Annotated in this window: 53 protein-coding genes and 2 tRNA genes (2 of these 55 only partly in view); 21 read left to right on the top strand and 34 right to left on the bottom strand. The window is 69.6% G+C overall.

All coding sequences use genetic code 11. The features are described from left to right. On the top strand, positions 1-371 hold the 3' portion of the coding sequence (locus tag ACQUSM_RS08600) for a hypothetical protein (RefSeq protein WP_435117732.1). The gene continues 169 nt to the left of window position 1, outside the view; 371 of the gene's 540 nt are visible here — the last part of the coding sequence; the start codon falls outside the window, past its left edge; it ends in the stop codon at positions 369-371. Between the two features lie 2 nt (positions 372-373). On the opposite strand, the gene ACQUSM_RS08595 is transcribed toward ACQUSM_RS08600, so the two are convergent. Then, on the bottom strand, positions 374-1,156 hold the full coding sequence (locus ACQUSM_RS08595; protein ID WP_435117730.1) for an enoyl-CoA hydratase/isomerase family protein: 783 nt from the start codon (positions 1,154-1,156) through the stop codon (positions 374-376). Positions 1,157-1,425: 269 nt separating this feature from the next. On the opposite strand from ACQUSM_RS08595, the gene ACQUSM_RS08590 reads away from it, so the two are divergent. Beyond that, positions 1,426-2,520 carry a TSUP family transporter gene (locus ACQUSM_RS08590; protein WP_435117728.1) on the top strand — a complete coding sequence of 365 codons (1,095 nt, stop codon included), beginning with the start codon at positions 1,426-1,428 and terminating at the stop codon, positions 2,518-2,520. Between the two features lie 52 nt (positions 2,521-2,572). Further along, positions 2,573-3,007: a universal stress protein gene (locus tag ACQUSM_RS08585; RefSeq protein ID WP_435117726.1), complete on the top strand. Its 435-nt coding sequence runs from the start codon at positions 2,573-2,575 to the stop codon at positions 3,005-3,007. Positions 3,008-3,049: 42 nt separating this feature from the next. Here the strand turns inward: ACQUSM_RS08585 and ACQUSM_RS08580 are convergent, their stop codons facing one another. The 8 genes from ACQUSM_RS08580 to ACQUSM_RS08545 all read right to left on the bottom strand — a co-directional run bounded on the left by ACQUSM_RS08580 (position 3,050) and on the right by ACQUSM_RS08545 (position 8,407). Beyond that, complete coding sequence (locus ACQUSM_RS08580) at positions 3,050-3,196, bottom strand: hypothetical protein (RefSeq protein WP_435117724.1); 147 nt, start codon at positions 3,194-3,196, stop codon at positions 3,050-3,052. A gap of 57 nt (positions 3,197-3,253) precedes the next feature. Further along, entirely contained in the window at positions 3,254-3,655 is a 402-nt protein-coding gene (locus tag ACQUSM_RS08575) for a DoxX family protein (protein WP_435117722.1), read from the bottom strand. Positions 3,656-3,745: 90 nt separating this feature from the next. Then, entirely contained in the window at positions 3,746-4,603 is an 858-nt protein-coding gene (locus tag ACQUSM_RS08570) for an alpha/beta fold hydrolase (RefSeq protein ID WP_435117720.1), read from the bottom strand. Positions 4,604-4,664: 61 nt separating this feature from the next. Next, complete coding sequence (locus ACQUSM_RS08565) at positions 4,665-5,303, bottom strand: hypothetical protein (protein ID WP_435117718.1); 639 nt, start codon at positions 5,301-5,303, stop codon at positions 4,665-4,667. Positions 5,304-5,397: 94 nt separating this feature from the next. Further along, positions 5,398-7,068: a pentapeptide repeat-containing protein gene (locus ACQUSM_RS08560; protein WP_435117716.1), complete on the bottom strand. Its 1,671-nt coding sequence runs from the start codon at positions 7,066-7,068 to the stop codon at positions 5,398-5,400. Between the two features lie 353 nt (positions 7,069-7,421). Next, positions 7,422-7,495, bottom strand: a tRNA-Phe gene (locus tag ACQUSM_RS08555). A gap of 61 nt (positions 7,496-7,556) precedes the next feature. After that, positions 7,557-8,111: an FxLYD domain-containing protein gene (locus tag ACQUSM_RS08550; protein WP_435117714.1), complete on the bottom strand. Its 555-nt coding sequence runs from the start codon at positions 8,109-8,111 to the stop codon at positions 7,557-7,559. A 223-nt stretch (positions 8,112-8,334) separates the two neighbouring features. After that, positions 8,335-8,407: transfer RNA gene (locus tag ACQUSM_RS08545), tRNA-Val, on the bottom strand. Between the two features lie 84 nt (positions 8,408-8,491). Between ACQUSM_RS08545 and ACQUSM_RS08540 the strand changes: the two genes are divergently transcribed. The 3 genes from ACQUSM_RS08540 (at position 8,492) to ACQUSM_RS08530 (ending at position 11,345) form a co-directional block, all read left to right on the top strand. Beyond that, the gene (locus ACQUSM_RS08540; RefSeq protein WP_435117712.1) at positions 8,492-8,989 is read left to right on the top strand and encodes a DUF192 domain-containing protein; all 498 of its coding nucleotides are present in this window, start codon (positions 8,492-8,494) and stop codon (positions 8,987-8,989) included. Further along, a complete protein-coding gene (locus ACQUSM_RS08535) occupies positions 8,986-9,261 on the top strand; it encodes a DUF7538 family protein (RefSeq protein WP_435117710.1) in 276 nt (91 codons plus the stop codon). Before ACQUSM_RS08540 ends, ACQUSM_RS08535 begins: the two co-directional genes overlap by 4 nt. A 149-nt stretch (positions 9,262-9,410) precedes the next feature. Further along, a complete protein-coding gene (locus tag ACQUSM_RS08530) occupies positions 9,411-11,345 on the top strand; it encodes an ABC transporter ATP-binding protein (protein ID WP_435117708.1) in 1,935 nt (644 codons plus the stop codon). Positions 11,346-11,880: 535 nt separating this feature from the next. On the opposite strand, the gene mtnP is transcribed toward ACQUSM_RS08530, so the two are convergent. After that, positions 11,881-12,747 (bottom strand): S-methyl-5'-thioadenosine phosphorylase, encoded by an 867-nt coding sequence (mtnP, locus tag ACQUSM_RS08525; protein ID WP_435117706.1) that lies wholly within the window; start codon positions 12,745-12,747, stop codon positions 11,881-11,883. A 133-nt stretch (positions 12,748-12,880) separates the two neighbouring features. Between mtnP and ACQUSM_RS08520 the strand changes: the two genes are divergently transcribed. Further along, on the top strand, positions 12,881-14,323 hold the full coding sequence (locus tag ACQUSM_RS08520) for an MATE family efflux transporter (protein ID WP_435117704.1): 1,443 nt from the start codon (positions 12,881-12,883) through the stop codon (positions 14,321-14,323). 111 nt (positions 14,324-14,434) lie between these two features. Here ACQUSM_RS08520 and ACQUSM_RS08515 read toward each other — a convergent pair whose 3' ends face one another. The 4 genes from ACQUSM_RS08515 to ACQUSM_RS08500 form a co-directional block, all read right to left on the bottom strand. Beyond that, entirely contained in the window at positions 14,435-15,391 is a 957-nt protein-coding gene (locus ACQUSM_RS08515; protein WP_435117702.1) for an AEC family transporter, read from the bottom strand. A 123-nt stretch (positions 15,392-15,514) separates the two neighbouring features. Then, entirely contained in the window at positions 15,515-16,501 is a 987-nt protein-coding gene (corA, locus tag ACQUSM_RS08510; protein WP_435117700.1) for a magnesium/cobalt transporter CorA, read from the bottom strand. After that, entirely contained in the window at positions 16,498-16,662 is a 165-nt protein-coding gene (locus ACQUSM_RS08505) for a hypothetical protein (RefSeq protein ID WP_435117698.1), read from the bottom strand. Before ACQUSM_RS08505 ends, corA begins: the two co-directional genes overlap by 4 nt. A gap of 42 nt (positions 16,663-16,704) precedes the next feature. After that, a complete protein-coding gene (locus ACQUSM_RS08500; protein ID WP_435117696.1) occupies positions 16,705-17,472 on the bottom strand; it encodes an alpha/beta fold hydrolase in 768 nt (255 codons plus the stop codon). 92 nt (positions 17,473-17,564) lie between these two features. Between ACQUSM_RS08500 and ACQUSM_RS08495 the strand changes: the two genes are divergently transcribed. Next, positions 17,565-17,774 carry a hypothetical protein gene (locus ACQUSM_RS08495; protein ID WP_435117694.1) on the top strand — a complete coding sequence of 70 codons (210 nt, stop codon included), beginning with the start codon at positions 17,565-17,567 and terminating at the stop codon, positions 17,772-17,774. A gap of 7 nt (positions 17,775-17,781) precedes the next feature. On the opposite strand, the gene ACQUSM_RS08490 is transcribed toward ACQUSM_RS08495, so the two are convergent. Continuing rightward, a complete protein-coding gene (locus ACQUSM_RS08490; protein WP_435117692.1) occupies positions 17,782-18,411 on the bottom strand; it encodes a hypothetical protein in 630 nt (209 codons plus the stop codon). 59 nt (positions 18,412-18,470) lie between these two features. After that, positions 18,471-21,236: an alanine--tRNA ligase gene (gene alaS / locus ACQUSM_RS08485; protein ID WP_435117690.1), complete on the bottom strand. Its 2,766-nt coding sequence runs from the start codon at positions 21,234-21,236 to the stop codon at positions 18,471-18,473. 194 nt (positions 21,237-21,430) lie between these two features. On the opposite strand from alaS, the gene ACQUSM_RS08480 reads away from it, so the two are divergent. Continuing rightward, a complete protein-coding gene (locus ACQUSM_RS08480) occupies positions 21,431-24,133 on the top strand; it encodes a GAF domain-containing protein (RefSeq protein ID WP_435117688.1) in 2,703 nt (900 codons plus the stop codon). A gap of 38 nt (positions 24,134-24,171) precedes the next feature. Here the strand turns inward: ACQUSM_RS08480 and ACQUSM_RS08475 are convergent, their stop codons facing one another. The 3 genes from ACQUSM_RS08475 to ACQUSM_RS08465 form a co-directional block, all read right to left on the bottom strand. Then, the gene (locus ACQUSM_RS08475; protein WP_435117686.1) at positions 24,172-24,330 is read right to left on the bottom strand and encodes a hypothetical protein; all 159 of its coding nucleotides are present in this window, start codon (positions 24,328-24,330) and stop codon (positions 24,172-24,174) included. Positions 24,331-24,421: 91 nt separating this feature from the next. Next, on the bottom strand, positions 24,422-25,450 hold the full coding sequence (locus tag ACQUSM_RS08470; RefSeq protein ID WP_435117684.1) for a threonine aldolase family protein: 1,029 nt from the start codon (positions 25,448-25,450) through the stop codon (positions 24,422-24,424). Between the two features lie 529 nt (positions 25,451-25,979). Further along, entirely contained in the window at positions 25,980-26,981 is a 1,002-nt protein-coding gene (locus ACQUSM_RS08465) for an aldo/keto reductase (protein ID WP_435117682.1), read from the bottom strand. 100 nt (positions 26,982-27,081) lie between these two features. Between ACQUSM_RS08465 and ACQUSM_RS08460 the strand changes: the two genes are divergently transcribed. From ACQUSM_RS08460 to ACQUSM_RS08450, 3 genes are all read left to right on the top strand, one after another. Next, positions 27,082-28,077, top strand: a complete 996-nt coding sequence (locus tag ACQUSM_RS08460; protein ID WP_435117680.1) for an acetamidase/formamidase family protein — start codon at positions 27,082-27,084, stop codon at positions 28,075-28,077. Between the two features lie 61 nt (positions 28,078-28,138). After that, entirely contained in the window at positions 28,139-28,528 is a 390-nt protein-coding gene (locus ACQUSM_RS08455; RefSeq protein ID WP_435117678.1) for a pterin cluster protein, read from the top strand. Positions 28,529-28,664: 136 nt separating this feature from the next. Then, complete coding sequence (locus ACQUSM_RS08450) at positions 28,665-29,435, top strand: 23S rRNA (uridine(2552)-2'-O)-methyltransferase (RefSeq protein WP_435117676.1); 771 nt, start codon at positions 28,665-28,667, stop codon at positions 29,433-29,435. On the opposite strand, the gene ACQUSM_RS08445 is transcribed toward ACQUSM_RS08450, so the two are convergent. The 5 genes from ACQUSM_RS08445 to tatC all read right to left on the bottom strand — a co-directional run bounded on the left by ACQUSM_RS08445 (position 29,432) and on the right by tatC (position 33,876). Then, positions 29,432-29,641, bottom strand: a complete 210-nt coding sequence (locus tag ACQUSM_RS08445) for a hypothetical protein (RefSeq protein WP_435117674.1) — start codon at positions 29,639-29,641, stop codon at positions 29,432-29,434. The genes ACQUSM_RS08450 and ACQUSM_RS08445 overlap by 4 nt on opposite strands. Before the next feature lie 40 nt (positions 29,642-29,681). Further along, positions 29,682-30,020 (bottom strand): hypothetical protein, encoded by a 339-nt coding sequence (locus ACQUSM_RS08440; RefSeq protein WP_435117672.1) that lies wholly within the window; start codon positions 30,018-30,020, stop codon positions 29,682-29,684. Positions 30,021-30,070: 50 nt separating this feature from the next. Further along, entirely contained in the window at positions 30,071-30,805 is a 735-nt protein-coding gene (locus ACQUSM_RS08435) for a queuosine precursor transporter (protein WP_435117670.1), read from the bottom strand. After that, positions 30,802-30,981 (bottom strand): ribbon-helix-helix domain-containing protein, encoded by a 180-nt coding sequence (locus ACQUSM_RS08430; RefSeq protein WP_435117668.1) that lies wholly within the window; start codon positions 30,979-30,981, stop codon positions 30,802-30,804. The genes ACQUSM_RS08435 and ACQUSM_RS08430 overlap by 4 nt, the downstream gene beginning before the upstream one ends. A 159-nt stretch (positions 30,982-31,140) precedes the next feature. Beyond that, positions 31,141-33,876: a twin-arginine translocase subunit TatC gene (tatC, locus tag ACQUSM_RS08425; RefSeq protein WP_435117666.1), complete on the bottom strand. Its 2,736-nt coding sequence runs from the start codon at positions 33,874-33,876 to the stop codon at positions 31,141-31,143. 96 nt (positions 33,877-33,972) lie between these two features. Here tatC and ACQUSM_RS08420 point away from each other — a divergent pair, with 96 nt between their 5' ends. Then, complete coding sequence (locus tag ACQUSM_RS08420; RefSeq protein ID WP_435117664.1) at positions 33,973-35,214, top strand: twin-arginine translocase subunit TatC; 1,242 nt, start codon at positions 33,973-33,975, stop codon at positions 35,212-35,214. A gap of 368 nt (positions 35,215-35,582) precedes the next feature. Here ACQUSM_RS08420 and lonB read toward each other — a convergent pair whose 3' ends face one another. After that, positions 35,583-37,712, bottom strand: coding sequence for an ATP-dependent protease LonB (lonB, locus tag ACQUSM_RS08415; protein ID WP_435117662.1), 2,130 nt, complete (start codon positions 37,710-37,712; stop codon positions 35,583-35,585). 202 nt (positions 37,713-37,914) lie between these two features. On the opposite strand from lonB, the gene ACQUSM_RS08410 reads away from it, so the two are divergent. Both ACQUSM_RS08410 and ACQUSM_RS08405 read left to right on the top strand, forming a co-directional pair. Then, entirely contained in the window at positions 37,915-38,427 is a 513-nt protein-coding gene (locus tag ACQUSM_RS08410; RefSeq protein WP_435117660.1) for a nicotinamide-nucleotide adenylyltransferase, read from the top strand. After that, a complete protein-coding gene (locus ACQUSM_RS08405) occupies positions 38,427-39,044 on the top strand; it encodes a trimeric intracellular cation channel family protein (protein ID WP_435117657.1) in 618 nt (205 codons plus the stop codon). Before ACQUSM_RS08410 ends, ACQUSM_RS08405 begins: the two co-directional genes overlap by 1 nt. Here the strand turns inward: ACQUSM_RS08405 and ACQUSM_RS08400 are convergent, their stop codons facing one another. Beyond that, positions 39,045-40,382: an APC family permease gene (locus ACQUSM_RS08400; RefSeq protein ID WP_435117655.1), complete on the bottom strand. Its 1,338-nt coding sequence runs from the start codon at positions 40,380-40,382 to the stop codon at positions 39,045-39,047. 75 nt (positions 40,383-40,457) lie between these two features. On the opposite strand from ACQUSM_RS08400, the gene ACQUSM_RS08395 reads away from it, so the two are divergent. After that, the gene (locus ACQUSM_RS08395) at positions 40,458-40,913 is read left to right on the top strand and encodes a nucleoside deaminase (protein WP_435117653.1); all 456 of its coding nucleotides are present in this window, start codon (positions 40,458-40,460) and stop codon (positions 40,911-40,913) included. Here the strand turns inward: ACQUSM_RS08395 and ACQUSM_RS08390 are convergent, their stop codons facing one another. The 4 genes from ACQUSM_RS08390 to ACQUSM_RS08375 all read right to left on the bottom strand — a co-directional run bounded on the left by ACQUSM_RS08390 (position 40,914) and on the right by ACQUSM_RS08375 (position 45,428). Beyond that, positions 40,914-41,648, bottom strand: a complete 735-nt coding sequence (locus tag ACQUSM_RS08390) for a uroporphyrinogen-III synthase (protein ID WP_435117651.1) — start codon at positions 41,646-41,648, stop codon at positions 40,914-40,916. Next, complete coding sequence (gene hemC / locus ACQUSM_RS08385) at positions 41,649-42,797, bottom strand: hydroxymethylbilane synthase (protein ID WP_435117649.1); 1,149 nt, start codon at positions 42,795-42,797, stop codon at positions 41,649-41,651. A 73-nt stretch (positions 42,798-42,870) separates the two neighbouring features. Continuing rightward, a complete protein-coding gene (gene hemL, locus ACQUSM_RS08380; protein ID WP_435117646.1) occupies positions 42,871-44,211 on the bottom strand; it encodes a glutamate-1-semialdehyde 2,1-aminomutase in 1,341 nt (446 codons plus the stop codon). A 68-nt stretch (positions 44,212-44,279) separates the two neighbouring features. After that, on the bottom strand, positions 44,280-45,428 hold the full coding sequence (locus ACQUSM_RS08375) for a sensor histidine kinase (protein ID WP_435117644.1): 1,149 nt from the start codon (positions 45,426-45,428) through the stop codon (positions 44,280-44,282). An 85-nt stretch (positions 45,429-45,513) separates the two neighbouring features. On the opposite strand from ACQUSM_RS08375, the gene arcS reads away from it, so the two are divergent. The 4 genes from arcS to ACQUSM_RS08355 all read left to right on the top strand — a co-directional run bounded on the left by arcS (position 45,514) and on the right by ACQUSM_RS08355 (position 49,621). Next, complete coding sequence (gene arcS, locus ACQUSM_RS08370; protein WP_435117642.1) at positions 45,514-47,271, top strand: archaeosine synthase subunit alpha; 1,758 nt, start codon at positions 45,514-45,516, stop codon at positions 47,269-47,271. A 47-nt stretch (positions 47,272-47,318) separates the two neighbouring features. After that, positions 47,319-47,672 (top strand): SHOCT domain-containing protein, encoded by a 354-nt coding sequence (locus ACQUSM_RS08365; protein WP_435117640.1) that lies wholly within the window; start codon positions 47,319-47,321, stop codon positions 47,670-47,672. 90 nt (positions 47,673-47,762) lie between these two features. Then, entirely contained in the window at positions 47,763-48,728 is a 966-nt protein-coding gene (locus ACQUSM_RS08360) for a beta-ribofuranosylaminobenzene 5'-phosphate synthase family protein (RefSeq protein ID WP_435117638.1), read from the top strand. 56 nt (positions 48,729-48,784) lie between these two features. Then, positions 48,785-49,621, top strand: coding sequence for an RAD55 family ATPase (locus ACQUSM_RS08355; protein ID WP_435117636.1), 837 nt, complete (start codon positions 48,785-48,787; stop codon positions 49,619-49,621). Between the two features lie 5 nt (positions 49,622-49,626). Here ACQUSM_RS08355 and trmY read toward each other — a convergent pair whose 3' ends face one another. Further along, complete coding sequence (gene trmY / locus ACQUSM_RS08350) at positions 49,627-50,223, bottom strand: tRNA (pseudouridine(54)-N(1))-methyltransferase TrmY (protein WP_435117634.1); 597 nt, start codon at positions 50,221-50,223, stop codon at positions 49,627-49,629. 45 nt (positions 50,224-50,268) lie between these two features. Further along, positions 50,269-51,918, bottom strand: coding sequence for a gamma-glutamyltransferase (gene ggt / locus ACQUSM_RS08345; protein ID WP_435117632.1), 1,650 nt, complete (start codon positions 51,916-51,918; stop codon positions 50,269-50,271). 88 nt (positions 51,919-52,006) lie between these two features. Here ggt and ACQUSM_RS08340 point away from each other — a divergent pair, with 88 nt between their 5' ends. Further along, positions 52,007-52,666 (top strand): DUF1028 domain-containing protein, encoded by a 660-nt coding sequence (locus ACQUSM_RS08340; RefSeq protein WP_435117631.1) that lies wholly within the window; start codon positions 52,007-52,009, stop codon positions 52,664-52,666. Here the strand turns inward: ACQUSM_RS08340 and ACQUSM_RS08335 are convergent. Together ACQUSM_RS08335 and ACQUSM_RS08330 are read right to left on the bottom strand one after the other, a co-directional pair. Next, positions 52,663-53,961 carry an ABC transporter ATP-binding protein gene (locus ACQUSM_RS08335; protein ID WP_435117629.1) on the bottom strand — a complete coding sequence of 433 codons (1,299 nt, stop codon included), beginning with the start codon at positions 53,959-53,961 and terminating at the stop codon, positions 52,663-52,665. The genes ACQUSM_RS08340 and ACQUSM_RS08335 overlap by 4 nt on opposite strands. Continuing rightward, positions 53,958-54,625 carry the 3' portion of an ABC transporter ATP-binding protein gene (locus ACQUSM_RS08330; RefSeq protein ID WP_435117627.1) on the bottom strand. Its footprint extends 379 nt past the window's final position, so only the last 668 of its 1,047 coding nucleotides appear in the window; the start codon falls outside the window, past its right edge; the stop codon is at positions 53,958-53,960. Before ACQUSM_RS08330 ends, ACQUSM_RS08335 begins: the two co-directional genes overlap by 4 nt.

Genomic DNA, 54,625 nt, shown 5'->3' with positions numbered 1-54,625 from the left:
ACGAGGCGGTCGAGGGCGGCGCCGCCGACGAGACGGAGGCCGTCGAAGCGGACGCCCCCGACGAGGAGGCCGAGCAAGCCGACGAGGAGGAAGCTGCTGACGGCGAGGGCGATGCGGAGTCTGCCGAAGACGCTCCCGACGAGGGCGAGTCGGACGACGCGGAGTCGGCGGACGACGAGGAAACGACGGCGGACGACGAGACGGAATCGGCCGACGACGGTGACAACGAGGAGTCTGCTGCCGACGGCGACACCGACGCGGACGAAGATGCGGACGAAGATGCGGATGAAGACGCGGACGCCGACGCGGACGAAGACGCGGACGAAGACGCGGATGAAGACGCGGACGAAGACGACGAATCGGAGAACTAAGCCTACCCGTCGAGGAACGACTCGACGCGCTCCCGGCGTTCCGTACTCTCGAACTGCTCCCACCACAGCGACGCCTCGCGCTCCCGCGCAGTCGCGGGATCCGGCGCCGCGACGGCGGCGTTGATCGCCCGCTTCGCCCGTTCTCTCGCTTCCGTTCCGACCTCACCCATCGACGCCACGAGCTCCGCGACGCGCTCGTCGAGCGATTCGTCGGGAACTACGTCGGTCAGGAGCCCGATCTCCCCGGCGCGGTCGGCGTCGATGCGCTCGGCGGTGAACACCAGTTCTTTCGCGGTCGACTCGCCGACGGCGTCGACCAGTCGCCGAGTCGCGCCGCCGGTGGGGAGCAGCCCGACCGCCGCGGTCGGGAGCCCGAACGTCGAGCCCTCGCTCGCGACCCGGAGGTCACAGTACAGCGCGAGCACCAGCCCGCCGCCGACGCAGAAGCCGTCGATCTTCGCGATCACCGGCGCGTGACAGTCGTGGGGCGCCCGAAATATCTCGTGGAACCGCGCCTGTCGCTCGCGCTGTGTCGGGTCGTGCTCGGCACTCGGCCCGGCGTACTCCGCGAGGTCGGCGCCGGCGGAGAACGCCTCCTCGCCCGCCCCCTCGATCACCACGGCGTCGATCGAGCGGTCGTTCTCGATCTCGGCGAACGCCCGACCGAGGTCGTGCATGACGGCGGTGTTGAGCGCGTTGTGCGTCTCCGGCCGGTCGATGGTGAGCGTCGCGAGGCCGTCCGCGACGACCGCGTCGAGGTGCCGGTAGGGGCCGTACTCGGGCATACTCCGCGGTGGTCGTGGCGGCGGCAAAGAGCTACCGACGCCGAGTGGAACGGTTTTTCCCTCGTGACGGGTACCGTCGTTCATGTACCTCTACGGCCGACAGCGCGACACCGTTCGACCCTTCGCCGCCCACGGGGGGCGTGGTTGATGTCCGGTCGCACTGCCTCCCGACCGGCGTCCGACCAGCCCTTCCTCGCCGACTGTTCCCGATCGTTCACCAGCGCCGGCGCCACCCCGGCGACCGCCACGAGCCAGCCTCGGTGATCACGATGACGGAGAGTACACCTCAACGGATCCAGAAGTCGTTCCTCCGCTACCAGCACCTGTTCGTCTTCGCCGCGCCCGTGGTGTTCGTCGTCGGCGTCTTCTTCGCCGCGCCGACGCCGACCGGGGTCGGCACCGACTACTGGCTGGAGTACTGGTGGCTGTTCCCCTTCTTCCTGCTCGGGGCCACGATCGTCAACACCGTCGGGATCAGCGGCTCGGCGCTGTTCGTCCCGTTCCTGATCTTCATCTTCCCGCTGCTCGCGGGGGAGACGCTCACCCCCTCGACGCTCGTGAAGGTCGGGCTCATCAGCGAGTCGTTCGGCCTCTCGAGCTCCGCGGTCGCGTTCATCCAGTACGGGCTCGTCGACCGCCGGCTGGCGGCGACGCTCGTCCTCGGCGGTCTGCCGTTCGTCGTCGGCGGGGCGCTGCTCTCCTTTGTCATCCCCGACCCGCTGTTCCACGCGGCGCTGGGGCTGGCGCTCATCGCCGCCGCCTACCTCATGCTCAAAGCCGACCTGAGCCACGAGGAGCCCGACGCCACGAGTGAGAGCGACAGCGCCGAGGCCGCCACCGACGGCGCCGGCGAGTCCGACCTGCCCGACGACGCCGGCAAGCCCGGTGACGCCGGCGTCGAGACAGCCGACGGAACCGTGACGCGGGTCGACCGCGCCGGCGAGACGTACTACTACTCGTGGTCGGGCTACCTCGAACGGTTCGCGAACTACAGCGTCGGCGGCGTGTTCCAGGGGCTCGCCGGCTTCGGTATCGGCGAACTGGGGATCATCTCCCAGCTCCGGACGAACGTCCCCGTCCGGGTCGCGATCGGCACCAACCACATCGTCGTCGCGGTGACGGCGGTGATCGCCTCGCTGGTCCACGTCTTCGGCGGGCAGTTCGTCCCCTTCGGCCACACGCTCAGCCTCGCGTCGACGCCGTGGAACATGGTGGTCTTCACCGTCCCCGCGACGGTCACCGGCGGCCAGATCGCGCCGTACGTCTCGAACGCGCTGGACACCGAGTTGATCCAGAAGGGCGTCGGCGGCCTGTTCGGCATCATCGCGGTCGCGCTGTTTTTGATGGCCACCGGGGCCGTCTGAGCGGCGCCGTCGGACGCAAGCTTTCTCCCCGTTCCGTCCCTCGGAGCCGACCGTGTACGACCACATCCTGCTCCCGACCGACGGCAGCGAGGGCGCCGATGCCGTCGCCGACCACGTCGGGGCGATCGCCGACCGATTCGACGCGACGGTGCACGTCCTCGCCGTCGCCGACACCCGGAACCGATTCGAGAGCCCTTCGAGCGGGCTCGCGCCGGACGTCTGGGAGGAGGCCGAGAGCGAGCGCGCCGAGGCCGCCGTCGACGACACCGTCGCGATCCTCCCCGACGCCGTCCCGGTCGAGCGCGTGGTTGAGTCGGGGGTCCCCCACGAGGTGATCCTCGAGTACGCGGACGCGGCGGGGATGGACGTGATCGTGATGGGTACACACGGCCGGACGGGACTGGACCACTACCTCATCGGCAGCGTCGCCGAACGGGTCGTCAGGCGGTCGTCGGTCCCCGTGCTGACCGTCCGAATCGAGGAGTGAAGAAGTCTCTCGGAACCCGGGAATCCGGGCGATCGACGCGGCCTACGTCCGCGCGTCGACGCGCATCTCCACGTAGCGCCGACTCCACCGCTCGACGTGCCGGCGGATCTTCGCGACGAGCCGACTGACGAGCGAGGGCTCTTCGGACTGCGAGTCGACGTTGGTAGGGGCGCTGTTCTGGAGACTCATTCCATCATAGTCTTTCACACGCTTTCGGCATAATTCTGGCGCCTGTCGCGCCCGGGGTCACTCCTCGTCCGGCCGCGTGTACAGCCACGCCCAGCCCACCAGAACGGCTTGCATCGGCAGTCGGAGCCACGCTGCGAGCCGGGCGGCGTCGTCGAACTGGTCGGGCACGAGTTCGGGCGCCACGTCGTCGGTCACGGTGTACACGTTCGCCGGAAACACGGCGATCAGGAGCGCGACGATCCCCCACGCCGACGGGCGGCGGGTTCGCTCGAACAGCACGCCGGTCCCAAGGACGATCTCCGCGACGCCGGAGAGGGACACCAGCGCCCCCGGCCGCGGGAACTGCGGCGGCACCACTCGCTCGAACGCGCGCGGCGCGAGGAAGTGGCTCACGCCGGCGACGACGTAGAACAGCCCCATGACCGTCCGCAGCGCTCGCCCGCTGTCTGAATCGCTCATCGGTCCCGTGTCGACCCCCGGCAGCAAGAGCGTTCCCCCCGGCGCTCGCTCGCCGCCCGACCGTCGCGTCCCGACGAGTGGTCGGCGCGGTTACGCTTCCGCCGCGTGAGCGGTCAGCGCCTCCGGTACGGCCCGCAGCAGCGTCCCGAGGTGGTCGGCTCCGTCGAGGACGTGGAGTTCGGCCGACGGGAGGCGCTCGTGGAGCCGTCGAGCGTTCACCGGCGGGACGTTGGTGTCCTCGTCGCCGTGTCGAACGCGAACGTCCGGGCGAACGTCGTCGAGCGCGATCCCCCACGCCGTCGCGGTGTTCGCGAACTCGGTGACGGCGCCGGACCGGGAGTCGCTGAACGCGTCGAGGAAGTCCGCCTTCACCGTCTCCGCGACGTCCGCCGGGACCGATCCGGGGTCGTCGGTGTACTGTGCGAGCACGAACGACGGGTCGCGCCGCGCGGCGAGCCACGCCTGGCCACGGAACAGGCCACCGAGCAGTCGCGGCGTCGCGCTCGCGAGCCCGGCGAGCACGCGCTGTGGCGTCGGCGTCTCCGCGGCGACGCTCGGCGGGGTCGTCCCGGCGACGAGATCGACGCCCTCGACACGGTCGGGCCGGGTCGCCGCGAGCGCCAGCGCGTGCGCGCCGCCGCCGGAGAACCCGATCACGCCGGCCGACTCGACGCCGGCGTCGTCGAGAACGTCGGCGAGGTACGTTCCGGCGTCCGTGACGGCGCGATCGGGCCACGGCTCCGAGCGTCCGTACCCCGGCCGGTCGGGTGCGAGCAGGCGGACGCCGAACTCGCGAGCCTCGGCGTCGAACAGTTCGCCGAGCCGGCGCGACCCCGGCGTCCCGTGGAGGAAGAGGACGGGAACACCGTCGGGGTCGCCGTACTCGGCGTAGGCGAGCTGTCGGTTCTCGGCTGTGCTGCACGTCGTGGTGTGGTCTCGGGGTGTCACTGTTCGGTCGGGAGATGGTCAGCCTGCGAGCAGTCGGTGGTCGGTACCGCGGCGGCGAGAGTCACGACGACCCCGCACCGCTCACGTCGATCGTTCCCCGGCCGCTGGCGCGGACCGTCTCGCCGAACGCGCCGGGCTCGGACGCCTCGACCGTGAACGAGCAGTGGACGCGGTCGGGCACTGCGTCGACCGGATCGAACACGACGGGGAACGTGATCGTGCCCCCGGAGCCGATCTCGGGGAGCTCGACGACGAGCTCGCGCCGGCCGGGACGATGGTCGTACCCGGTCCGGAGGTCGAACCCCCCGCCCGGCGGCTGGACCCACATCTCGAAGGGGTGGGAGACGGCGTACTCGCTCGGCGGGCCGAGCCGGAACCGCGCCCGGTCGGCCTCGTAGTCGGTGTACGCCTCGCTCGCGGCGATGCCGCCGACGGTCGTGTTCAGCTCGAACGCGAGCGGCGGGGGGCTCGGCTCGGACGACTGTCCGCCGTCGAACGTCACCGACGCGTAGCCGATGCCGTCGTCGTGTGCTTCGACCTCGCTGGCGGGGTACTGCCAGACGAGCTCCCGCTCGTCGCCGGTTTCGACCGTGTCCGCCTGTCGCGGGTCGGTTCCCGGAAGCTGGCCGGCACAGCCGGCGAGGACTGTCGCGCCGCCGGCGCCGATGCCGGCGAGCAGCCGCCTGCGTGTGGAGGGCATCGTCGCTATCGGTCGCGGGGTCGACAAAAAACTCTCCCGGTATCCGGGTCGGCAGGCGCCGACGGCGGGTCGTCCGCGGGGTCGACCTCGCCGTTCACCGGGTGAGGCGCCGGGTGAAGGCGTAGACGAACAGTGCGACGAAGAACGCGCCGGTGAACCCCTCGACGATGCTCGCGACGGCGACGAGCCGCGTGGTCTCCTGGGGCGGCGTGCCGACGATGAACGTGATGAAGCTCTGAAAGCTGAACAACACGGCCTCGATGGCGGACGTTTCGCCCGCCCCCAGCTGGTCGTACAGCCCGGCGAAACCGAGCACGACGGCGATCGAGGAGCCGACGATGCGCAGTGGGTACTCGCCGTAGCCGGTCACGGCCATCAGCGTGGCGTTCCGGAGCCAGTCGAAGACGGTTCGGAGCCCGTCGCCGCGCCCGGACCGCACGAGCTCCGCGAGGCGGTGACGGCGGTACGTCATCTCCTTGTAGTAGAACTGCCCGACTGCGGTGGTGTTTCCGACCTGTTTCGCGCCGTTTTTCGCGTTGAGGTACGTCTCCCGGAGCGTCTCCGGCGGGAGGGGGCCGCGTCGCTCCTCGGGCAGCACCGACTCGTCGAACACCTCGTGGATCCGCCAGCCCGCGACCTGCGGGTCCATGTCGTCGCTCTCGAACTCGAACCCGTCGAACGTGGTCGCGACCAGCCTGACGTGTTCGATCACCGGCTCCGAATCCGGCGTGGTGACCGCCACGTCGCCCAGCGTCGCCCGCTCGGCGTCGTAGAGGATCTTCCCCTCGTTCGGCTGGCCCAACTCGCCCGCCTCGACGACGCTCTCGGAGAGGTCGACGTACTGCGGGTCGCCCTCGACCCGATCGGGGGTCATCTGGAGGTTCTCTAAATGGGTGCCGGAGAGATCCATCGACCCGCCCGCGTTCACGCCGGAGAAGTCGGTCGTGCGCTCGAACTCCGCGTCGACGAAGCTGTGTGGCCCGTCGAACTGCGCGTCGATGAAGTCGGCGTCGTCGCCGAACTCCCCGAGCTTGAACCACGCCTCGTCGTGGAAGTGGGCCTGCGAGAACCGGGCGTAGTTGTCGAAGTCGACGCCGCGGAAGTAGGCGTACGCCCGGAACTCCGTATCCCGGAAGATCGCGTGCCGGCGGAACACGGTGTACCAGAACCACGCGTCGTCCTCGAACGTCCCGTGTTTCACGTTGAACGGTCGCCGGAACGTCGCGCCGCGGAACCGCGCCGGCCCCGTGAACGTCGCGTCGCGCATCCCGACGTTGCCGTCGAACACCGCGTCGCGGAAGCTGGACGGCCCCTCGAACGTCGCGTGGGCGAACCGGATCGGCTGCCGGACGACGGTGTCCCGGAGGTCGGCGCCGGCGATGTCGGCGTGAGAGAGGTTGATGTAGTGGCTCGTGCCGGCGTCGAGCACCTCGCCGGCGATGTCGAACGCCTCGAACGTCGCGTCGACGAACTGTACCCGTCGTCGCCGCGCTTCCCGGCTCTCGAGCTCGCCCGCCGCCGCCACCGCGTCGAGGAACGCCGCGGTCGCGTCGAGCTCCGGCGGTCGCTCCGCGACGGGGAGGTGGAACGGACACTTCTCGTGGCCCGGCACCGCGTCGTGGGGGCAGGACCACGTCCCGTCCTCGACGCCGGGGACGCTCTCGTCCAAGAGCCAGCGGTACTGTCCCGCCTCGTCGTCCCCCTTGTGGTCGTAGTCGCGGAACTCGGGGTACTCCGGCGTGAACGTGTGGACGCACTGGGCCATCGTCTCGGTCGTACTGTTCGGAGCGGTCTGTTAACTGTTTGGTCGCCGCTGGCGGGTCGGTTCGCGTGGAGAAGTATGCCGCCTCCCCGATTTGAACGCCGGAAGCCGGTCGTGCTCACTTCGTTCGCGCGCTGCGACTTCCGTGCCCCCGCTCGCTTCGCTCGCGGGGAGGGGGACAGCCCGATCTTCAGTCGTCGCTGTCGAATGTGATTCGCGTAGAGGAGTATGCCGCCTCCCCGATTTGAACGCCGGAAGACGGTCGCGCTCACTGCGTTCGCGCGCTGCGACTTCCGTGCTCAAATCGGCTCGGCGTCGTTTTCTCGACGGTTCGCTCCGCTCACCGTCTCGAAACATGCCGCCTCCCCGATTTGAACGGGGGACAGCTCGATCTTCAGTCGAGTGCTCTCCCAGTCTGAGCTAAGGCGGCGCAGTCGGACGAACGCCCGATCCGGCATTAAGGATTTCGAAAAACCGCGAGCCGGCGACGATCAGGCGACGGTGCGCGTCTGCTTGAACACGTACGTCGCGTCGGCGGTCTCGACGTACGTTCTGATCACGATCTGTCCGTCGTTCTGCTGGACTTTGTACGCCTCGGAGTAGCTGAGGTCGACGCGCTTCTGGTCGTTGAACGTCTCGCCCGGCGCGAGATCGCCGGCCTCCGAGCTCCCGCTCCAGATCATGTCGCCGTCGGTGTAGATCTCCGACCGGACCGTCACGTCCTCGGCGGTCTGGTCCTGCTGATTCGTGATCGTGCCGTTCACGTCCCGGCACGTCCGGCCGCACTCGGTGATCTCCTCGATCACGAAGGTGAACGGCTGTGGCGCCTCCGTCGCGGCCGCGCCGCCGCTGCCGTCGCTGCCGCCGTCGCCGCCGCTCGCTTCGGTGTCCTCGACGACGACCGTGTTCTCGTACGGCGTCGACGGTCCTGCGCTCCCCTCGTCGCCGCCGGGGGCCGGGCCGAACCCGGTCACCAGCGCGGCAGCGACCCCTCCCAGCGCGATCACGACGACGAGCACCGCGATCGCGACGTGTTTCCGGTTCATTGGTGCTTGCTCGGCCGAGTGGCCTCACTCGGGGGTGATTCCCGCCACCAATAGGTCTGTTGGGCGGTGCAGTTGGTCGATTGAGAGGTTCGGGCGGATTTGGAACCACGGTCGGACGTGCTCGCTGCGCTCGCTCACCTCCCGCTCCCTGGTTCAAATCCTTCTCGCCCACTTCGATTCCACGGACTCCTCGCTGGCGCTCGTCGTTGCGAGGAATCAGAAGTGGGCTCGGGCGGATTTGAACCACCGGCCTCTTCCTTGTAAGGGAAGCGTCATAACCACTAGACCACGAGCCCGCACGCGAACACACCGGAGCCGCGCGAATAACGATTTCGCTCTCCGGCGCAACGCTTAGCACCCCGTAACCCCACGTCGTACCTGTGCGAAACCGCTCCCTGCTCGCGGTCCTCGTCGTCCTCGTCGCCGTCGGCGCCGGCGCGTACGTCCTCCTCGACGACACCGAGCAGACGACCGTCACCTTCGTCGACGGCGAGAACGGCACCGAACTCGCCACCGTCTCGGTGAACGTCTCCGACACGTGGGACGAGCGCTACACCGGCCTGAGCGATCACGAGTCGCTCGGCCCGGACGAGGGCATGCTGTTCGTCCACCCCCGCGAGGCGACTCACGGCTACGTGATGTGGGACATGGCGTTCCCCATCGACATGGTGTTCGTCGCCGAGAACGGGACGATCACCACGATTCACCACGCCGAGGTGCCGCCGACGGGCGAGGAGAGCCCCACCTACGAGGGGTACGGGAAGTACGTCGTCGAGATCCCCTACGAGTACACGACCGAGCACGGGATCGAGGTCGGCGACCGCGTCGTGATTCCCGAGGAGAACCGAACCGCCGCGACCACGGAGGCCGACGCGTGAGCGAGTCCGACGCGGTCGACGCGCTGGCCGACCGCGAGGGGTGGGTCGCCGAGGCGTTCGCCGCCCGCGTGCACTACCGCGGCGACGGCGACCGCTACAGCGTCGAGTACTACGCGCCCAGCGACTGCGTCCTCTACTGGCGGGTGAAAGGCGACGGCGAGACGGCGGTCCCGGTCGGTCGTGACACCGTTCCCGACCCGCTTCGCGCGCGGATCCGCGAGGATCTCGACGCCGCCGGCGTCGACCCGAGCGTCGAAGGACGCACGCTGTGAGTCTCGTCCACGCGACCCACACTACCGGAAACTACTTTCTTCCCGGGATCGCTCGACCGATACCGGTGAATTCCGCCGCGTTGCTTCCGAACGACGTGTTTCGATTCGTAAAGGTTTTTGAGTGATCCTCGCGTCCCAGTGAGTAACGAATGTCACACCCCGCTGACGAAGACGACCCCTTCGAGGATATCCGTCAGAAGACGGATAACCCCATGCGACGCCTCTTCGAGGAGTACGGCTTGCCGAACGCCTTCTACTTCGTCGTCGGCTTCTTCGGTAGCGTCGTCGCCCGCGTGCTCGACCTGCTCCCGCCGCTGATCCTCGGGATCGCGATCGACGCGGTGTTCCGCGACGAGGCCCCGTACGACCTGCCGCTGGTCCCCCAGAGCGTCATCCCCGACGGGACCATCGAACAGTTCTGGTTCAGTATCGGCATCCTCGCGTTCGCCTTCTTCGGCGGCTCGGCGTTCCACTGGATCCGAAACTGGGGCTGGAACTCCTTCGCACAGAACATCCAGCACGAGGTCCGGACGGACACGTACGACAAGATGCAGCGGCTGAACATGGACTTCTTCGCCGAGAAGCAGACCGGCGAGATGATGTCCATCCTCTCGAACGACGTGAACCGCCTCGAGCGGTTCCTCAACGAGGGGATGAACTCCATGTTCCGGCTCTCGGTGATGGTGCTCGGCATCGCGGCGATCATGTTCTGGATGAACCCCCGACTCGCGGTGGTGTCGCTGCTCCCCGTGCCGATCATCGCCGTCATCACCTGGAAGTTCATCGACGTCATCCAGCCCAAGTACGCCGACGTGCGCAAGACGGTCGGCCACCTCAACAGCCGGCTGGAGAACAACCTCGGCGGCATCAAGGTGATCAAGACGTTCAACACCGAGCGCTTCGAGTCCGACCGCGTCGACGACGTCTCCCAGGAGTACTTCGACGCCAACTGGGACGCCATCGAGACCCGGATCAAGTTCTTCCCCGCGCTGCGGGTGATCGCGGGCATCGGCTTCGTGATCACGTTCGCGGTCGGCGGGCTCTGGGTGCTCGGCGAGGCGCCGCTGTGGATCACCGGCGGGCAGGAGACGCTGCGGGCCGGGACGTTCGCCTCCTTCATCCTCTACACCCAGCGGTTCATCTGGCCGATGGCGCAGTTCGGCTCGATCATCAACATGTACCAGCGCGCTCGCGCCTCCAGTGCCCGCATGTTCGGGCTGATGGACACGCCGTCCCGGATCGTCGAGGATCCCGACGCCGAGGAGCTGGAGGTCACCGAGGGCCGCGTCGAGTACGACGACGTGACGTTCGGCTACGACGAGGCGGAGACCATCGTCGAGGACATCAACTTCGAGGTCGACGGCGGCGACACGCTCGCGCTGGTCGGCCCGACGGGCGCCGGGAAGTCGACGGTGCTCAAGCTCCTGCTGCGGATGTACGACGTCGACGAGGGGTCGATCGAGATCGACCACCAGGACATCCGCGACGTGACGATCCCCTCGCTCCGGCAGAAGCTCGGCTACGTCTCCCAGGACACGTTCATGTTCTACGGGACGGTGTCGGACAACATCGAGTACGGTACGTTCGACGCCGACCACGAGGAGGTCGTCGAGGCCGCCAAAGCCGCGGAGGCCCACGAGTTCATCATGAACCTCCCCGACGGCTACGAGACCGAAATCGGGGAGCGCGGCGTCAAACTGTCGGGCGGGCAGCGCCAGCGGCTCTCGATCGCCCGGGCGATCCTGAAGGATCCGGAGATCCTCGTGCTCGACGAGGCGACCTCCGACGTCGACACGGAGACGGAGATGCTGATCCAGCGCTCCATCGACAAGCTGACCGAGGACCGCACGACGTTCGCGATCGCCCACCGGCTGTCGACGATCAAGGACGCCGACCAGATCCTCGTGCTGGAGGACGGGCAGGTCGCCGAACGCGGCACCCACGAGGAACTGATCGCGGAGGACGGCCTCTACGCCCACCTCTGGGGCGTGCAGGCCGGCGAGATCGACGAACTCCCCGAGGAGTTCATCGAGCGCGCACAGGAACGGCACGCGCAGGCCGACGTGGACGTGGACGACGATTAGGGAGCTTCGCTGACGGAGACGCCTTTCTCGGGTGGAGCGTTGCTTTTTCGTTTTGACGGGCGTCGACGGCATCCCAGAATTCGGTATTTAGACTGCGAACAGGACCGCGGAGTGAGCCTGACCACTTGCGACCGCACCGCCCCGCACAGTCCACATCGCTCGCGGCTCACTCCGTTCGCCGCTCGCTTCGAGGCGGTTTTCCGCTCCCGTTGGTCGCGTTTTCCCGCCTCGCCCCCTCCCCAGCCGACTCCTTCCCTCGTTTCACTCGGTCAGTCATCCCTCGCGCTCGACTCGCGGACGGAGCCGCTCGCGCTTCGCGCCGACCGCCACAGCGGTGCAGTGGCGGTGGACGCCTCGCGCTCGCCAACGGACGGCGAGCGCGGGGGGAGGGGTGGGGAATCGGCGCTGTGCCGGGCCTCGTGCCCGGCACACTGCGGTCGCAAGTGGTCTACGAACGAGGTGCTGTTGCTGTTGCTGAAGCGTGCTACCGTTACCGTTCGAACCAATCTCGCCGAAAAAGCGAGCGAAAACCGCCTCAGTCGTCCAGATACTCCCCGACGAACAGGTCGACGCGCTCGCGGGTCTCCTCCGGGATCGCCTCCGTCGGCGTGTTGATCGTCCCCTCCAGCGAGCTGTGACAGTCGCACTCGTGGCCCTCGGGGAACGTGCGGATCGCCTCCTCGATCGCGGCCTTGATCGCCTCCTCGTTGGCCTCGGCGTTCTGGAGCACCTCCTGCAGCGTCACCTCGTGGTCCTCCTTCCACACGTCGTAGTCGGTGACGCCCGCGAGCGTCGCGTAGCACATCTCCGCCTCCCGGGCCAGCTTCGCCTCCGGGATCGCGGTCATCCCGACGACGTCCCACCCCTGCTCGCGGTAGAACTCCGACTCGGCCTTCGTGGAGTACTGCGGCCCCTCGATGCAGACGTACGTCCCGCCCTCCTCGACGCCCGCGTCGGTGTCGACGGCCTCGGCCGCGGTCGCGAGGTGGTCGACCATCGCCGGGCAGTACGGCTGTGCGAACGGCTGGTGGACCACGATCCCGTCGCCGAAGAAGGAGAGCTCGCGGTGTTTGGTCCGGTCGTAGATCTGGTCCGGCACGACGAGCGTCCGCGGCGGGAGATCCTCCCGCAGGCTGCCGACCGCGTTCGTCGCGAGCACATGCGTCACGCCCACCTGCTTCAGCGCGTAGATGTTCGCGCGATAGGGGAGGTTCGTCGGCGAGTGCTGGTGGTCCGGGCCGTGCCGCGGGAGGAACGCGACCTCCCGGCCGGTCTCGCCGAACTCGCCGATGGTGACCGCCGAGGACGGCGAGCCGTACGGCGTCTGGACCGTCACTTCGCGGGTGTTGTGCAGCGGCAGCGCCTCGTAGATGCCCGATCCGCCGATGAAGCCGATGGTCATGGTTGCCCCTTCGCTACCCAACGGAATAAACGGAGGCGGTTCGATGCTGCTCCGCCACGGAACGAGTCCGTCGGATGTACCGTGCTACCCACTGTTGCGCGAGTTCAAGACCCCCCGCGACCTTCGATACGTAATGAGTTCCCCTCCGCACGCCGAACGCTCCTCGCTCACGCGGGGACCGCTGCTCCGGCCGCTGCTCGCGCTGGCGTGGCCGCTGGTGGCGATCCAGCTCCTGCAGGTCGCCTACAACCTCGTCGACACGATCTGGCTGGGCCGGCTCTCCGCCGACGCCGTCGGCGCGCTCAGCCTCGCCTTTCCGCTCGTCTTTCTCGTGATCTCGATCGGCGGCGGCTTCACCGCGGCGGGCGCGATCCTCGTCGCCCAGCACACCGGTGCGGGCGGCGACCGCGCGGCCGGACGGATCGCGGGACAGACGCTCGGCTTCGTCGGCATCGTCTCGGTCGTCGTCGGCGCGGTCGGCTTCCTCGCGACGGGGCCGCTGCTCGCGTTGTTGCCGGCCGACCCCGCGACCGCCGAGCGGGTCGTCCCCCACGCCGCCGAGTACATGCGGGTGTTCTTCCTCGGCTCGCCCGCGCTGTTCGGCTTCTTCGTGTTCTCGGCGCTGATGCGCGGCGCCGGCGACACGCGCACGCCGCTGGTGGTGATGGTGGTCTCCGTCGTCGTCAACGTCGCGCTCGACCCGTTCCTGATCTTCGGCTGGTGGGCGTTCCCGGCGCTGGGCGTCGAGGGCGCCGCGATCGCGACCGTCACCTCCCGCGCGATCGCGACGGTCGCCGGGCTGTACGTGCTGTTCGGCACCGATCTCGGCCCGACGATCGACCCCCGGGACCTGATCCCGAAGCCGGGCCCGGTCCGACAGATCGTCGAACTCGGCGTGCCGACCGCGCTGGAGCAGTCCGGCACCGCGCTCGCGATGGTCGCCGCCACCGCGATGGTCGCGACGTTCCCGCCGGCGGTCGTCGCCGCCTACGGTCTCGGGAACCGCCTGATCTCGGTGGTGACGCTGCCCGCGATGGGGCTCTCACAGGCGATGGACACCGCGGTCGGGCAGAACCTCGGCGCCGCCGAGCCCGAGCGCGCGACCCGGGCGGTGAAACTCGGCACGGGGCTGGTCGTCGCCGTGCTCTCGGTCGTGGCGGTCGTCGTCGCACTGGTCCCGGAGCCGATCGTCGCGGTGTTCCTCCCCGCGACGACGGCGGGAGCGGTCGCGACGATCGATCACGCCGCGACGTACCTCCGGATCGCGAGCGTCGCGTTCGTGTTCTTCGGCGTGTTCCAGGTCGCGATGGGGACGTTCCGCGGCGCGGGCAACACCACGACCGCGCTGGCGCTCTCGCTGCTCGCGCTGTGGGTCGTCCGCCTCCCGGCGACGTACCTGCTCGCGTTCCCGCTGGGGTGGGGGCCGACCGGCGTCTGGACAGCCGTCGCGCTGGGCGACATCGTCGGTGCGATCGCCGCCGTCGCGTGGCTCTCCCGCGGGACGTGGAAGTCGGCGGTCGTCGACTCGGCGCCGGTGTCGCCGGGGCGGAACGTCCCCCGGCAGAGCGACGACTGATCTCGCCGGCACGGAGAGGCGGCGAGGGCGATTAGCGCGTCACGGCACGCTGTCAGCCGTGACGGGCGACGACTGATCTCGCCGGCGTGGGGAGGCGGCGAGGAGACACAACTACACGATCGCACCGGACTGCAGCACCGAGATCAGCACCGTCAGCACCGGCACCGACAAAAGCGTCGTCGCCGCCACAGCGGTCGAGACGAACTCCGGCGCGCTGACGCCGCCGACCTCCACGTCGTCGGCGAACTCGATCAGGAGGACCAGCGGCGTCACCGCCGCGGGCATCGCCGACTCCAGCACGAACGTCCGGGCGACGGTCGGCTCCTCGAAGCCGACGAGCAGGGCGACCCCGACGGCCACCGCCGGCGCGACGACCATCTTTCCCGCGCTCGCGACGCCGATCTGGAACGGCGCGGCGCCGAAGTCGGTGTTCGCCAGTTGGATCCCGAGGATCAGCAGCATCACGGGGATCGAGGCGTCGCCGACCAGCCGCAGCGTCTCCATCGCGGTCGAGCCGCCCGCGGGCACGAGCCCCAGCGCTCGCATGAGCAGCCCCGCGGCGACCGCGTAGATCAGCGGGATGCGGAACACGCGCTTGAGCGCGCCCAGCCCCGCGCTCCCGCCGCCGCGGGAGGCGACGTACACGCCGACGGTGTACATCAACACCGACTGCGCGGCGACGTACAGCACCGCCACCCCCCGGCCGACGCTGCCGAACGCGAAGTCGCTGACGGGGATGCCGTAGTTGCCCGCGTTGGGGAACGTCGAGACGAGCACCAGCGCCGACAGCGTCGCGTCGTCGACGCCCAGTAGCCGACCCGAGAGCTCGACTACCGCCGCCATCCCCAGCGTGAACGCGGTGACCGCCGCGGCGAGGCGGAGCAGCGTCTCCCCGCCCAGCCCCGTGTCGAGCAGGCTGTGGAGCACCAGCGCCGGCGCGAGCACGTACACCGTCGCCGTGTTGAGCGGCCCGGGCTCCACGTCTTTCGCCCGGCCGAGGGTGAACCCGACCCCCGCGATCAGGACGATCGGCAGGATGGCCGAGACGAAGATGTCGATCAGTGCCACTACGGAAGCCTGATCGGCGCGGGATCAAGAGGGGTTCGGTCGCGGCGATCGCCGGGTACGACCGTTCACGCGCCGTCGAGCGGGCCTCACGGGAAACCTCGAACGCGGGACCGCGTCGACCCCTCAGAGCCACCCCTGCCGGCGGAAGTGCCCGAGCAGCAGCGCCGCTACGAGCGTCATCCCCAGCATCGTCGCCGGGTAGCCGTACGTCCAGCCCAACTCCGGCATCGCGAACGGCGTGCCCGCGAAGTTCATCCCGTAGACGCCGACGACGAACGTCAGCGGGATGAAGATGGTCGCGACCACGGTCAGCGTCTTCATCACGTCGTTGGTCGACTGGGAGACGGCGTTGAGGTAGATGTCCCGCGAGCCCCCGGTCAGGTCGCGGTACGTCTCGATCAGGTCCACCACTTGGACGAGGTGGTCGGAGACGTCCCGGAAGTACTTCTCGTTGCTCTCGGCCACCTGTGGCACGTCGCCGCGGGCGAGCGAGGAGACCGCCTCGCGGGCGGGCCACGCGACCTTCCGGAACGCGAGCAGGTCCCGGCGGACGCCGTTGAGTTCCTCGAGGATCTCCGGCTCCGGGTCCTGTAGCACCCGCTCCTCGACGGCCTCGATGTCGGTCTCGATCTCGTCGAGCACGTCGAAGTAGTCGTCGACGATCGCGTCGAGCACGCGGTAGGCGAGGAAGTCCGCGCCGCGGTCGGCGACGCGGCTGCTGTCACGGGTCCAGGCGGGCGCCGTCGGCGCGACCAGTTCGAGGTCCGGCGGCGCGATCGTCACCAGCCAGCCGTCGCCGACGAACAGCCCCACCGACTGGGTGTGGATCTCCTTGCCGAACGCCACGTCGTCGCGCTGGCTCAGCCGCGTGGTCTTCAGCAGGACGAACGTGTGATCCCCGTACTCCTCGGTCTTCGGCCGGGTGTTCTCGTCGAGCGCGTCCTCGACGGCCAGCGGGTGGATGTCGAACCGCTCCCGGATCGCGTCCAGATCCGATCGTTCACCCGCGGAGGCGTGGATCCACGTCTCGCCCGGGGCGTCGACGGCCGCGCCCACGTCGTCGTACTCCTCGACGCCCGTGTCCGTGTAGACGACCGCTTGGAGCGTCACGGCGCCGCCTCCGGGTCGCCCCCCGTCGCCACGAGCACGATCCCCACCATCACCGCCGGCAGCGAGAACGCCCGACCGGGGTAGGGGACGTAGATCCCGACGCCGTAGCTCAGCAGGCCGGCGACCAGCAGGCCGACGCCCGCGACTTTCCGTCGTTCCATGCGCTCGCGTTCGGGCGACGGGGAGTTAAAGCCGCCCGCGCGCTACGCCGACTCCAGAAACGTCCGCAGCCGGTCGTTGACGACTTTCGACGCCTCGACGCCGACGAGGTGGCCGGCGCTCTCGACCTCGAACAGCGCCGCGTTCGGCAGGTCCTCGGCGAGTTCGCGGCCGCGGGCCGGCGGGCAGAGTCGGTCGTCGCCGCCGTGGACCACGAGCGCCGGCTCGGTGATCTCGTACGGCGCTTCGACGGCGAAGGCGTCGAGCGCGGCGGCCTGTCGCTCCCACGACTCGCGATCGGCGTCTTCAGCGGCGCGCCACTCGACGAACTGGCTGATCGCGTCGGCCTGTTCGTCGACGAACGCCCGGGAGAACCCCGACTCCAAGGAGGCCCGTAGCGCCGCCTCGTCGCTCGGCGGCGCGAACAGCGGTTCGGGGTCGTAGCCGTCGCCCGAGAGCGCGCTGCCGAGCAGCGTGAGCGATCGGACGCGGCCGGTACTGCGAGCGAGTTCGAGCGCGACCATCCCGCCGAGGCCGGCGCCGACGACGTGGGCCGACCGCACGCCGTGGTCCCGCAGCACCGCCGCGGCGTCGTCGGCCAACATCTCGACGGTGCAGTCCGCCGGCGGGTCGTCCGAGCGCCCGCAGCCGCGCGTGTCGGCCACGATCAGTTCGTACGGCCCGGCGAGGGCGGCGTGCTGCCAGCCCCACTGCCACGCGCCGAGGCCCACGTCGCCACAGCACAGCACCGCCTCGCCGTCGCCGTCCGTCTCGTAGTACAGCGAGACGCCGTCGTTGTTCGCGTGAGGCACGACCGGCGGTTCGGCCGGCTCGGTGTTGATCGTTCCGGCAGCCGGCTCTGCCCATGAACAGTTTGAAACCCGTCGGTACTGACGGTTCGGCCATGCCTGCGTGCGAACGCTGTGGCGGACACCTCGACGCCACGGGTGGGGGGCTCAAAGACGCGCTCGGCCTCGCGAGCTACGACGGCTACGAGTGCCGACGCTGTGGGACGCTGCTCTGTTCGGACTGCTACAACAAACGGACGACGGAGCTCGCCGGGGCGGCGCCGGACAGCTGCCCGCAGTGTGACGGGCGGCTGGAGAAGCGGTAACGGCTGATCACTCGACTTTCTCGACGGTCACTACGGTCGCCCACGCGTCGCCGACGACGTAGCCCGTCTCGTACGTCTCGTTCTCGTACCGGACGTACTCCACGTCCTGCAGGGGTTCGGGCAGCGAGCCCCACTTCCCATACGGTGCGTAGTACTCGCCCTCGGTGATCGCCGTCCGAACTTCGTCGCGAACGCGCTCCGGGAGTGATTCGAGCGCGACGACGGTCGCGTTCTCGCCCGGCGAACCGACGGACGTTCGGATCTGGTAGGAGGCGTACAGCTCACCCGGGTGGGTGGCGATCCGGTATCGCTCGCCCTCGTACCGGACGTACTCGTACTCCCGGAACGGGTCGACGTGCTCGAAGTCGTACCCCGCGGAGTCGTTCACGTACGACGTGTTCGGGACGAAGCTCGCCTCGCCATCGATCGCGTCCCGGAACGCCGCCCGCTGCTGGTCGTTCAGGTCTTCGTACGCGACGACGCGCTCGGGCTCGTCCGTACTCGTGGGCGGTGTCGCGCTCGGCGTCTCAGTCGCCGTCTGCGTCGGTGTCGGTGACTCGGGCGTGCCGGCACCGCCGATACAGCCCGTGAGGAGGATCGCGACCGCGAGCGCGACTGTGGGGACCGATTGCCGCATACCCACAGTTCCGCGCCGGCGGTTGAAACCTTTGTGCCGGGATCGGCCGAAAACGCCGCTTACGCCGTCTGTTTCTGCCGCAGCACGTCGGGCGCTTCCGCAAGTGCTTCGTCGAGTGCGTCCACGTCCGGCCCGCCGCCCTGTGCGAAGTCCGGCGGGCCGCCGCCGCCGCCGCCGACCGTGCGGGCGAGCTCGCCGATCACTTCGCCGGCGTCGATGTCGACGCCGTCGGGGACGCCGACGACGATCTGAGCGGAGCCGTCGGCGCCGGAGCCGACGACCGCGACCTTCCCGTCCTCGACCAGCGCGTTCGCCGTTGCCTGTAGCTCGTCGGCGTCGGCGTCGATGCGCTGGATCACGGCGGTCGCGCCGTCCACCTCGACCTCCTCGGCATCCTCGCTGCCGCCCGCGCGGGCTTCCGCGAGCTGGGATTTGAGGTCCTCGATCGTCTTGCCGCGCTCCTTCCACTCGGTGAAGAAGCGCTCGGCGGCGTCGGGCACCTCCTGTGGGTTCACGTCGAACGTGTCCGCGGCGTCGTAGAGCGCGTCCTCGGTGTCCTGTGTCGCGTCGATCGCGGCCGCCCCCGCGGCGAACACGAACCGCTCGACGCCGTCCTGTACGGGCTCGGTGTTGAGGATCTTGATCGTCCCCACGTCGCCGGTGCGATCGACGTGGGTGCCGCCACAGGCCTGCACGTCGTCGCCGACGTGGATCAGGCGGATGTTCTCTCCCGGCGGGATGCCGCCCTGATACAGGTCGAAGCCGTGCTCGGCCTCGGCCTCGTGGCGCTCGGGCCACTCCTGTCTGACGCTGGTGTTGTCGGTCACCATCTCGTTGGCGACGCGCTCGATCTCCCGGACCTCCTCGCGGCTCACGCGGTCGTAGTGGTTCACGTCCAGCCGCGAACTGTCGACGCCCTTCTGGGCGCCGGCCTGCCGGACGTGGTCGCCGAGCACCCGCCGCGCGGCGGCGCCGACGATGTGGGTCGCGGTGTGGTGCTGCATCAGGCGGCGGCGGCGCTCGGCGTCGATCTTCCCGGTGACGAACTCGCCTTTCTCGGGGCTGTCGGTGGTCCGGTGGAGGATCACGCCGTCGCGCATCTGGACGTCGACCACCTCGACGCTGCCGTCCTCGCTGACGAGCGTGCCGTGGTCGGCGGGCTGGCCCCCGCCCTCGGGGTAGAACATCGTCTGGTCGAGCACCACGTCGTACCCCTCCTCGCGCTCGAACACGTCGAGAACGACCGCCTCGAACTCCATGCGGTCCTGATCCTCGTAGTAGAGCTGGTCGGTCTCCGGGAGATCCCCGACGCGGTCCTCGTCCTCGCCCGTCTCCTCTAACGCCTCCTCGGCGTCGTGACGCTCGGCCACTAGCGAGTAGAAGTCGTCCGGCTCGTTCACCTCGGCGCCGCGCTCGGCGGCGATCTCCGCGACCATCGACGGCTGGATCCCGTGGGAGTCGTACAGCTCGATCAGCTGCTCGGTCGGGATCGGCGTCCCGGCCGCGGCGTGGTCGTCGGCCAGCTGCTTCACCTTCCGGCGGCCGCGTTCGAGCGTCTCCTCGTACTTGCGCTCCTCGGTGCGGACGATGTCGCGGATCGTGTCGCGGTTCTCGTAGCCGAGCCGCTCGGCCTCACGGTCGACCAGTTCGTCCAGCGGCACGTCGATGCCCACGTCGTCGACCAGTCGCTTCGTCCGGCGGAGCACCATCCGGGCGAGGTAGCCCGTGCCGACGTTCGAGGGGACGATCTCGTCGCCGAACATGTAGGCGAGACAGCGCGCGTGGTCGGCGATGGCGTAGATCGACTCCAGTGGCTCCATCAGCGATTCGAGGCGCTCGACGGGCACGTCCAGCCGCTCGGCGATGTTGTCGCGGGCGGCCTCCATGTCCTCGGCCTCGTCGATGTCCATGTGACCCGCCAGCTTGGAGGCGCGGTGGACGAGCTCCTGCTCCGCCTCGGTCATCTCGATCCCGGCGTTCTCCTTGAGGAACTCGATGGACTCGGGGTAGATCGCCTCGTACACCGTGGGGGTGCCCTGACTCATCCACGTCCAGCGCTCGATCCCGTACCCCGTGTCGACGACCCGGCGGTCCATCTCTGAGTACGTGTTGCCGTCCTTCATCTCGTACTCGCCGTCGGGGTCCTGCTCGAGCATCATGAACACGAGCGTCGCGAGTTCGAGCCCCTTGTAGATCACCTCGAACGCGGGCCCGGCGTTGCCGCCGCCGACCCACGGGTCCTCGATGAACGTGATCTCCTCGCGGGGGACACCCATGGAGGCGAAGAACTCCTCACAGTACTCCACACACTGGTCCTTCCAGTACACTTCGCCCTCGTAGGCGTAGTCGGTGCCCTCGTCGGCGTTGAACGCGTGGTGGCCGCCCATCTCGAACGCCATCGTGTGGCGGCCGGTCTTCCCGACGTTGTCGATGTCCTGCATCCGGATGCAGGGCTGGGACACGACGAGGGGGTTCGCCGGCGGCGGCGACTCGCCGCTGGTGACGTGTGGCTGGAAGTCGTAGATCGACGCCTGTGTCAGCAACACGTCGTCGCGCCAGCGGTTGGCGGCGACGGGCGCGGGGTCGACCCGCTCGTGGTCGTGCGCCTCGAAGAACGACAGGAACGCCTCGCGCATCTCCGCAAGCGAGTACGACTCGTCGAAACCGGGGTCGTCGATGAACCCGTAGTCCTCACAGGGGGGCTCGCCGCAGGTGTCGCGCTCGACGCGGCTCCAGAAGTGGGCGCCACACGACGAACAGGTCTGCCGTTCGAACCCGTTCTCGGCGAAGTAGTCGAGACGGTACTCGCTCTCGAGCTCACTCATTACCGGATGTGGTCAACCGCCGGGCAAAAGGATTCCGGGGTTCGTGCGGGCGAGTCGATCGATCCCCGCCGGCCGGAACGCCTGACCCGTCCGCGTACGCCGACCTGACCGGGGGCGTCAGACGCTCCTTGCGAGCCGCGCCACCGAAACACATATGCGACCGTCTCGCAAGAGAAACAGTAGCTGTCTACACTGTGGCATATCGAACCGAGATCCTCGTGGTCGGCGAAAACCCCTGTCAAGCGGCGGGATCGCTGCTCGATCGGGACGGGTTCGTCGGCCGCGTCGAGGCGCCCGAGGCGGCGGTCGCTGCGTTCGAAGAGTCACATCCGGACTGTTTGGTCGCCTGCGACGACTCGGTCCCGGCGTCGCTGGCGGCCGCGGCCTCCGAGGCCGGCTGCCCGATCGTCGACTGTCAGGGGGAGACGGTCTCCACCCGGAGCGAAGAGGGGGACGCGGACGACGGCTCTCCGACCGATCTCGGCGACCGCGTGACGGCGGCCGTCGGCGGCACCCCCAACCGCGAGCGGATCGCCCGGCTCCACGAGGGTTCAGCGGAGCTCGTTGGGTTCGAGGAGCGGTCGAAGCTCCATCAGCGGATCGTCGAGATAGGGACCGAAGTGCTCGGGTTCGGTATCGCGGTCCTCTATCTCCACGACGGCGACGCGTTCCGGCTTGCGGCCTCGACCGACCCGGATACTCCGGAGACGGCCGATTCGGGGTTCGGCATTCTTTCCGAGGTGCGGCGGAGCGGCGAGCCGGCGATCGTCAACGACATCGAGAGCCACCCGGTTGCCGAACAACGCGTCGAGGGGTTACGCTCTGGCATCGCGGTGCCTTTCGGCGATATCGGCGTGTTCGGCGGCCTCTCGCCCAAAGTGGGGAGTTACGACGAGACCGACCTGGAGTTCGCCCAGCTACTGGCTAACCACGGTGCACAGGTCGACGCCCGGCTGCGCGCCGAGATGGATCTCCGGGACCGACAGGAGCGCATCACCCTGCTCCACGAGGCCGCGCCGTCGCTGATCGGCGCCGAGTCGGAGTCCGCGCTGTACCAGCGCGTGGTCGACATCGCGTCGGACGTGCTCGAACTCGACCAGTCGGTGCTCCTGATCGAGCAGGGCGGCGAGCTGCAGCCGGTCGGGGGCGCCACCGAGAGGTTGGAGCAGGTGTCGACCGACGCGGGCATCGTCGGCCGGACGTACAACGAGGAGCGCTCGTTCCTCATCGACGACGCCGAGGCCAACCCCGACGCCGAGCCGGCCGACGAGACGGTCAGGTCAGCGATCAGCGTCCCCGTCGGCGGGTCGGGCGTGTTCCAGGTGATCTCCGACGAGACCGGAACGTTCGACGAGGAGGATCTCGAACTCGTGGAGCTGCTGGTCGGCTACGCGGAGTCGACGCTCGACCGCATCCGCTCGGAGGAGGCGCTCCGGGAGTCCCGGCGGGTGATCGAGCGGCTCCACACGACGGCGATGGAGCTCGGCGTCGTCGAGTCCGAGGAGGAGCTGCTCGACATCGCGATCGACGCCGCGGAGGACGTGCTCGACCTCGACATGAGCAAGCTCGACCTCCGCGAGGGCGACATGCTCGTCCCCGTCGCGGAGTCCGGCGGCATCTCCGAGGACGCGGGCCGGAAGATGCACATCTCGGAGGGGATCGCGGGCAAGACCGTCCGCACCGGCGAGTCGTTCCTCCACACCGACGTCCACAGCGATCCAGACTCCCGGCCCACGAGCCCCGAGTTCGAGTCGGCGATCTCGGTCCCGATCGGCGATCTCGGCGTGTTCCAGGCGGTCTCGACCGAGCCCCACGCGTTCGACGAGGAGGATCTCGAACTCGCGGAGCTGTTGATGGCCCACGTCGGGGTGGCGCTGCAGCGCGTCCGCGCGGAGGCGGATCTCCGCCGCCAGCGGGACAGCTTCGAAGCGCTGTTCGAGAACATCCCGGGCGCCGCGGTTTCCTACGAGATGATCGACGGCGAGCCGATCGTTCGCCGGGTCAACGGCGCGTTCGAGCGCACGTTCGGCTACGCCGCCGAGCAGATCGAGGCGGAGTCGCTCGACGAGTACATCGTCCCGCCCGAGAACGAGGCGGAGGCGGACTCGTACAACGAACAGCTCGCGAACGGCGAACGGGTCCAGACCGAGGTCGAACGCGAGACGGTCGACGGCACCAAACACTTCCTGCTGCAGGTCACGCCGTTGGAGGTCGGCGAGGAGAACGCGCCGGGGTACGCCATCTACTCCGACGTGACCGAACGCCGCGAGCGCGAGGCCGAGCTCCGCCGGCAGAACGAACGCCTCGACCAGTTCGCGAGCGTCGTCTCCCACGACCTGCGCAACCCCCTCAACGTCGCGTCGGGCTACCTCGACCTCGTCAGGGAGACCGGCGACCTCGACAAGCTCGACAACGTCGAGGACGCGCTCGACCGGATGAACCACCTCGTCACCGATCTGCTGACGCTGGCCCGCGAGGGGCAGGACGTGGGCGAGACCCAGCGAGTCGACCTCGCCGCCGTCGCACGGGAGGCGTGGACCCACGTCGCCACCGACGGGGCGTCGCTGGCCGTCGACGCCGACGCGACGATCGACGCCGACCCCGACCGACTGATCGAACTGTTCGAGAACCTCTACCGGAACGCGGTCGAACACGCCGGCGACGAGCCGACGGTGACTGTCGGCACGCTGCCCGACCGCGAGGGCTTTTTCGTCGCCGACGACGGCCCCGGTATCGACGACGGCATCGACCCGTTCGACACCGGCGTCACCACCAGCGACGAAGGGACGGGGTTCGGCCTCCCGATCGTCGAGAGCATCGCGGAGGCCCACGGCTGGTCGGTGTCGGTCGGGGAGAGCGAGGACGGCGGCGCGCGCTTCGAGTTCGACACCGTCTGAATCCTCCCGCTCACTCGGAAAATGGGTCGAGCCGGTTCTCAGGGCGCCGTCACCAGCACGAACAGGAGCAGCGCGGCGACGGCGACCAGCAGCACGTGACCCGCCGCGGCGAGTGCGGCGGGGATCCCCGCAGCGAGACGCTCGAACGGGGTTAGCGGTTCGCCGAACACGTCTTCTTCGAGGGTTGCGATGGACATTGTCCTTCTACCTCCTTCTACCTGATCGTTGGTTCCCCTCTCAAAAGTCCGGTCCGACGATTCCGAGAACGTGGGAACTGCCCGGGCAGCCTCAGCGCTCGGCCATCGCGGTCCGCACGGAGTCGATCGCGCTCTCGACGTCGCCGTCGCTCACGTCCCAGTTCGTGGTGAACCGCACCGTCGTCTCGCCGAACGCCACCGCGAGCACGCCGTGCTGTTCGATCTCGCCGACGAACGCCTCGGCGCTCAGCCCCGTCCCCGCCACGTCGGCGACGACGATGTTGGTGTCGGGCGCGGTCGTCTCGATCCCGTCGATCTCGCCCAGCCCCTCGGCGATGCGCTCGGCGCGCCGGTGGTCGGCTTCGAGGTGGCCGCGGTTCTCCAGCGCGAGCAGGCCCGGCGCGGCGATCATGCCGGCCTGTCGCATCCCGCCGCCGAACAGCTTCCGGGTCCGGCGCGCGCGGTCGATGAACCCTTGGTCGCCGACGAGCATCGAGCCGACGGGGGCGCCGAGCCCCTTCGAGAGACAGAACATCACGCTGTCGGCGTTCTCGGCCAGTTCGGCGGCGTCGGTGTCGAGCGCCTCGGCGGCGTTGAACAGCCGCGCGCCGTCCAAGTGGACGGGCACGCCGTGCTCGTGGGCGACCTCGGCCGCGGCGTCGATCTCGGCTTTCGAGATCGCGACGCCGCCGCGGTAGTTGTGGGTGTTCTCCAGACAGAACAGCCCCGTGCCGGCCTCGTGGAGGCTCTCCTCGACGATCCCCTCCCGGACCTGCTCGGGGGTCGGGACGGCCGACTCGCCGAAGTCGAGCAGCCGGGTCTGGAGGCTGCTCAGCTGGGCGACCGCACCGAGCTCCCACTTCAGGACGTGGGCGTGCTCGTCGGCGAGCAGCTCCTGCCCGCGGTCGGTGTGGGTCCGGATCGCGACCTGATTGCCCATCGTGCCGCTCGGGACGAACAGGCCGGCCTCCTTCCCGAGGATCTCGGCGGCGCGGCGCTCGAGTTCGTTGACGCTCGGATCGTCGCGGTACACGTCGTCGCCGACGTCGGCGTTCTTCGCGGCCTCCCGCATCGCGTCCGAGGGTTTGGTGACGGTGTCGGAGCGTAAGTCTACGACCATGCTGATGGGTGGGTGGAGGGGAGGAATAAGGCGTCCGGTGGCGTGGGAGTGTTTCCGGAATTCTGGGTGTTGGGTGGGGTTGTGGCCGTCACGGTTAGCGACTTCGTCAAAGCCACTACTGGATCGTGATCGTCGACTGGCAGGGCCAGCAGCACCGTGAAAGCCCCACCCACCAGCACAGCCCTCGATCCTCCCCAGCCGACTCGCTCGCGGTGCTCGCTCGTCCCTCGCGCGCTCGTTCGCGCCGTCGGCGTCGTGCGGGCGACCCACGCGTCGCCCGCACTGCCAGCGGGACCTCCGGTCCCGCCCTGCTCACGTCGCGCGCCACCGCCGGCTGCGGTGGCAGTGGACGCCTCGCGAGCGCCAACGGTCGGCGTCACCAGAAATCGGAGATTTCTGATGATGGGCCTCGTGCCCGGCGCACGGTGCTGGTGGGTGGGACTGAAAGGGGCAGGGGCTTTCACGGTGTTCTCAGTTCCGCGAGCGCGCTTCGACCGGCCGGAAAAACCACCAACGGAGACGCCGAACTCTACAGCTTCGCGTACGGCCCGCCTTTCGCCTCGGTCAGTCGATCCACCTGCTCCTCGGACAAGTCAATTTCCGCCGCCCCGAGGTTCTCCTCCAACTGCTCGACCGTGCGAGCACCAACAATAGGCGCGGTCACGCCGTCGCGGTGCATCAGCCACGCCAGCGCGGTCTGAGCCGGCGACGCGCCCACCTCCTCGGCCACTTCGTCGAGCACGTCGTGCACGTCGAAGTTCGTCTCCGTGAGGTACGCCTGCTCGAACCGGCTCGACTCCGCGGCGCGGGACTCGCCGGTCAGCCCGTCCTCGCGGTCGTACTTCCCGGTCAGGAAGCCCTGTCCGAGCGGGCTCCACGGGCAGACTGCCAGCTCCTCCTCGCGGGCGAACTGGAGGTAATCCCCCTCGATCTCGCGGTCGACGAGGTTGTAGCGCGGCTGGAGCACCGTGAACGGCTCCCAGCCCTCCGCGCGGGCGATCTCGTTTGCCTTCGCGACCCGCCACGCGTTGGGGGTCAGCGTCGACGCGCCGAGGTAGTGGACCTTGCCGTCCTCCACGAGGCCGTTCAGCGTCTTCATCGTCTCGCGGGTCGGCGTCTCGCCGTCCCAGCGGTGGAGGTAGAGCACGTCGACGTAGTCGGTGCCGAGCCGGTCGAGGATCTCGTCGACGCGGTGGCGGAGGTTCTTCCGGTTCGTGCCGCGGCTGTTGGGGTCGCCCTCCCGGATCTGCCAGTAGATCTTCGAGGCGACCGTGTAGCGCTCGCGGTCGCGCTCGGCCAGCCAGTCGCCGATCCACTCCTCGGCCTGCCCGCCGCCGTACACGTCGGCGGCGTCGATGTAGCGCCCGCCGGCGTCGGCGTAGGCGTCGAGCAGCGTCTTCGCGCGCTCCTCGCCGATCTCGAGGTTGCCTTCCTCGGTCTCGCGGCCGAACCGCCACGTGCCGAACTGGAGTTCGCTGGTCTGGAGCCCGCTCTCGCCGAACGGGACGAAGTCGAGGTCGGTGTCGCGCATGTGTCCGGTCGTTGGGGCGAACGGGGGAAAAGCGTTGAGCAATCGGCGGTCCGCGGCGGCGTCGAGCCACCGTTATCACCGCCCGGACGCGACACCGTCCATGGCCGACCGCCGCTTCGCCGTCGACGACGCGCCCGACCCCGACCACCGACTGGCCGACACGGCCGCCAACCGCCACTACGTGTGGGACCCGGACCTCGATCCGGCGATCACGGTCGAGCCGGGCGAGGTCGTTCAGTTCGACTGCCGCGACGCCTACGACCGACAGCTCCCGCGAGACCCGACCACCGAGGACGTGGCCGCCGTCGACGCCGAGGGCCACCCGCTCGCCGGCCCCGTCGCGATCGCGGGCGCCGAACCCGGCGACACGCTCCGGGTCGACCTGCTCGCGTTCGAACACGAGGGCTGGGGCGTTTCGACGGTGCCGCCGGGCGACAGCGGCGGCGGCCTCCTCCCCGAGTCGTTCCCGGAGCCGCACGTCCGCACGTGGGAGCTGGACACGACTGCGGACGGGACGCGGGTCGCTCGCTTCCGCGACGACGACGCCCCGGCCGTCTCGGTCCCCATCGCGCCGTTCCCCGGGAACCTCGGCGTCGCTCCCGCCGAGGGCCCGGCCAGCACGATGCCCCCGCGGAGCGTCGGGGGGAACGTGGACGTGAAACACCTCACCGCTGGATCGACGCTCTACCTGCCCGTCGAGGTCGCCGGCGCGCTGTTCTCCGTCGGCGACTGTCACGCGGCACAGGGCGACGGCGAGGTCTGTATCACCGGGATCGAGGCCCCTATGTCGGTGACCGCACGCTTCGATCTCGCCGATCGATCCGTGACCCAGCCGGAGTTCGAGACCACGGGCCCGTTCACCCCGACCGGACGGGACGAGCCGATGTACGCCACGACCGGCATCGCGCCGGACCTGATGGACGCGACGAAGCGGGCGGTCCGGCGGATGATCGCCCACCTCCACGAGCGCCGCGGGCTCTCCCGGTCGGACGCCTACGTGCTCTGCTCGGCGGCCGTCGACCTCAAGATCAGTCAGGTGGTCGACGCCCCGAACTGGACGGTGACGGCGTACCTCCCGGAGTCCGTGCTCGACTGAGCGGCGGGTGCCGAACACGTTCGGCTACAGTCGTATGCGGACGCCGACCGTCCGTCCCGCCATGAGCACCGTCGGCACCGAACAGACGGCGACGACCACCGTCGAGGTGAAAGCCACCGGCCACGTCCGCCGAGAGCTCGGCGACCACGAGTTCGAGTTCACGTTCGAGGGTGACACGCTCGGCGCGTTCCTCGACGCCTTCTTCGAGGAGCACGGCTGCGAGGAGATGCTGCTGGCCGAGACGGAGGACGAGGAGACCGCAAACGGCTGGGCCGACTACCCGGGCGAGCCGCCGGGCCGGTGGGAGCGCAACCCCGAGGGCGAGCGGACCCGGGCGTTCGCCCGCGTGCTCGTGAACGGACAGTTCAACGAACTGCTGGACGGCTTCGGGACCCAACTCGACGACGGCGACCGAGTGGCGCTGGTGTACCCGTTCATGTTCTGTCTCTGAACGAGGACCTGACGGCGATCGGCCTCGGTCGGTGACGCGAGGAGCGAGTACCATCCGATGTCCCTTTCCGGATCGGCGGCGTCGATACCGGTATGAACGAGCGTTCACGCACCGTTTCTCGATGGGGTGGCCGACGATGACCGGCAAGGACGACTACTACAACCGCGCCAAGCAGGAGGGGTACCGCGCCCGCTCGGCGTACAAGCTCCAGCAGCTCGACGAGACCGCGAACCTCTTCGACGACGGCGACACGGTCGTCGACCTCGGCGCCGCGCCCGGCGGGTGGCTGCAGGTCGCCGCCGAGGAAGTCGGCCCGCAGGGGAAGGTCGTTGGGGTCGATCTCCAGCGCATCGACGAGCTCGAGGCCCACCAAGTGAGCACGATCCCGGGTGACATGACCGAGACGGAGACGCGGGACCGTCTCCGGCGCGAGCTCGGCGGCAGCGAGGCCGACGTGGTGATCTCGGACATGGCGCCGAACATGACCGGCGAGTACGAACTCGATCACGCGCGCTCGGTCCACCTCGCCCGGATCGCCTACGAGACCGCAGAGGAGGTGCTCGCCCCCGGCGGCGACTTCGTCGCGAAGGTGTTCCAAGGGAAGGATCTCGACGACCTCGAAGCCGACATCGAGGCGTCGTTCCAGTACGTCCGCCGGGTGAACCCCGACGCCTCCCGGGACTCCTCCAGCGAGGTGTACCTCGTCGCGAAGGGGTACACCACCGCGCCCGTCTCGGAGGGCGAGCAGCGCACCGTCGAGATCACCGACACCGGCGAGGAGGGCGACGGGATCGCGAAAGTCGACTCGTTCACGGTGTTCGTCGCCGGTGCCGACGAGGGGGAGACGGTCGAGGTCACGATCACGGACGTGAAGCCCAACTTCGCATTCGCCGAGCGCGTCGACTAACTCGAGATCCAGGCGTACGTCTGGATCGAGCCGAACAGCAGCGCGAGCACGCCGTTCTGGACGAGCAGCACGCTCTCTGGGTTCGCCGGGGGCGCGGTTCGGACCCACACCGTCAACAGCCCGAACAGCGTCGTCAGCACGAGGTTGTACTTCGCCAGCACCGTCCAGGTGTCCTGATCGAGGTCGACGAGGCCGTCACTGCCCATACACGACCGTCGATACGCGACGGGAGGAAGCTGTCGGCCGCTACAGCCGGAGGTACGTCGTTCCGGCCCGCCAGTTGTACAGCTCGACGAGCGTCCCGACCGCGCTGAACACGGCGAGGATGCCGACGAACAGCGCCCCGCTGCCGACGTAGGCGACGGTGCAGACCGCGGCCGCGAACGCCGCGCCGAGAGCGTTGTACGCGCCGTGTTCCCGGACCCGCGGCACCGCGCTGGCGGCGAAGAACGCCGTCCCGAGGGCGACGAGCGCGTAGGCCCAGTCGGCGGGGCTCCCCGGGCGGACGACGAACACGACGCCGACGGCCGCGATCAGTACGGCTGCGGCGGCGTACAGCGCCGTCTGGACACGTTGTTCGTCCATCGGCGCCGACTCGGGGCGCCGGCGAGAAAAATCCACGCAGTCCGTGTCGACTACGACGCGAACAGTCGCCGCTCGCCCGCGTCCCGTCGTCGAACTGCGCCGACGACCGCGTAGACGAACGGCGTGTCGATCAGCGCGATCGCGAGCTTCAGCACGTACTGGCCGACGATCAGCGCGGCGACGCTCGGCACCGGGCCGCCGCCGACCAGCGGCAGCCCCAGTTCGGTGCCGATCCCCAGTTCGGGGAGCACCCAGAACGCGACGCCGACGAAGATCACCGTGTCGATCAGCTGGCTGCTGGCGGTCGAGCCGACGTTGCGCAGCCAGAGCTTGTCGCCGTCGGTGAGATCCTTCAGTCGGTGGAAGACGAGCACGTCCCAGTTCTGACTGACGACGTACGCCAGTAGGCTGGCGACGACGATGTTCGTCGACGCGCCGAGTACGGAGGCGAACGTGCTCGCGAACGCGGGGTCGGCCGCGGGGGCGACGATGGTGCTCCACACCAGCGCCAGCACGACGAAGTTCATGAGGAAGGCGACGTTGACCAGTTCGCGAGCGGCCCGCTTCCCGTACAGTTCGGCGTAGCAGTCCGACGCGAAGTACGTCACGGCGTACGCGAGCGCGGCGCCCGGGAGCGTGAGCGCGCTGCCCGCGACCGGGATCGAGAACGGCAGCTGGAAGGAGAGCAGTTTCGCGGCAGTGAGCTGGGCGACGACGAGCGCGGTGACGAACAGCGCCACCAGCAGCAGCCGGTCGACGGGGAGGGGACGGCGTTCGGCGCTCATTCGTCGTCTTCCTCCAGTCGGCCCTGTCGCTCGTCGATCTCGTCGAGGCGGTCGAGCGTCTTCCGGATCGACGCCCGGACCGCGTCGCTGCGGTTGACGAACTTCGCGTCGTCGCCGACGTGCTCGTCCAGATCCTCGAGCAGCTCGTCGGGGATCTCGACGGACACCTTGCTCATCGGTCGCCCTCCGCTCCCCCGGTCGCTGCCTGACCGACGGCGGTCCGTGCCGGTCGGTTCGGTATTCGTGCAGTCATCTTCAGGGAGTACCCGAGGGGGACGCAAAAACGCACCGTTCGGCGGTCGGTTCACCGGCGCGAAAACGGCGTTTCGGTCGTGCTACCCGTCGTCGCTCGCTCCGGCACCGATCGTGGGTTTCCGGAGGTTGCGTCGGCCGCCGAGGGTGAGCACGAACAGCAGCCCGAGACCGACGCCGTAGGCGGCCATCAGCGGGATCGTGATCATGATCATCGTGAGCGCGTCCGCCGGGGTCAGCAGCGCGGCGACGAGCATCATGCCGATCATCACCTCGCGCCAGCGGTTCCGCATCGCGGTGTAGGGAATCCCCGCGGTGTTCAGCAGCGCCATCAGCACCGGCACGTCCGCGAGGATGCCGATCCCGGCGGTGGTGAAGAAGATCAGCCAGAAGAAGTCGGTGATCCGGTAGCTGATCGTCATGTTCGCCGCGAGCGCGTCCTCGACGAGGTAGGAGATGATCCGCGGCGCCACCTCCAAGTAGCCGAACACGAGCCCGCCGAGTAGCCCCGCGCTCAGCAGCGCGGCCCAACCGAAGATGACCTCGCGGCGCCCGCGGACGAACCCGCGGTCGCGCAGCGCCGGCCACGCGAAGTACGCGATCAGCGGCAGGGCCGCGGCGACGCCCAGCAGCGCCGAGAACTTCACCTCGAACACCAGCGCCTCGACGGGGTGGAGCGCGATCACCTTCGACGCCTCCATCGCCGTCTGCCCGGGTTCGAGCACCTCGCCCGGCACGCGGGAGAGGAAGTCCGCGTACACGTCGCGGATGCCGCCCGTGTAGAGCCAGAAGAACGAGCCCGCCATCACGGCCATGAACGTCCCGACGATGTAGAACAGCCCCGAGGTGAGCGAGCCGATGATGAACTGGATGTCCTTGTAGTAGCCGCCGATGTCGTCCTCGTCGGTGTCCTCGGCGAACTCGTCGAGGAACGTGCTGCCGGCGCGCTGGGTGCGGTCGCTCACGCTCCCCGGCTCCGCCTCGTCCTCCTCGTCTTCCGCCTCGGCCGCGGCGGTCGCGTCGTCGTAGCGGTCGAGGATCAGCCGTGCGCGGCTGTCGTCGTCGGCCGCCAGCGCGCGGTTGGCGTAGAAGTTCGCCTCCTGCTCGCTGAGCGCCGTGAACGTCGCCGGCGGCGCGCGTTCGAGCTCCTCGGTCGAGAGCTGCCCGACGTTCACCGCGGTGGGGTCGGTGCCCGCGAAGTAGCACGCGAGCAGGACGTAGATCCCGACGAGGCCGGCGACGACGGCGAGCACCCCTGCGGCGGCGATCCCGGCGGCGACGACCGTCGAGTAGCCGAAGGCGGGGACGCTGAACTCGAACCCGCCCTGTGCGAGCAGCGCGTTCACCTCGCCGGGGTAGCCGAGCACGGCGTACGCGAGGCCGAACAGCACCACCGCGAACACGGCGAGGGGCTGGCCCTGCCGGCGGAGGCGCTGGCCCCAGTCGACCCACTCCCGACCGCGCCGGATCGCGTCGATCGGGCCGACCGGGGTGAACAGCGGATCGCTCTCGTGAGCCGGGGGCTCGGGCGCGTCGGGATCGGGCTCGTGGGCCTCGTCGTGGCGGTCGAGGATGGCCTGTGCCTTCCCGTGGTCGCCCTCGTCGATGGCGTTCTGGGCGGCCTCGAGCGCCTCGGGCTCGCTCATCGACTCGAACGCCTCGATCGGCGCCGCGCGGACGCCGTCCTCGTCGAGCGCCGCGAGGTCGATCCCGGTCGGGTCGCCCATCTCGGCGTCGGGATCGACCGTCTCTTCGAGTTCGCGGTACGCGAACAGCAGCAGGCCGACGACGGCGAAGACGGCGCCGACGGCGAGCCCGATCAGCACGACGTTCGCGGTCGCCGAGAGCGACGTGAGCCCGTCGACTGCGGGCGCGCGGTAGCTGCTGCCGATCGCTTCGAGGCCGGCGTTGATCGCGCCGCGGCCGCCCGTGTTGGCGTAGAGCCACGCGACGGCGACGCCGGCGACGAGCAGCGCCGCGGTCGCGTTCCAGTTGCGCCGGAGCACGCCGCCGACGGAGAGCCGTTCGCTGCCGCGTTTCATCGTGACCGCGAACTTCGCGAGGTAGAGGCTGAACCCGTAGAGGGCGAGCAGCGGCACCGCCCACATGATCTGGGTGAACGGGTCCGGCGGCGAGAACACGGCGCCGAAGACGAAGATCGCGACGACGGCGTAGCGCCACTTGTCGCGGAACTGCTCGTAGGGGACGATCCCGGTGTAGGAGAGCCCCGTGATGGCGAGGGGCATCTGGGCCGCCAGCCCGAAGGAGAACGTCAGCAGCAGGACGAACTGGGTCCAGAGGACGATCGACCAGTAGGGGGCAAACCCCGCCGACACGGCGTTGCCGGCGAGGAAGTTGAACATGATCGGGAAGAAGAGGAGATAGCCGTACGCCATCCCGCCCATGAACAGCACGGCCGCGAGCAGGGCGATCCCGGCGATCTTCCACCGGGCCACCGAGATCGACGGCCAGTGCCCCCGCTCCTTCAGGGCGTCGCGGGAGAAGTAGACGAGGGCGGGCGAGGCAACGATCAGCCCCGCCACGAGCGATATCTTCGCCTGGAGCAGGATCACGTCGAACGGCGTCTGGGCGATGATGTCGAACTGGGACTGGAGCTCCGCGGGCATGCGTCGGGTGGTGACGCCTTTGAGCCACTCCCACGCACCCCGTTGGAGCGTCATGAACACGCCCAAGAAACCGATGAGGAAGACGACGAAGACCTTCTGGAGATCCTTCTGTGCGGATCGGAGCACCGCACCCGCCGTCTCCCGCCCCTCGGCGATGGCGCGCTGGGTATCGTCGTCGAGCGCGCTGGACATAGCGAGAAGGAGCCACTTCGGCGTTATCAACCTTTCCACCTCGCGGGCGGGCGATCCGGAAAGGCCTATAAGACCGCGTGAGCGATACCGACCCATATGGCCGAGGAACCGGACGACGAGGAGGGACGGGAGCCGTCCGACTCGTCGGCGCCCGGTTCCGACGAAGAGCGGACGGCGTCGGAGGAGCCCACGGACGACGCCGAACGGACGACGGCGAACGAGTCGGAACCGCACGACGAGGACGAGCCGGTCGACGACGCGGGCGACGACGTGAGCGAGTCCGACGAGGAAGCGGACGACGCCCCGGAGTTCACGAACGTCGAGGGGCTCGGCCCCGACAACGGTGCGCGCGAGGACGAGAGCGACACAGGAGAGGACGATACGGACGACGAGGAAGGCGAGGACGACGACGAGTTCGAGGCTGAACACGTCTTCGAGGACTACGACATCACGGAGACGCCCACGTCGCCCGAGGAGCGCGGTGCGACGATGCCGTCGATCGACGACGAGCCGGAGACGGAGCGGGCGGCCGAAACGGACGACGACGGGTTCGACACCGACGACGGGCTGCTCGGTGAGGGCCCCGACTCGGACGAGGAGATGCCGCTGGCGGCCCACATCGAGGAGATGATGAAGCGGCTGTCGGTGGTGTTCATCGTCGGCGGCGCGGTGGCGCTGACGCTGCTCGGACTCGGACAGGCGTTCGAGCAGGTGCCCACGGCGGTGGACATCATCGACGCGCTCTGGAACAACGCGATCCCCGGTGCGCCCGAGATCGAGGGGCGCCGGCCGCGCGTGTACGGTCCGCTGGAGCTGGTGCTCACCAAGCTCAAAGTGACCGCGCTGGCGGGGCTGCTCATCGCCCTGCCGGTGTTCGTCTACGAGACGTACATGTTCATGCGCCCCGGGCTCTACCCCCGGGAGCGACGGTACTACCTCGCGGCGATCCCGACGAGCCTGATCCTCGGCACGATCGGGATGGCGTTCTCCCACTTCGTGATCATCCCGGCGATCATGCAGTACTTCACCGTCTACACCGACGAGAACGTCGCCACCGTCGCCTACGGGCTGGAGAGCACGTTCTCGCTGATCATCGTCCTGATGAGTTACATGGCGGTGATCTTCCAGATCCCGCTGTTCATCATGCTCGCGATCATGATGGGGATCGTCACCCGGGAGTGGCTGGAGGACAAGCGCCTGCTGTTCTGGGGCGGCTTCCTCACCATCGCGTTCCTCGTCAACCCCGACCCGACGGGGATGACGCCGTTCATCATCGCGGCGACGATGATCGTCCTCTACGAGGGGACGCTGGCGCTGCTACGCTGGACCGGGAACTGAGGCGTCGACTCCGGTGGGGGACCGCTGATTCATCCCGACGCTCCCGGACACGGGCGTCGCGCTGTGGCTTCCGGTACGCACTCCTTCGGCTGCTACCTTCGTGACAATCCCAGGGCTCGCCAGACTCCAACCGCTGACTCTGCGAGGGGAGCCGAACACTCCGACCGCTTCACTCGGTCGAGCCCCTCGACGTCGTTCGACTGCGGCCTCGGAACGTTCGTGGCGTCCAACCCCGACAATCCGACCTTCGCATCACCCCTGTCGTTCTCCGCTGCCCCGGCAGTATCGTCTCCGGAACTGTGAGACAACGTCGACACCGTCGCTGTCCACTACGGTGTCACCGAAAAGATGTCCTCGAAAGAGACCGCTTACTGCGGCGTCGGCTCCGACCCGCCCGTCGGCTTCGTGACCTCGGAGCTCTCCAGCGCCGAGCCAGTGATGCTCTTGAGGCGGCTCACGAGCGAGTCCTTCTCGCCCTCGCCCTCGAGGGCGACTTCGAGCACCTCGGAGATGTGCGAGACCGGAATGATCTCGATCATCTCCTCGTACTCCTCTTCGATCATCACGTCCTGCTCGTTGGCCTTGGGGATGATCACGCGGTCACAGCCCGCCTTCGCGGCGGCCTCGATCTTGTGGGTCACCCCGCCGACGGGGAGCACGTCCCCGCGCACCGACAGCGAGCCCGTCATCGCGAGGCTCTGGTCGACGCCGATGTCCTCCAGCGCGGAGATCACCGCCGTCGCGACCGTGATCGACGCCGAGTCGCCGTCGACGCCCTGCTGGCCGGTCTGGATGAACTGGATGTGGATGTCCTTGTCCGAGATCTGCTCGTCGGTGTACTTCTTGATGATCGCCGAGACGTTCTGCACCGATTCCTCAGCCATCTCCTGTAGCTGCCCGGTCGCGATCACCTGCCCGCCCATCCCTTGGGAGGGGGTGATCTCCGCCATCACGGGCAGCATAATCCCCGAGTCCTGCCCCATCACGGCGAGGCCGTTGACGCGGCCCACCTGGTAGCCTTCGGAGACCTGCAGCTCGTAGTCCTTCCGGCGCTCGATGTAGTCGTCGGCGAGCTGCTGCTCGATCGAGCGGCTGCGACCCTTGGCTTCGAGCACGTGCTCGCGCGTCGTCGACTCCGCGCCCTCGCCGCGGGCGATGTCGCCCGCGACGCGAACGAGCCCACCGAGTGAACGGAGTTCGAGCGTGAGGTGGTCCTTCCGGCCGGCGCGGCGCCGGGCTTCGAGGATGACCTCCTCGACGGCGTCGTCCGTGAAGTGGGGCAGGCGGCCGTCGTTCTCGACCTCCTGGGCCACGAAGCGCGCGTACTTCCGGCGCATCTCCGGGCTGTCGCGGATGGTGTCGTCCATGTACACCTCGTACCCGTAGCCGCGGATGCGGTTCCGGAGCGCGGGGTGCATGTTCTCCATCGCGTCCATGTTCCCCGCCGCGACCATCACGAAGTCAGTCGGCACGGGCTCGGTCTGGACCATCGCGCCCGAGGAGCGCTCGGACTGGCCCGTGATCCCGAACTCGCCCTCCTGGATCGCGGTCATGAGGTGCTGCTGGGAGCGCACGTCGAGCGTGTTGATCTCGTCGATGAACAGCACGCCCTTGTTCGCCTTGTGGATGGCGCCGGCCTCGACGCGGTCGTGGCTCGGCGTCTCCATCCCGCCGGACTGGAACGGGTCGTGGCGCACGTCGCCCAGCAGCGCACCCGCGTGGGCGCCCGTGGCGTCCTCGAACGGCGCCGTCTTCGTGTCGGCGTTGTTGACCAGCAGGTTCGGGATCATCGCGTCGTTGCCCCGCGAGATGTACTGGAACCCGATGTAGATCAGCACCGCCGCGATCACGGCGATGATGGGGTTCCCCATCGCGAGGATGGCGTAGCCGGCGACGACCGCGATCACGATCCACATCAGGAGGCTGCGAAGCTGGTCGCGCTTCTGGGCCTCCTCCTTGTGGGCGTCGATGATCTGTTCGCCCTTCCCCGCGGGCACGGTCCGGACTTTCGGCTCGTTGCTGTCGTCCGGGTTGTGGTAGACGAGTACGTCCTGCAGCTCCTCTTTCGGCAGGAGCTCGGCCATCGCCTTCGCGAGCATCGACTTCCCCGTCCCGGGGGAGCCGATCATCATCACGTGGCGGCGCTGCTTGGCCGCCTTCATCACGACGTCCCGGGCGTGCTCCTGTCCGATCACCTGATCGACCAGCCGATCCGGCACTTCGATCTCGCTGGTCGAGTCGATGCGGAGCCCGCCGAGCAGGTCGTCCTTCCCGATCTCCTCGTCGCCGGCGATCTCGGCGTCGAACTCCACCTCGCTCCCGAGGTCGTCGATCTCGGGGGCGTCGTCCTCGTCCTCCCCGCGGCGCTGCTGCTCCGTGGGGGGGTCGGGCTGTTCGTCGGGGTCGCCCTCTCGGGCGCCCGACCCGTTGAGCGGGAAGGGATCGTCCCCCTGCTCCCCCTCGTCGGGCACGTCGGTATCGTCCGTTTCGTTGCTCATAGAACGCTGTCGCTACCTCGAAGGTGGCTCGTGAGCTTGATATACTTTCCCCCATCAGCGGAATTCGCTCCTCCGTCGTAATCTGGCAGTATACTGGCTTTAGACGGCGTTTCTCTGAACTCCGTTCCGCTCGATAGCTTATAAATGAACGTCCCGTCGTGACCCGTCGTTTTTATTCCTCCCGGGAGCGAACGCCGTGAGCATGCGGGGGTTCTACATCGGACGGTTTCAGCCGTACCACGACGGCCACCACCGGATGGTGGCGGAGATCGCCGAGGAGGTCGACGAGCTCGTGGTCGGCATCGGCTCCGCGGGCGACTCCCACACCACGCGGAACCCCTTCACCGCCGGCGAGCGCGTGATGATGGTGACGAAAGCGCTGGAGTCGCTCGACATCCCCACCTACGTCGTCCCGATCGAGGACCTCGACCGCAACGCGGTCTGGGTCGGCCACGTCCAGTCGATGACCCCGAAGTTCGACGTGGCGTACTCGAACAACCCCCTCGTCGTCCGCCTGTTCGAGGAGTCCGGCGTCGACGTGCGCCAGTCGCCGATGTTCCAGCGCGACGTGCTCGAGGGGACGGAGATCCGCGAGCGACTGGTCACCGGCGGCGACTGGGAGTCGCTGGTCCCCGATGCGGTCGCGAACACGATCCACGAGGTCGACGGCGTCGATCGCATCCGGCAGATCTCCGAAACCGACGCGAGCGACTGATGGTCGACGCCGGCCCCGCGTTCGCGGCGATGAACGCGATCGGCCTCGTCGCGTTCGCCGTCGTCGGCGCACTGAAAGGCAGCGACGCCGACCTCGACCTGTTCGGCGTGGCGGTGCTCGGCTTCCTCACCGCGCTCGGTGGCGGCACGATCCGTGACCTGCTGGTCGGTCGGATCCCAACGTCGCTCCAGTCGAACACGGAGGTGCTGTTCGCCGCCGCGGGGGTCGCACTCGCGGTGGTGCTCGCGACGCGGGTCCGCGGCGACCTGATGGAGAGCCCCGCGGTGCTGCTTCCGGACGCGCTCGGCCTCGCGGCGTTTGCCGCCACCGGCGCCGCCGTGGGGATCGAGGCCGGCCTCTCCCCGTTCGGCGTCGTCGTCACCGCGACGCTGACGGGTGTGGGTGGCGGGAGCCTCTCGGACCTGCTGCTCGCCCGCGTGCCGGCGGTGCTCCGCGAGGACTTCTACGCGACGCCGGCGGTCGCCGGCGGCGCCGTCGCCCCGCCGGCGGTCGCCGTCGGGCTCGGGACCGGGACGACGACGCTGCTCGCCGCGGGCGTCGTGCTCGCGCTCCGCCTCGGCGCGCTCCGGTACGACTGGCGACTCCCGACGGTCTGATTAGCGGGTCAGGCTCTCGCGAACCCGCTTGTACAGCCCCGGCCGCCGGAAGTACAGCAGCTCCACGCTCACCACGACGACTGCGACCACCACGACCGTCCGGAACGTCGCGGGTTCCGCCCGGTACAGGCGGAGGAACAGCAGGGGGAAGAACGTCCCACAGCCGAGCAGCCCGACGGCAGGGATCAGCCGCGAACAGCCGAGCTTCCCGGCGTTGCGCAGCGCCAGCGCACAGGCACCCCCGAAGACGACGATGAAGGAGAGCGACGCGAACGAGGTGATCCCCTGCAGGCTGCCGAGCACAGCGAACGCGGCGGTGATGCCGCCGAGCACGACCACCGCGGAGGCCGGCGGCGTGCCGTCGATCTCCCCGTCGGCGGCGCCGATCCGCGGGGGGAGCAGGTCGTCGGTCACCAGCCGCTGGGTCAACAGCGACGAGGAGAACAGCGTCGCGTTGATCGCCGACGCCGTCGACACCAGCGCCGAGGCGCCGATCACCGCCCGCCCGGCCGGACCGAGGAACTCCCCGGCGGCGACGGCGAGTGCGGTCTCGGGCCGCTGTCGAACGAGGTCGGGCACGATCGCGACCGTCACCAGCGCGATCGCGACGTAGATCGCCACTGCGACCGGGATCGCGACGAACACCGCCCGCGGGAGCGTCCGCCGGGGGGTCGCCATCGAGTCCTGATCGTAGAACAGCAGCTGCCAGCCCTGGAACGCGACGAACGACGACGCCGCGGCCGTCAGTGCCCCCACGCCGCCGATCCCGCCGAGCCCGAGCGTCAGGCTCCCCCGCTGCCAGCCGTAGTGGAGCCCGACCAGCGCGAACACGCCGAGCACGGCGATCTTGGCCGCGACGAGCAGGTCCTCGACGGCGCCCGTCTCCCGGACGCCGAGGACGTTGAGGGCGACGAACGCCCCGACGACGGCGAGCGACGCCGCGGGGCGGGCCACGGGGACGGCGCCGACGATCGGCAGCGTCGCCGCGAGGGAGACGCCCGTGAGGTCGACGAAGTAGCTCCCGAACGCGAACGCGTACATCGCCATCGAGCCGAGGTAGCCAACGAGCAGCGTCCAGCCGACCATTCCCGCCGTCGTCGACGAGTCGAGGTACTCCTGCACGAACACGACCGCGCCGCCGGGGTGGCCGACGCGGCGGTTCAGGCTCACGTAGGCGTAGCCCGCACACAGCGCGACGGCGCCCGCGAGCAGGAACGCCAGCCACGCGGTCGCGCCCGCGGCGGCGACGACGATCCCCAGCACGGCGTAGATGCCGCCGCCGATCATGCCGCCCAGCGCCATCGAGACCGCGCTACGCAGCCCCAGCTTCTCGCCCATCACTCGGACCCACGCCGGGCGCTCACTTCAGCCGATTGGCCGAACGGCTATCCCCTCGGCGCCGTCAGTCCCGGCATGGACCTCGACGCGTTCGACCACGACTCCCACATGAGCGAAGCGCTGGACTGTGCCCGTGAGGCCGCCGCCCGCGGCGACGAGCCGTACGGCTCCGTGCTCGTGAAGGACGACGAGATCGTGATGCGGGCGGGGAACCGCATCAACACCGAGGGCGACATCCGCGAGCACCCGGAGCTCACGCTCGCGAAACGCGCCGCCGCGGAACGAGACGACGCCGAGGAGCTGGTGATGTACACCTCGACGGAGCCGTGTCCGATGTGCGCCGGCGGGATCGACATCGCCGGCCTGCGGGCGGTCGTCTACAGCGTCTCGGGCGAACGCGCTGCCGCGATGCGCGGCTCGCCGCCGCTGCTCGCGTCGACGGACGTGTTCGCCGCGGGCACCAGCGACGTGATGGTGATCCCGGACGTGCGCCGCGCCGAGGGGGAGAAACTCCACCGAGCCCACTGGTGACTACCCGCAGCGTTTCGCTCGCTCGACGACCGCCCGCGCGAGCGCCGCGAAGTCGGCCGTCTCGGGCACCACGTCGACCGCGATTCCTGCCTCCTCGGCGGTCTCCGCGGGGCTCTCCGCGATGGCGCCGACGACCGCGTCTTCGAGCCCCGCGATCGCGTCCTCGCGGATTCCGCGCTCCGCGGCGGCGGCGAGGAACCCCTCGACGGTCGAGGAGGAGGTGAACGCGGCGCCGTCGAGCTCGCCGCGGGCAGCCAGTTCTGCGGACTCGCCGCCGTCGGCGGGGCGTTCGAGGCGGTACAGCGTCGTCTCGGTCACGTCGGCGCCCGCCTCGCGAAGCCCCTCGGGCATCGTCGCGCTCGCCCGGTCCGAGCGCGCGAGGGCGACGGACTTCCCGGAAACCTCGTCGCCGAGCTCCGCGACCATCCCCGCGGAGTCGTACTGGTCAGGGACGCGGCCGACGGTCCAGCCCGCGGCTTCGGCGGCCTCGGCGGTCGAGGAACCGATACAGCAGAGAACGGCGTTGCCGGGCGTCCAGCCCGCGTCGGCGAGGATCTCGACGCCCGTCGCCGAGGTGAGGACGACGAAGTCGGCGTCCGGCGGCGTCTCCCCGGTCGGCTCGATCGTCAGCATCGGGTCCGGCACCGGCTCGGCGCCCAGCGAGTCGAGAAGATCGGCGGCGTCGTCGATGCGGCCGTCGTCCGGACGGAAGACGGCGACGCGGGGGCGGGACATCTACTCCTCGGCGGCGGCCGCGATCAGGTCGTCCGCGCCGCGGTCGGCGAGGTCGGCGGCGAACTCGACGGCCGCGTCGACGTGGCTGTCGACCGGGAGATCGCGGGTCGCCTCGACGACCTCGGTGCCGTCAGTCGAGAGCACCTGTGCGCGCACGGAGACGGTGTTGCCCTGCACGGTCGCGTGGACGCCCAGCGGGGCGACACAGCCCCCGCCGAGCTCCGCGAGCACGGTTCGTTCGACGGTGACGGCGACCCGTGTCGGCGCGTGGTCGAGCTTGTTCCGCAGCCGGGAGATCACGTCCTCGTCCCGGGCGGTGACGGCGATGACTCCCTGTGCGGGCGCCGGGACGAACTCCTCGGTCGGGAGCCGACTGGTGCCGATCCTGTGGCGGAGCCCGCTGCGTTCGAGGCCGGCCTCGGCGAGCACGATGGCGTCGTACTCGTGGTCGTACTCCTGTCCCAGCGCGCCGCGTTCGAGCTCGGAGAGGCTGTCGAACCACTCGTCGACCGACTGATCGAACTCGTCGATCTCCTCTTCGAGCGCGTTCAGCCCCTCGTTCTCGTCGTCGAGCTCGCCCTCGGGATCGATGTTGTACTCCCGCATCTGCTTGCTCGCCTCCTGCTCGTCGGTCCCGAGCCGGCGCTCGTGTTCGCGCTGGAGTTCGGGCGCGAGCAGCTTCTCGATCCGGGTGTCGACGTTCCCTCGGAGCGGCCGCACGTCGAGATCGGGGCGGGCGTGCAGCAGTTGGGCGGTCCGGCGGACCGACGAGGTGCCGACGACGGCGCCCTCGTGGAGGTCGTCGAGCTCCTTCCCATCCTTCGTCACGAGCAGGTCGCCCGCGGCGGCGCGCTCGGGCACGGCGGCGACGACCATCCCGTCGGCGAACTCCGTGGGCATGTCCTTCATCGAGTGGACGGCGGCGTCGCAGTCGCCGTCGACGACCTCCCGATCCAGCGCGTGGACGAACGCGCCGATCCGGCCGAGGTCGGCGATCAGTTCGTCCTGAATCCGGTCGCCCTCGGTCTGGACTTCGACCAGCTCCACCGGGCGCCGGCGGGTGCCCACCCGTTCCTGCACGAACGCGGCCTGTCGCATGGCGAGATCGGACCCGCGCGTGGCGAGGCGGAGGGTCCTGTCGGTGCTCATGGGCGGAACTGGGCGACCGGTGGGGAAAAGGGGTACGTTCGCCGTCGAACGCCGCTGCGTCGTCGCGGCGGCGCTACAGCGCCTCCCGATACGCCGCCAGCGTCTTCTCCACGTCCTCCTCGGTGTGGCCGTAGGAGACGAACTGCGACTCGAACTGGTTCTGGGAGAGGAACACGCCCTGCTCCTTCATCGCGGGCCAGAAGCGCCGTCGCCAGCGGTCGGTCTCGGCGGCCGCCACGTCGGCGCCGGTTTTCGGGCAGTAGTCGTAGCGCGGGCAGCTCTCGTTCTGTTTGCAGCCGCCCGCACAGGTATCCGCGACGTTCTCGGGGCCGTCGCGGGTGAAGATCAGCTTGAACATCGAGTCGGTGCCGGCGACGGTGTAGTTCGGCGCCTGCTCCCGGACGATCTCGGTGAGCCCCTCGCGGAGCTGCTCGCCGAGGCGGTTGACGTGCTCGTACACGTCGTTCTCGGCGGCGAAGCGCAGCGTCTCCAGCCCGGCGGCCATCGTCACGGGGTGGCCCGAGAACGTCCCGGCTTGGAACACGTCGCCGGAGGGGGTGAACTGGCTGATGATCTCCGACTTCCCGCCGATTGCGCCGACGGGGAAGCCGCCGCCGATGATCTTCCCGAACGTCGTCACGTCGGGCTCGATGCCGAACTTCGACTGGGCGCAGCCGAGGCCGCCGACGCGGAACCCGGTGATGACTTCGTCCCAGATCAGCAGCGAGCCGTAGTCGTCACAGAGGTCTCTGAGCGTCTCGTGGTAGCCGTCGACGGGGTGGACGATCCCCTTGTTCGCGAGGATCGGTTCGACGAGCACCGCCGCGATGTCGTCGCCGTGCTCCTCGAACGCCTCGCTTGCGGCCTCGGGGTCGTTGAACGGGACCGGGATGGTGTGCTCGGCGAACTCGGTCGGGATCCCCTGCGTGGAGGGGCCGCGCTCGTCGATGTCGCCCTCGACGAGCGTGGAGTCGTTGGCGCCGTGGTACGACCCCTGCATAACGACGATCTTGTTCCGGTCCGTGTAGCCGCGCGCGAGCCGCGTCGCCGACACCGTCGCCTCGGTGCCGGAGTTGACGAACCGCAGCATCTCCACGCTCGGGACGTGGCGGGCGACGAACTCGGCGTGCTCGACCTCGATCTCGGTCGGCATCCCGTACATCGGGCCGGCGCTTGCGTGACGCTGGACCTCGGACTGCACCTGCTCGGGCAGGTCGTGGCCCAGCAGCAGTGGGCCCAGCCCCATCACCCAGTCGACGTAGCGGTTGCCGTCGGCGTCGATCAGGTGGCCGCCCTCCCCGTGGTCGGCGAAGGGGGGGTACGGCTCGATCGCCGCCCGGACCGAGGAGTTCACGCCGCCGGGCATGACCGACAGCGCGCGGTCGTAGAGCTCGCCTGAGCGCTCGTGGTTCATACCTCGGGAGTCGGACCGGACGGCGAAAGAAGCTAACGGGTTCGGCAGACGGGGCCGCGTCCCCCGGCTCAGGCCGCGGGGAGCCGGAGCGTGACGACCGTGCCGCCCTCGGTGGGCGAGCCGAACTCCAGTCGCCCGTCCGCGGCGTCAACGACCGCCTGCGCGACCCAGAGCCCCAGCCCGGAGCCGTGCGTGAGCTGGGTGATCTCGGTGTCGCCGGTGACGACTTGGTACTCCTCCTCGGGGATGCCCGGCCCGTTGTCCCGAACCTCGATCGCGACGCGGCCGTCCTCGCGGGTCGCGGCGACGGTGACCGCCGGCGCGTCGGCGCCGTGGACGACGCCGTTCTCGACGAGCTCCTCCAGCGCGTCCGGGAGCGCGGGGTCGGAACGGACTTCCAGCCCGTCCGGCACGTCGATCGTGAGGTCGGCGTCGGGATGGGCGTCCGCGACCGCGGTGGCTGCCTTCCTCGCGTCGGCCCGGACCGACCGCTCCTCCAGCCCGCTCCCGCGGCGGTCGTAGATGCTCATCACGGTGTCGGCCTCCTCGGCGAGTTCGCCGACAGTCTCGACGTGTCGCTTGAGCGTCTCCGCGGAGTCGACGACCCCCTGATCGTCGGCGATCGCGGCGATCTGGTCGGCGTGGCCGAGCATCACCGTCGCCTCGTTCCGGAGGTTGTGTCGGAGCACGCGGTTCAGCACCGCCAGCTTCCGGCGCTCGGCGGCCAGCTCCTCGGCTCGGACACGCCGGGCGTCGTAGACGCCGATGATCACGTGCGCCGCGGCGCCGATCGCGAGCAGGTTCGCGATCGTGAACGCCCGGTCGACCGGGGCGGCGCCGGCGTTTCGCTGGTAGGCGAACAGGCCGAGCATCACCGCTCCCAGTACGACGATCCCGAGCACGTTCCAGATCGCGATCCGGATCGCGTTGCGGTTGCTGAAGTTGCTGTGGTAGAGGCTGTACCCCGCCGCGACCAGCCCGGTCGAGACCACCGTGCCGAGCAGCGAGAGCGCGAGCCCGACCGACCCGAGCCCGGGCGTCAGCAGGACGGTGACGTTCGGGATCAGCAGCACGACGCCGGTCAGGACGACGACGGCGCTCGCGAGTAGCCTGACGGGGCCACGGTCGGGCTCGCGGTCGCTCTCCACGTCGGGGTTGAAGCCGATCTCCCGCAGGAGTACGCCGACGATCCCCCTTCTGCTGCCTGATTCCGCCATAGAGGCTCGTGTCCCACTGGGCGCATCAAGCTGTCGGCGGTGTCACAACGAACCCGATAAGACCCTCCCCGCGCCAGTTCCGGCCATGACCGAGTACTTCGAGGTGCACGGGCGCGACGGCGCCGCCCGCCTCGGCGAGCTCCGCCTCGCCGATCCCGTCACGACGCCGGCACTCGTCGACGACGTGACGGCGGACGCCGGCTCCCTCTGGGCCGCGGACCGCGAGCTCCCCGAGGGCGCCGACGACCGCCTCACGATCCTTCCCCACCGCGCGTTCCCGCCGGGCACCCGCGAGCCCGTCCGGGAGTCGTTCCGCGTCGACCACCCCGAGATCGACGCCCCCAGCGCCGCGGTGCTCTCCAGCGAGGAGGCTCGCGACGTGGGCGCCGACGCCTACCTGCTCTCCGACGCCAACGGCTTCGTCGGCCACGCTGCGGCGTTCAAAGACGCGATCGTCCGCACCCGCGAGGCGATCCCCGCCGACACCGCGCTCTACCTCTCCGGCGTCGCCACCCCGCGGAACGTCGCGACGCTCGTCTACGCCGGCGTCGACCTCGTCGACGCCAAGAAGGCCCGCGTCCGCGGCGCGGAGGGGTTCTACCTCACCAGCGAGGGCGAGCGCTTCCTCGAAGACCTCCGGGAGCTTCCCTGCTCGTGTGCGGCCTGCCAGCAGCCCATCGAGGAGTTCGACCGCCGGGACTGCGCCGAGCACAACGCCAACGCGCTCCGCACCGAACTCCGGGTCGTCCGCGAGCGCATCCGCGAAGGGCGCCTGCGCGACTACGTGGAGGGGCAGGCCCGCCACGATCAGTGGCTCACCGCCGCCTTCCGGGAGTTCGACCAGCAGTACGAGTACGTCGAGGAGCGCGCGCCGATCGTCCGCGACAGCGAACTCGCCGCGGCCAGCGGCGACAGCATCCGCCGGCCGGAGATCCAGCGCTTCGCCGAGCGCGTGACCGAGCGCTACGAGACAGAGTTCGACGGCCCGCTCGTGCTGGTCCCCTGTTCGGCGAAGAAACCGTACAGCGAGTCACAGAGCCACCGGCAGTTCCACGACGCGATCCAGTGGCGCGGCCACCTCGCGTCGATGACCTCGCCCATCGGCGTCGTCCCGCAGGAACTCGAACTCACCTACCCCGCACAGCAGTACGACACGGTCGTCACGGGCCGCTGGAGCGCCGACGAGCGGGAGTTCGTCGCCGAGGTGCTGCGGCGCTACCTCCGGCGCAACGACTACGACCGCGTGATCGCCCACGTCCCGCCGGGGGGGTACACGGACATCTGCGAGACGGTCGAGCCCGCCGTCGACGCCGAGTTCGAGTACACCGTCGCCGACCACCCGACCACGGACGAGTCGCTCGACGCGCTCTCGGCGGCGCTGGAGGGCGAGGAGGCGTACCAGAAGCGCACCCGCGAACACCGGATCGTCCGCGCGATGGCCGACTACCAGCTCGGCGAGGGGGCGGGCGCGGAACTGTTCCCCAGCGACGAGATCCAGACCACCAGCCGCTACCCCAAGCTGCAGGTCCGGGATAGCGAGGGCGAGCAGTTGGCGACGATGGTTCCCCAGTACGGCGTGCTCTCCTTCACGACCGCCGGCGCCCGGAAGTGGGCCGAGAGCGACGCGCCGAGCAAGACCGTCGAGATCGACGAGTTCGTCCCCCACGGCAGCGTGCTCGCGCCGGGCGTCGTCGACGCCGACGAGGAGATCCGCACGGGCGACGAAGTGATCGTCTCCGGCCCGAAGGCGTTCGGCGTCGGCCGCGCGTCGATGTTCGGGCGGGAGATGCGGGAGTCGACCCGCGGGATCGCGGTCGAGACCCGGCACGTGGACGAGATCTGAGTCGCGCCGACGGTAGTTTTTTCAGGAATCCTGACGCCTTTTCGGGTATGGTCCCGCTCAAATCGTGGCCCGGTGTCGGGCTGGTCCTGGTCGTCACGCTCGGGCTCTCCGCGCTCACCGCTGTGCTCTCGCTCGGCGCCCTCCCCGCGGTCGTCGCGATCGCCGGCTGGCTGATCGTCGCGCCGGCGCTGGCGATCCTGACGTACTACGAAGACGACGCCGAGGCCGACTCCGAGTCAGAGACCGCTGACTCCCCGGTCGCGACGCTGCGGGAGCGGTACGCGCGTGGCGACCTCACCGAGGCGGAGTTCGAACGCCGGCTCGACACGCTGCTGGAGACGGAGCCCGCCGAGCAGTCCACGGAGCCCGACCGAGAGCGAACCGTGGCCAAGGAGCGGTAACGACGCCGCAGTCGCCGACTGCCGGCTCCCGTGGTCGGTCCCCGCCGAGCCGCCGAAACGGCGAAGGCCCCCGAGCGAGAGGGACGGACGATGGCACGCGTCGAGACGGCCGCGCGGCTCCACTTCGGCTTCGGCAACCTCGCGCTGACACACGACCGGCTCTACGGCGCGCTCGGCGTCGCGCTCGATCGCCCAACGCTCGTCGTCGACGCGACGACCGCCGAGACGGTGTCCTGCGACGACGAGGTGGCCGCCGAGTATGCCGAGCGCGTCTGCGACCTGCTCGGGGTGCCCGGCGCCGACGTGTCCGTCGAGAGCGATCTCCCCCGCCACGCCGGGCTCGGGAGCGGCACGCAGATCGCGCTGGCCGTGCTCGCGGCGATCGCCCGGGCGTACGGCCGCGCGCCGGCCGCCCGGGAACGCGCGCCCGACCTCGGCCGCGGGGGGCGTTCGGGCGTCGGCGTCGCGACGTTCGAACGGGGCGGGTTCGTGCTCGACGCCGGCCACCCCGCGGCGCTGTTCACGGCCGACGCGCCCGAAGTTGGGGCGTGGGACGTGCCCGAGGTGTCCGCCCGGCACTCCGTCCCCGAGGACTGGCGATTTCTCGTCGTCGTCCCCGACGCGCCGTCGGGCCGGAGCGGCGACGACGAGGACGCCGCGATGCGCCGGACAGTCGCCGACGCCGAGCCCGAACTCGCCGACCGCGTTGCGGGCGTCGTGGTCCGTGGCGTGCTGCCCGCGATCGCGGCCGCCGACGCCGCCCGGTTCGGCGACGCGGTGAGCGAGGTGGGCCGGCTCAACGGCGCGTGGTACGCCGACGAGCAGGGCGGGACCTACCGGCCGCCGGTCGGCGGCGTCGTCGACGCGCTCTCGTCGTCGGCCGCGGTGTACGGCGCCGGCCAGTCGTCGTGGGGGCCGGCGGTGTACGGCGTCACCGACGCCGCACACGCCGACGCTGCCCGTGAGGCCGGCGCGGCGGCGCTCGAAGCGGCGGGCGTCGACGGAGAGGTGCTCGTCGCCGCGGGGCGCAACCGCGGGGCGTCGATCGATCCGTAGCGCGCACCCGGCCGACACGGGAACCCTTTATACGGTCGGCGACCCCCCGAACAGCCATGGAGCGGCTACCGCTGGGCGTCGCGCGCATCGACAGCATCCTCCGGGGTGGGGCGCCGCCGGGGAGTACGCTACTCGCGGCCGGGGAGTCCGGGGCGGGCGCCCGGGAGTTCGCCCACACCGCGGCGGCGATGAACGCGCTGTACGACGCCGATCCGGAGCTGTTCGACCTCTACTACGGCGACCTGCCCAAACGGTCGGTCGTCCCGCCGGAGGTCCACTACGTCTCCTTCACCGCCGACAGCGACGAGATCGCCCGCGAGATGCAGCACTCGATGGACGACGACATCGTCGAGGCCGTGACCGAACGCATGCAGTTCCGCGACCTCTCGCCGGAGTACTTCCAGCTCTCGCCGATCCCGCGGGAGTGGTACATGGGCGAGGCCCAGACGATCGAGGACCTCGGGAAGGCCGAGGGCACCGACGACGTGCTCGGCGCGCTCGGGGACTACCTCAACGAGAACGCGGCGGGCAACCTCGTCGTGCTCGACTCGATCTCGGACCTCGTCGGCGCGATGGGCGAGGACGTGGAGTGGAGCGACATCACGACGCTGATCCGCGGGCTCACCAAGGCCTCCCACACCTGGGACGGCCTGATCGTCATGATCGTCAACCGCGACGCGATCACCCGCACCGAGTTCGGACAGCTGATGGACGCCTCCGAGGGCACCTTCGAGTTCTCGTGGGAGTCCGGCGGCTCACAGCGCGCCCGGACGATGGTCGTCCGGCAGTTCCGCGGCGTGCTCTCGCAGTTGGAGGCCGAGAACATCGTCCGCTTCGAGACCGAGATCCACGAGGGCGGCTTCGACGTGAGCGACGTGCGGAAGATCCGGTAGTCCCCTCAGTAGCGCTCGTACCCCTCGGTGTCGAGGTAGTTGTGCGCGACCGTGATCGTGTGGTCGGCGTGGAGGCGTTTCGGCCCGACGCGGACGCGGCGGTCCGCTTCTTCAGCGAGTCGGTCCGCTTCCGCCTCGGCGAAATCGTTGTGGTCCGAGAGCACGAACAGCGGGTCTTCGGGCGGCTCGGCGTCGACCAACGGCTCCCCGTCCTCGTGGAGTTGCACGACCGTCGCGTCGCGGGCCACGCGGTCGAACGTCGCCGAAAAGCCCATCCGGTAGAGCGAGACGCCCGGGCTCGTCTCGACGGGCTGGTGGCCGATCGCCTCCCCCTTCTCTTCCAGCGCGCCCTTGATCAGCGCGGCCGTCGATCGCTCGTCGGGGTTGAGCCGGCGCAGGTCCGCGCCGTCGAAGGAGACGGTGTACTCGTCGGCGAGCACGAGGTGGACCTGCACCTCCTCGCGCAGGTCGTGAGAGAGGAAAAACGCCGAGTTGACACAGCGACACAGCACGTCCAGCCGGCCCGCGCCGCCGGCGATGTCGTCGAGCGAGAAGTCGGCGTCCGTCGGCGCGTCGTGACCGACGACGAGGAACTGGCGCATACCCTGACTGACGGGCGCGGGCGCAGTAGTCGTTGCGTTCCGGCGTCAGTACCCCTGTGCGTTCCCGTCCTTCCGCGGCTCGGTCGCGCCCGACAGCGTTCCGTCCTCGTTGCGGACGATCTGGGCGCCGCCGAACAGGCCGGGGTAGAGCACCTGCACCTCGTGGCCCTTGCGGGTGAGCTTCGTCAGGAGCTGGTCGTCGGCGTCAATGCGCTCCTCGACCGCGAGCGAGCCGTCCTCGCGGTAGCGCCAGCGCGGCAGGTCCAGCGCGGCCTGGATCGGCAGGTCGTAGTCGACGATGTTCGAGATCACCTGCAGGTGGCCCTGGGGCTGCATGAACCCGCCCATCACGCCGAAGGCGGCCCAGTCCTCCTTTTCGGGGTCGTCGGCCGCGAAGTCCGCGATCGCGGGGACGAGCGTGTGGAACGGGCGCTTCCCCGGCTCGATGACGTTCGGATGGTCCTCGTCCAGCGAGAACGACGAGCCGCGGTTCTGGAGCGCGATCCCCGTGTCGCCCGCGACGAGTCCGGAGCCGAAGCCGGCGAAGCGGGAGTTGATGAAGGAGACGACGTTCCCCTCGCTGTCGGCGACACAGAGGAGAACGGTGTCGGCGTCCTCGGCGTTGCTCCCCTCGACGCCGAAGCTCACGTCGTGGTTGGCGCTCTCGCCGATCAGGTCCGCGCGCTCCTCGGCCCACTCCTTCGAGCCCAGCGGCGGGTGGTCCTCGTACTCGGGGTCGGTGATGTAGTGGTGGCCGTCCGCGAACGCGACCTTCATCGCCTCGGCGAAGTAGTGGACGCGCTCGGGGCTGTCGAGGTCGTACTCGCCGGCGCCGATCTCCTCGGCGACGTTGAGCGCCTCCAGCGCGATCAGCCCCTGGTTGTTCGGCGGGAGCTCGTAGATCTCGGCGCCGTTGTACGTCGTCGACACCGGATCGAGCAGCTCGGGCTCGAAGTTCGCGAGGTCCTCCGTCGTCATGAAGCCGCCCTTCGACTGCACCTCGTCGGCGATCTGCTCGGCGATCTCGCCCTCGTAGAACGCGTCGGCGCCCTCCTCGGCGATGGTCTCGAGGGACTCGCCGAGCCGGGGGAGCGTGACCTCCTGTCCCGTGCTCGGCGCCTCGCCGTCGAACAGGAACGCCTCGCGGGCGTGCTCGTCGGTGAACAGCTCCTCGGCGTGCTGCCACTGCGCGGAGACGACCTCGGAGACGGGGTAGCCCTCGGTCGCGTAGCGGATCGCCGGCTGGAGCAGTTCGCCCAGCCCCTTGTTCCCGAACTCCTCGGCGGTGAGCTCCCAGCCGCGGGCGGTGCCGGGCACGGTCACGGCCTGTGCGCCGGTCATCGGCATCTCGGCGTCCTCGGGGTCGATATCCTCGTCGGACTCCGCGGCGACGGCCTCGCGGACGTTCTCGAGCGTCGCGTCGGCGGGCGCGCCCCCGCAGGAGCGCATCGCGCCCACGTCGCCGTCGGCGGTCTTGTACAGCGCGAACACGTCGCCGCCCAGTCCCGTCGAGGTGGGCTCGACGACGTTCAGCGCGGCCGCGGTCGCGACTGCGGCGTCGAACGCGTTGCCGCCGTCCCGCAGGACGGAGATCCCCGCCTGCGAGGCGAGGGGCTGGCTGGTGGCGACGACGCCCTCCGCGCCGTAGACGGTCGACCGGCGCGAAGTGAATCGATCGAGATCCGGCTCTGACATATCCGTGGGGAGGGGTCCAGGGGGGTAAAGTACCTCCCCAAATAGATTCGGTGCGTGGCTTTTTCACCCTGCCACACACGCTCCACCCATGACGTTCTCCGTCTGCACACGCGTCCCGTCGGCCGACCACGACGCCGGCGACGGCCCCGCCTTCGCCGTCGCGGTCGCGACCGACGCCCCCGCAGTGGGGGCGCTCTGCCCGTACGTCAGCCACGAGGGGGCGGTCGCGACCCAGAGCTTCGTCAACGTCCGGCTCGGCCGCCGGGGGATCGACCTCCTCCCCGACCTCGCGGTCGACGACGCGCTGCCGGGGCTGCTCGAACAGGACGATCACAGCGAACTCCGCCAACTCCACGGCGTCGACGCCCGAGAGAACGAGTTCGGGTTCACGGGTGCGGACTGCGACGAGTGGGCCGGCCACGAGGTCCGTGACGGCATCACCGCGGCGGGCAACATGCTGGCTACGGGTGACACCCTGCCCGCCGTCATCGACGCGTTCGAGGATTCGGACGGCCGGATCGGCGACCGCCTGCTCGACGCGCTCGCGGCCGGCGTCGAGGCGGGCGGCGACAAGCGCGGCCACTCCTCGGCGGCCATCCTGATCAAGGCGCCACAGACGACCGCGTTCCACGACCTCCGCGTGGACGAGCACGAGACCCCCGTCGAAGAACTCCGCCGCGTGTACGAGGCGGCCGTCGAGGCCAGCGACGGGTTCAGCGAGTCGTCGAAGGAACGGATCTTCGACTAGTCGAGTTCGGCGGCGGGGTGGTCGGGGTCGATCCGGTGACACGCCGCCGTCCGGTTCGCTCCCGGCTCGACGACCCGCGGCGTCTCCTCGATACACGGCGAGGTGAACACCCCGACCGTCTCCACAGCCGCGTCCTCGTCGCCCTCGACCACCTGCTTCGCGGCCGTCCGCACCGTCTCGGCCGCGTCGTCGGGCAGCGACTCGATCTCGCCGGGCAGGGCGCCCTCGATCAGTCGTGCTGCCACGTCGTCGTCGCTCACGTCGTCGGACTCCGCTTCGAGTCGGTCACGGACTGCCTCTGGATCGAGTTCACCGTTCTCGACGCGGTTCCGGAACGTGAACGCCCGACGGAACGCGGGCTGGTCGCCCGCCCAGTCGTCGCCCGGGATCACCTCCGGACAGCGGGTGTGGAACCGACAGCCCTCGGGCGGATCGATCGGCGAAGGGACCGTCCCTTCGAGCAGGATGCGGTCCTCGCGGGCCTCGGGGTCGATCCGGGGCACCGCAGACAGCAGCGACTTGGTGTAGGGGTGGTTCGGGTGCTCGAACAGCTCCCCCACCGGCGCGGTCTCGACGATCTCGCCCAAGTACATCACCGCGACGCGGTCGGCCACCTGGTGGACGACCGAGAGGTCGTGGGTGATCATCAGGATCGAGAGGCCGAGCTCCTCCTGTAGGTCGTCGAGCAGTTGGAGGATCTGGGCCTGCACCGAGACGTCGAGCGCGCTCACGGGCTCGTCGGCCACGATCATCTCGGGCTCGACCGCGAGCGCGCGGGCGATCCCGACGCGCTGCTGCTGGCCGCCGGAGAACTGGCCGGGGTAGCGGTCGACGTGGGCCGCCTTGAGCCCCACTCGCTCCAGCAGCTCCTCGGCGCGTTCGCGCCTGTCCGCGTCACTCTCGCCGATGTCGTGGACCTCCATCGGCGCGGTCACGATGTCGCCGACGGTCTGACGCGGGTTCAGCGACGCCAGCGGGTCCTGGAAGATCATCTGCATCCGCCGGCGGTACGGGCGCATCTCCCGGTCGGAGAGCCCCGTCAGCTCCTCGCCGCGGAACTCGATCGAGCCGTCGGTGGCGGAGTGGAGGTTCAGCAGCGTCTGCCCCAGCGTCGACTTCCCGCAGCCGGACTCGCCGACGACCGCGAGCGTCTCCCCCTCGCGGAGTTCGAGGTCGACGCCGTCGACGGCTTTGACCAGCCCCGCCCCGCCGAGCAGTCGGTCGAGGAACCCGTCGGACTGGTCGAAGTGTTTCTTCACGTCCTCGGCCGCGAGCAGGGGAGTGTCGGCGCTCATAGCTGCTCCCCCTCCGGGCCGCGGCGGAGACACGCCGCCTCGTGGTCGTCGTCAGGCTTCCCAACGTCACGGAACTCCGGGTCGACCTCGAAACACTCGCGGTTCGACTCCGGACAGCGCGGCGCGAAGTGGCAGGCGTAGGGGATGTCGATCAGGTCGGGGACGTTCCCCTCGATCGGCTGGAGGTCGCGGTCGGCGTCCTCCAGCCGCGGCGTGCTCGCGATCAGCCCCTGCGTGTAGGGGTGTTCCGGCGACGCGAACAGCGTCTCGGTCTCGGCGCGTTCGACGATCTCGCCGGCGTACATCACGTTCACGCGGTCGCAGGTCTCCGCGACCACCGCGAGGTCGTGAGTGATCAGCAGGATCGAGGTGTCGAACTCGTCTTTCAGCCCCTCGAGCTCGTCGAGGATCTGGGCCTGAATCGTCACGTCGAGCGCGGTCGTCGGCTCGTCGGCGACCAGCAGGTCCGGCTCGCAGGACAGCGCCATCGCGATCATCGCGCGCTGGCGCATCCCGCCGGAGAACTCGTGGGGGTAGTCCGTCGCCCGCGCGTCGGGCTCGGGGATCTCGACGGCTTCGAGCATCTCGATCGCCCGGCGCCACGCCTCGCCGTTCTTGGCGGCGCCGACGATCTTGCGTTTCATCTCCGCCGACAGCGACACCG

The organism is Halolamina sp. C58, assembly GCF_051195095.1.
Classification (GTDB): domain Archaea; phylum Halobacteriota; class Halobacteria; order Halobacteriales; family Haloferacaceae; genus Halolamina.
Note: the sequence above shows the minus strand (reverse complement) of the source record. Positions and strands in the feature narration are given on the sequence as shown.

Bases quoted from the DNA above. Each gene is read 5' to 3' on its own strand.
- ACQUSM_RS08595 (WP_435117730.1), bottom strand. From the start codon at position 1,156: ATGCCCGAGTACGGCCCCTACCGGCACCTCGACGCGGTCGTCGCGGAC.
- ACQUSM_RS08590 (WP_435117728.1), top strand. From the start codon at position 1,426: ATGACGGAGAGTACACCTCAACGGATCCAGAAGTCGTTCCTCCGCTAC.
- ACQUSM_RS08580 (WP_435117724.1), bottom strand. From the start codon at position 3,196: ATGAGTCTCCAGAACAGCGCCCCTACCAACGTCGACTCGCAGTCCGAA.
- ACQUSM_RS08575 (WP_435117722.1), bottom strand. From the start codon at position 3,655: ATGAGCGATTCAGACAGCGGGCGAGCGCTGCGGACGGTCATGGGGCTG.
- ACQUSM_RS08565 (WP_435117718.1), bottom strand. From the start codon at position 5,303: ATGCCCTCCACACGCAGGCGGCTGCTCGCCGGCATCGGCGCCGGCGGC.
- ACQUSM_RS08560 (WP_435117716.1), bottom strand. From the start codon at position 7,068: ATGGCCCAGTGCGTCCACACGTTCACGCCGGAGTACCCCGAGTTCCGC.
- ACQUSM_RS08550 (WP_435117714.1), bottom strand. From the start codon at position 8,111: ATGAACCGGAAACACGTCGCGATCGCGGTGCTCGTCGTCGTGATCGCG.
- ACQUSM_RS08530 (WP_435117708.1), top strand. From the start codon at position 9,411: ATGTCACACCCCGCTGACGAAGACGACCCCTTCGAGGATATCCGTCAG.
- mtnP (WP_435117706.1), bottom strand. From the start codon at position 12,747: ATGACCATCGGCTTCATCGGCGGATCGGGCATCTACGAGGCGCTGCCG.
- ACQUSM_RS08520 (WP_435117704.1), top strand. From the start codon at position 12,881: ATGAGTTCCCCTCCGCACGCCGAACGCTCCTCGCTCACGCGGGGACCG.
- ACQUSM_RS08505 (WP_435117698.1), bottom strand. From the start codon at position 16,662: ATGGAACGACGGAAAGTCGCGGGCGTCGGCCTGCTGGTCGCCGGCCTG.
- ACQUSM_RS08495 (WP_435117694.1), top strand. From the start codon at position 17,565: ATGCCTGCGTGCGAACGCTGTGGCGGACACCTCGACGCCACGGGTGGG.
- ACQUSM_RS08490 (WP_435117692.1), bottom strand. From the start codon at position 18,411: ATGCGGCAATCGGTCCCCACAGTCGCGCTCGCGGTCGCGATCCTCCTC.
- alaS (WP_435117690.1), bottom strand. From the start codon at position 21,236: ATGAGTGAGCTCGAGAGCGAGTACCGTCTCGACTACTTCGCCGAGAAC.
- ACQUSM_RS08475 (WP_435117686.1), bottom strand. From the start codon at position 24,330: ATGTCCATCGCAACCCTCGAAGAAGACGTGTTCGGCGAACCGCTAACC.
- ACQUSM_RS08470 (WP_435117684.1), bottom strand. From the start codon at position 25,450: ATGGTCGTAGACTTACGCTCCGACACCGTCACCAAACCCTCGGACGCG.
- ACQUSM_RS08465 (WP_435117682.1), bottom strand. From the start codon at position 26,981: ATGCGCGACACCGACCTCGACTTCGTCCCGTTCGGCGAGAGCGGGCTC.
- ACQUSM_RS08460 (WP_435117680.1), top strand. From the start codon at position 27,082: ATGGCCGACCGCCGCTTCGCCGTCGACGACGCGCCCGACCCCGACCAC.
- ACQUSM_RS08455 (WP_435117678.1), top strand. From the start codon at position 28,139: ATGAGCACCGTCGGCACCGAACAGACGGCGACGACCACCGTCGAGGTG.
- ACQUSM_RS08450 (WP_435117676.1), top strand. From the start codon at position 28,665: ATGACCGGCAAGGACGACTACTACAACCGCGCCAAGCAGGAGGGGTAC.
- ACQUSM_RS08445 (WP_435117674.1), bottom strand. From the start codon at position 29,641: ATGGGCAGTGACGGCCTCGTCGACCTCGATCAGGACACCTGGACGGTG.
- ACQUSM_RS08440 (WP_435117672.1), bottom strand. From the start codon at position 30,020: ATGGACGAACAACGTGTCCAGACGGCGCTGTACGCCGCCGCAGCCGTA.
- ACQUSM_RS08435 (WP_435117670.1), bottom strand. From the start codon at position 30,805: ATGAGCGCCGAACGCCGTCCCCTCCCCGTCGACCGGCTGCTGCTGGTG.
- ACQUSM_RS08430 (WP_435117668.1), bottom strand. From the start codon at position 30,981: ATGAGCAAGGTGTCCGTCGAGATCCCCGACGAGCTGCTCGAGGATCTG.
- tatC (WP_435117666.1), bottom strand. From the start codon at position 33,876: ATGTCCAGCGCGCTCGACGACGATACCCAGCGCGCCATCGCCGAGGGG.
- ACQUSM_RS08420 (WP_435117664.1), top strand. From the start codon at position 33,973: ATGGCCGAGGAACCGGACGACGAGGAGGGACGGGAGCCGTCCGACTCG.
- lonB (WP_435117662.1), bottom strand. From the start codon at position 37,712: ATGAGCAACGAAACGGACGATACCGACGTGCCCGACGAGGGGGAGCAG.
- ACQUSM_RS08410 (WP_435117660.1), top strand. From the start codon at position 37,915: ATGCGGGGGTTCTACATCGGACGGTTTCAGCCGTACCACGACGGCCAC.
- ACQUSM_RS08405 (WP_435117657.1), top strand. From the start codon at position 38,427: ATGGTCGACGCCGGCCCCGCGTTCGCGGCGATGAACGCGATCGGCCTC.
- ACQUSM_RS08400 (WP_435117655.1), bottom strand. From the start codon at position 40,382: ATGGGCGAGAAGCTGGGGCTGCGTAGCGCGGTCTCGATGGCGCTGGGC.
- ACQUSM_RS08395 (WP_435117653.1), top strand. From the start codon at position 40,458: ATGGACCTCGACGCGTTCGACCACGACTCCCACATGAGCGAAGCGCTG.
- ACQUSM_RS08390 (WP_435117651.1), bottom strand. From the start codon at position 41,648: ATGTCCCGCCCCCGCGTCGCCGTCTTCCGTCCGGACGACGGCCGCATC.
- hemC (WP_435117649.1), bottom strand. From the start codon at position 42,797: ATGAGCACCGACAGGACCCTCCGCCTCGCCACGCGCGGGTCCGATCTC.
- hemL (WP_435117646.1), bottom strand. From the start codon at position 44,211: ATGAACCACGAGCGCTCAGGCGAGCTCTACGACCGCGCGCTGTCGGTC.
- ACQUSM_RS08375 (WP_435117644.1), bottom strand. From the start codon at position 45,428: ATGGCGGAATCAGGCAGCAGAAGGGGGATCGTCGGCGTACTCCTGCGG.
- arcS (WP_435117642.1), top strand. From the start codon at position 45,514: ATGACCGAGTACTTCGAGGTGCACGGGCGCGACGGCGCCGCCCGCCTC.
- ACQUSM_RS08365 (WP_435117640.1), top strand. From the start codon at position 47,319: ATGGTCCCGCTCAAATCGTGGCCCGGTGTCGGGCTGGTCCTGGTCGTC.
- ACQUSM_RS08360 (WP_435117638.1), top strand. From the start codon at position 47,763: ATGGCACGCGTCGAGACGGCCGCGCGGCTCCACTTCGGCTTCGGCAAC.
- ACQUSM_RS08355 (WP_435117636.1), top strand. From the start codon at position 48,785: ATGGAGCGGCTACCGCTGGGCGTCGCGCGCATCGACAGCATCCTCCGG.
- trmY (WP_435117634.1), bottom strand. From the start codon at position 50,223: ATGCGCCAGTTCCTCGTCGTCGGTCACGACGCGCCGACGGACGCCGAC.
- ggt (WP_435117632.1), bottom strand. From the start codon at position 51,918: ATGTCAGAGCCGGATCTCGATCGATTCACTTCGCGCCGGTCGACCGTC.
- ACQUSM_RS08340 (WP_435117631.1), top strand. From the start codon at position 52,007: ATGACGTTCTCCGTCTGCACACGCGTCCCGTCGGCCGACCACGACGCC.
- ACQUSM_RS08335 (WP_435117629.1), bottom strand. From the start codon at position 53,961: ATGAGCGCCGACACTCCCCTGCTCGCGGCCGAGGACGTGAAGAAACAC.